The sequence below is a fragment of the Corynebacterium sp. CTNIH16 genome (assembly GCF_032821655.1).
In the GTDB taxonomy this organism is placed as follows: domain Bacteria; phylum Actinomycetota; class Actinomycetes; order Mycobacteriales; family Mycobacteriaceae; genus Corynebacterium; species Corynebacterium marquesiae.
In genome coordinates this window covers 56,950-108,124 of the sequence record NZ_JAVBIG010000007.1, presented here as the reverse complement: position 1 = coordinate 108,124, position 51,175 = coordinate 56,950, and the positions used below count along the sequence as shown (strand labels likewise).

Here is a 51,175-nt window from a genome sequence, read left to right as displayed (position 1 = left end):
GCGAATGACTTTGCCAAGGAAATCTATGACGTGGTGCTTCGTGCTCAAAAGGCGGGCGTGGCAGCGTCGGTGCCGGGCGCTAAGCTTGCCGACGTCGACGCCGCCTGCCGCGACGTCATCTCCGCCGCCGGCTACGGCGAGTACTTTGTGCACTCGACGGGCCACGGCGTGGGCCTTGACGTCCACGAGGCCCCGTTCGCGGCTCAGACCGGCAAGGGTGAACTCGCTGCCGGTATGACCTTGACCATTGAGCCCGGCATCTACGTGCCGGGCAAGGGAGGCGTGCGCATCGAAGATACCCTCATCATCACAGATGGTGCGCCGAAGATCATCACTGCCGCGACGAAGGAGTTCACCGAAGTGCCGGCCTAGTGGGCCAGCACCTTGGAATTGAGCAGCTGGGCGACATTCTGGTTGCCCAGGTGCGTGAGGTGGTTAAAGAGGTTGTGCGGTACGGAGTACTCCCACTTGCCGGAAATCCAGCGGGTGCTATCCGGCGCGCACATGCCGTGATCAATGGAATCGGCGCGTAGGTCGTAGTACTGCACGCCGTTTGCGCGTGCTGCCTTATACATGGCGCTATTGACCTGGTCCTCACCGGTGCGAACCAGGCCCGCGTAGTCCATGTTGAACCCGGCTTCAGAGGAACCCGGTGCGGAGGTGCGCAGCGGGCATACCGCGCCATTGCGGGCGGAGATAGCGGGATAGCCTACAACGGTGATGCGGGCATTCGGGGCGGCGTGGCGAATCCGCTGGATCGAATGCTTCATTCCGTCGTAGTAGGGGTTGGAAGAAGAAAGAGATGGGCGCACGATTTCCTGGAAATCATTGGCGCCGAACTGAATCAAAACGTTTTTCGTTTCGCCATTGAGATCATCATTGGCAATGGCTCCGTTGATCTGTTCCTGGAAGTCCTTGCGGTGTGAGCGGCCGGCGGCCTTCGCCGCAGAGCATGCGTAGTTGGCTACGTGCTGACCTGAAACGCGCCCTAATTCGCGGCCGACATTACTCTGACCCTGCGGGCAACCCTGTGGGGACGGCGCGCCAGGAGCGTCTTCGATGCCGTGGGTGGCAGAAGAGAGCGTAGTGCTTGCCGAAGGGGACAGGCTCGAGGTGGTGCCAATTTGGCCATAGGTTGGGTTGGCAAAGACAGAATCGCCGAACATCACAGTCTGCGCGTCTGCCGCCATGGCCTGCGGGGCGGAGAGTGCTGCTACGGCTGCGCCAGTAGCGGTAGCCGCGGCGTAAAGCTTCTTGAGAGGCATCGCAAAAATCCTTGGTAGATATGTGAAAAATCAATAAAGCAAAATCTTATCGTACAGCGAGTTATTGCTGGATAAAAACCTTTGATTGCCCGCGCGTCAATCCACCTTGGGCAGGCGAAAGGCCCCAAAAGCCACTCCGCAGAATACTGTGGGGCAGAAATGGGGGACCGGTAATACCCCATGGGGCAGTTGTCCGGTAGGCTTAAACATTGTTTTCAACCTTTAGTCCACAATTTTCGGGAGTTTAACCGCAATGGCTGATACTACTGATTTCAAGAACGGCCTCGTTCTGAAGATCGACAACAAATTGATGCAGATCGTTGAGTTCCAGCACGTGAAGCCGGGTAAGGGCCCAGCCTTCGTGCGTACCAAGCTCAAGGATGTTGTCTCCGGTAAGACCGTGGACAAGACTTGGAATTCTGGCGTGAAGGTAGAGACCGCTACCGTGGACCGCCGCGATATGACCTACCTGTACAACGATGGCAGCAGCTACGTTGTTATGGATGAAAAGACCTTCGAGCAGTTCGAGCTCCCGCCGGAGAAGTTCGGCGATGCCGCTCGCTTCCTGCTGGAGAACATGCGCGTTCAGGTTTCCTTCTACGAGGATGAGGCACTCTTTGCAGAACTGCCTATCTCCGTAGACCTCAAGGTAGAGCACACCGAACCTGGCCTGCAGGGTGACCGTTCTTCCGGCGGCACCAAGCCCGCCACCCTGGAAACCGGTGCTGAAATCCAGGTTCCGCTGTTCATCGAGATCGGCAACGTTCTCAAGATTGATACCCGTACCGGCGAGTACCTCTCCCGCGTTAACAACTAGGGCATCTGACTGTGTCTGATAACACCCCTAAGCGCGATATCAACTACAAGCGGCATACCGCGCGGTACCGTGCACGTCGTCGTGCTGCCGATATCCTCTACGAAGCAGAAAACAGGGACGTTGATCCCGTCGCCATCGTGGAGGATCGCATCGCCTTGGCACGTGAGGATCGCAATGCGGTAGCGCCCGTGGCCGAATACACGCAGGTGATTATCAAGGGCGTCGCTGAAGAGCTGGATGCCATCGATGACACCATCTCTCGCTTCCTTGCGGAGGACTGGGAACTGCACCGCATTCCGGCCGTTGACCGCGCGATCCTGCGCGTTTCGGTATGGGAGCTACTTTTCAATCCCGATATTCCTACCGCCACCGCTGTAGTAGAAGGCGTAGAAATCGCCTCTCAGTACTCCAATGAGCAGGCAGCACCGTATATCCACGCGGTATTGGACGATGTGGCGCAGTCCCGCTCCGCCGAAAGCCCGATGTCTGCAGAGCACCAGGGCCTGGAGGAAAAGGAACACGATGCTGCTGCGGCTAAGGACACGACGGATGCCGTTCCACCAGCCGAATCGGCAGAGACTGCGAGCAACGCAACCGCGACTGATGTGGATTCTGAATCTGCGGAAGACTCGGCCGAGTAGCACCGTCGAGTAGTACTCGCGCCCTTTTATCGTGAGCCAATTTTCCGCCTGCGGTCGGCTTGGTAGAAACACCAGGCTGGCGGCGGGCGGTATTTTTGTACCATGGCAGGCATGGGCAAATTCAAGATTCATGATGCGCTGGGCCTGAGAGCAGGGAAGAACTTCCGCCTCGCTGATGTAGACCATGCCGCTACGCCAGGTTTTAGTGGCTCTAAGGCCGATCTTGCTGCTCGCTTTGCACGATACGACGAAGAGCTTTATGAGCTCCAAGAGCGTCTTTTTGCTAATGGTCGCGCGCATGAAGATGGCGCGCCGTCTTTATTGGTGGTTTTGCAAGGGATGGATACCTCCGGCAAGGGCGGCGCCATCCGTAATGTCTTTTCGGTCTTTGACCCGCAAGGCACCAAAACTGTGGGCTTTGGCAAACCGACGGACGAGGAATTGGCGCACGACTTTTTGTGGCGCATTCGCAAACATGATCCCCTGCCGGGCCAGATTGTGGCGTTCGACCGCTCCCATTATGAAGATGTGCTCATCCAGCGGGTACATAAATGGGTAGACGAAGACGAAGTGGACCGCCGTATTGCAGCCATACGGGACTATGAGCAGGAACTTGCCGGCCGCAACGTTAAGATTTTAAAGATATTTCTGCATATCTCTCCGCAGTTCCAAAAAGAAAACCTCCTGGAGCGCACCGAACGCGAGGACAAATATTGGAAATACGATCCATCCGATATTGAGGAGCGCGGATATTGGGACGAGTACATGGCTGCTTATGAAGATGCCATTCGCCGAACAGATGAAATCTGGGCACCGTGGTATGTCCTCCCCACGGACAATAAGAAATACGCCCGCATGGCGTTGAAATTCCTCATCGTGGACGCGTTGCGCCACCTAGAGCTTTCTTGGCCTGCACCGGATTTTGATCCTGAGCAGGAACGCCAGCGCATTCTCGACGCCGAGTGAATGTCCACAAGAAAAGCTCCCTTTCTGCCGCCCAATCCCGCATGAGGAATGGAAGGCTAAGGGAGCTTGCTTCTTAGGCGGCGTTAGTTAACTCGTGACATCTCCAGCACCGGAGTTATTGCCTTCCGCGCCGGCCTTGCCAGCAGTTTCGGAGCCAAGCTTGGCCATTTCTTCCGCAGCAGAGACCATGGCGTCCTGTCCACGGATTACGCCGTCTACTGCAGATTTCAAGGCTGCCTGCAGCTGCTCATCGGTCATGCCGGCAGCGGCAGGGATATCGCGCTCGGTGCGCACCACGAGCATGTCATCGTGCTCCGAGATAACTGCGCGGGCGCCGAAGGCGACGGAGTTGATCTGGTTAGCCGCGAGAAAGAGGCCGGCGTCAGCCTTGGAATAGGCGGCGTCGGTAGGCACATCGCAACGGACGATAACTACGGAATCAAGGACCGCGAACATAGTGGGCAGGCCATTGAGGTTGGCGGTAGCTGCCTCAATATCGCTGTCCATCTTGGTCAATTCGATATCGAAGCTGCGCATGGCCTCGACAACGCGGTCAAGGGTGATCTCCGGCAGATTGTTTTCGGTAGAGGCGTTAGTCATGGTTGTGCTCCTCCCAAGTCACGAGCTGTGGGTAGTGTTCTTCCACGAAGGCGAAGGACTGCAGCATAGAATCCAGCGTGGACATCACGAAGGCGCCGATCTGGTTGCGGGACAAACCGTGGGCAATGTTGATCTCGCGCACGCCGGAGACGGCGAGGTTATTCTCGGCAGACTCAAAGAAGCGCAGGGTCGGCGCGAAGTGCTGCTGGTTCCACTGGTTGAGCACCATCAGCAGGCTTGGGCCCTCAGAAGAAGGCACGTTGCCGCGCCAGACAGAATCCGCCACGAGCACATCATCGCGCACCTGCATGGCGATGGCGACGTTGGAGAAACCAGTGCGCAGGATCTGCACGGTTTCTTCATCGCTCACTGCCTGCTCTTCGAGGCGATATTCCAGGTTCTCAGACGCAAAGATCTCGCCGATGCGCTCGAGAGTTACGGGCTCTACCGGCGTATCGGGATACAGGGTTGGTTCTTCAGACACTTAAGTAGTCTCAATCCATGTACTAATCGGGGATAAAGGTCAACCTTTGCTAGTTTACCTAACTGAACTGATGCTTTCCGCCCGTCCAGGAATGTCGCGGGTCTTGGCCATAACTCGGCTCACAGCTCGACGTGGCCACCGGCCGATTAGGACGGGTTGTAGTTTCCCATTCTGCAAGTCCAGTGGTGCACATGCGTGTTAGTAGACTGTCGAGCTAAGGACGGGCCTGACCCCTGTTTGGTGGACACCTGATATACAGCCCAGTCCGGCCGGGAAGAAAGGTAATCGATCATCATGTCAGGTACTCCGAACAGTTCAAACGCGATGCCGTGGCTCTCTATGAAAACAATGAGGACCTCTCGCTGAACTCAGCATCAGCAGAGCTCGGTATCAACCGTGCCTCGCTGCATTCTTGGGTCAAGAAGTACGGCACCGGAAAGCGTGCCCGCATTAAAACCGCGCAGGATAAAGTCTAAATGGCGAATGATTCCGAACGGATCCGCCAGTGAGACAAAAGAAAACGCAAAACTGCGCGAAGAACGCGACATCCTGCGCAAGGCCGCGAAATACTTCGGTTAAAGAGACTCACTGGTGGTCCGCTTCCAGTTTGTCTATGACCCAGAACCGAATACTCGGCTCACACGGATGTGCCACGCTTTAAAGCTGAATCGTTCCTCGTTTTATAAATAGGCCCAGACCCGTGAAAAGCTCAGCTTAAAAATGTATTCTGATTCCGTTATTGGTGCAAGGATTACAACCATCTTTGATGATGAGCATGGTCTTTACGGGGCTAAGCGCATCGCTGCAAGCCTTAAAGCCGATACGAGCTTTGGCCCGATCAATCACAAGAAGGTCGCACGCATCATGAAATCCAGAGGGCTTCAAAGGTTTTACGAAACGGCGTCGACGCATCGCCACCAAGCGTAAGCCTGGTCACCGAGTCATGCCAGATTTAGTAGGCCGCAAATTCACCGCTGACAGGCCGAACCACATCTATGTAGGCGACATCACCTACTTGCCCTGCAAGGGCGGCAAGAACATGTACCTTGCCACGGTCATCGACGCCTACTCGCGCAAACTTGTCGGTCATGCACTCGCGGATCACATGCGGGTATCGCTGGTTATCGGAGCTTTGTCTCATGCCAGAAAGGTCCGCGGAAGCCTTAAAAGGGCAATTTTCCATCCCGATCACGGCAGCGTGTACACCTCACAGGCATTTAGGGACCACTGAGCCCAGCTTGGTGTGCGCCAATCCATGGGAGCAGTGGGAACGAGTGCCGATAACGCCCTAGCAAAATCCTTTAACGCCACTCTCACGCGTGAAGTCCTGCGTGATCGGAAAGTCTTCGAAAGTCCAATCAGCTGCCGCCAGGAAATCTTCCGGTGGTGCATGCGCTACAACAAGCGCAGGCGGCACTCCTGGTGCAACCTTCTAGCCCCCGATGACTTCGAAGCACTCACATCAGCTACACTGACTCAAGCAGCATAGCTAACCCCCGACGTGGCTACTTTCCGGGGGCCAGGCCCTAATGATGGACTGTTGATTGATAACCGTTGGTAACACTTGCGCCAACTAGCAATTGCAGCAGTCTCTTTGCGAAACTTGGTCGTGCAATTGACATGCGGAGCGTGGCTCTCGAGCGCTTCTTCACAGTCCTCAATATTGCGCACGGGGGTGAAACAAAATGGTTTTGGTGTCTCCCGTCGATACCACACACTAACCCAGATCATTCTTGCCAAATTTTTTACCTCGCCTGTGCAAGTTCCGCGGTTTTCTTCCGTACTTTTTACGGCAAATTTCAGGGTGATACTCGTAGGTGCGGGCCTCCAGTTGGCTGGCGAAAATCGTGCCAACCTCGGCATTCATTGGTACTGAAACGTAAAGTTGGGGCCAGATCCCTGTGGTGAATCCTGGATTTCAATAAATGAACGAATTGCGCAAACGGTTGGCGAACACCGAAGTGTTGACCAACCGTTAGTTACTACGCCTTAGTCAAAGTAATGTTCGACATCGATGGAACCACCTTCGGCCTCGAATTCATCCTTTACTGCCTTTCGCAGCGCTTCGTCGGTTAGGAAGTCCAAAGCGACTTGGGCTAAACCGTATGCGCCATCTACAGCGCCTCGGTCGCCCTTCTTGGTTCCTGCCGATTCAGCAAATTCGCGTGTATGAAGGGCCTGATCTTCGTTGGCGACCTTGATGAGCGGGTGGATTCCAGGGACGCGGTACGATACATTTCCAAAGTCAGTCGATGCCGCAAGAATTTCGGAGACTACTCCGCGCGGTAGCGGTTCGCGTCCGCGGCGACGCTGAGCTTCTACCCACCGAGACGTTAGTTGATCATTGGTTCGAACTCCCAGTGTTGCAGGGCTATAGTCCCATTCTATTTCGACGCCGCAGTCGGTCATGGTAGCCGCACCCCGGACGACATTTTCGACCCTTCTAGACAAGTCCTTCAAAGTATCTGGATACTTTGAGCGGACATAAAATGTCATTTCGGCCTCTTCGGTGATAATGGACTGGCGAGTACCACCTTTAGTGATGATCGCGTGAATACGATCTGAAGGCGGGATCTGCTGTCGGAGCACGGCGAGCCCTTGATAAGTCAGGGCCGCTGCATCAAGAGCATTGCGCCCCATAAACGGCTGTGACGATGCATGCGCAGCAACTCCTTGGAATGTAACTCGAAGAACGCGCCTGCCTAGCCAAACTTGGTCGGCTAAATCGTAGCCGTAGGAATGGACCATAATGCATGCATCCATATCTTCCGGTTTGAAAGCTCCTCCCCGAGCCATAACTTCTTTACCAGATGAGCCTTCTTCTGCCGGTGTACCGATGTATTTCACAGTGCCTTCGAAAGCGGAGGGGTTTTCCCGGAGCAGATCGGCTAGGGCTAGATACGCTCCGAGCCCAGTAGCCGCCATTACATTGTGGCCACATGCATGACCAATTTCCGGTAGAGCGTCATACTCCGACAAAATAGCAATAGTCGGTCCCTCGCCATTGGTGAGGTGGGATTCAAACGCGGTATCTACTCCGTATACTCCAACTTTGGCGTCGAGGTCATGGTCCTTTAAAATTTCGGTAATTCGCTTTACCGAGCCGTGCTCTTCAAACGCTGTCTCTGGGTTTGCATGGAGGTACTGGGACAATCCTACGATTGTCTTAGAGTGGGCATCGACGAGTTCTTCCAATCGTTGGGAAAGATCGTCCGGAGCGCCTGTTGCTGTCGGGGCATGATAGCGCATGGTTTCTTTTGCTGTCTGCGTCTCGTTAGCTAGATGCTGAGTAAACGCAGGGTTTGGCGCCGTTGGTTCGTGTGTCTTACACATGATGAATTCCTTTCTATTAACCAATGATGGTGGCGAGAGTCATGCCCGTTGCCACAGCCGCGGCTATAGCCACAAGACCGGGGAGCATGAAAGAGTGGTTGAAGACAAATTTTCCGATGCGGGTGGTGCCAGTACGGTCGAAGTTCATCGCTGCAACAATGGTTCCGTACGTGGGGAGGAAGAAGGCGCCGTTCACAGCGGGCCACATTCCAGTTAGCATTGCAGGTCCCAAGCCAAGGGAAAGCCCCAGTGGCATCAGAGTTCGAGTGGTTGAAGCCTGAGAGAACAGGACGATTGAGCAAGCAAACAGGGCTACCGCAAACATCCACGGATATTTAGTTACCATTCCCTCAAGTCCGCCCACGATAAGTTCTTCGTTGGCTTGGATCACAGTTAGGCCCAGCCAGGCTAGACCGAAGATGCCCACGATGGCGATTAGCCCCGTTTTTGCTATCGACGACGTTGCGATCGCCCCGACCTTGACGTTCGTAACCGCCACCATTATTGCAGCGGCCGAAAGCATAAGAATCTGTAGAAGAATAGCGATGCTCAGGGGTTCGCCGTCCTCTCCGGGAGGACGTAAGCTTGGGACTGCTCCAAATATAACCACAAGTACGACTGTTGCTAAGAAAATCGCTGCCGTGATTCTTGGGGCACCTGGCTTTGCACCGTTGCTTTCCGCTGTAATGTCTTCTTCCAGTCGTCCATCGGCACCTACACTGGCCGACGCTCCCTCGCTGATGTCGGTTGCGCTCTCAGTTCTAGCTCCTGTTGGGGCGAGCCGATTCTTTGCGTCTTCGACTGAAATATTGTCCCGTTTTGCTTTCCGCTGGGCCTTAACTAAGAGGGGGATATCTTCGACTTCACCAGCGGCGACACGACGTTGAAACTCGGGATCGTCTTCGAGCTCTTTGCCGTAACGCAACATCACGAGCGAGGCGACCAAGACACCTACGAGAGTCGAGGGTACTGCGATAAGCATAATCTTGGGAAGGGAATACCCTGACGCTTCCACTACCACGATAAATGCGGCCATTGCTGCCGAGACGGGTGAAGCGGTTATGCCTTGCAAACTAGCCACAACGCTGACGGAAATCGGGCGTTCGGGTCGTATTCCATTGCGGAGAGCTGTGTCGTGGATTACCGGCAACAGGGGGTAAAGGATGTGACCTGTGCCTGCAGCGAATGTGAAAATATAAGCTACCAGAGGAGCGATGAATGTAATTCGCTCTGGGTAGCGTTTGATGATTTTTTCGGCCATTCGCACAAAAAAGGCGATTCCGCCAGCGGCCTGCATAGTTGCAGTTGCGCATGTGACGGCCAGAATGATTAGCATTACGTCGACAGGCGGTTTCGCGGGGGTTTCCCGAAATATGAATGAAAGAATAAGGAGCCCGATTCCTCCCCAAAAGCCTAGGGCAATGCCGCCGTGCCGCGAGCCTAGCCAAATGCACGCCAGCATTACCGCGAGCTCAGCAACTAGAATCCAAGCCATTAGATCCTCCTCTGCGGTAGTTATAGCTCGATCTTAGCGGCTTGATAATGGGTTGGAGGAGGTGATATGGAATAAAGCAGTATGATTTTGCGCACTCGTTGGAGGCAAACTATTCGTGGCTGCTCATTATTCGCCTCCGTTGCGAGCTTGGAGTCGGGGAGTGAGAGACTCGGCAACAGTTGCGTCTTGGAAATTTATAATGAGCTGAAATGCCTAGCTAGATTCTGACTTTTTTCGCCTTTTCGACATTCCTCGATTGATCAAAGCTAGCTGTATTTAATTCCCCAGCGATAACCAACCAGAATACGGAGGGGTCGAGTCCGTGGAACTAGCCAACATTTTCCTCAACGCGCATCTAACGAAGAGGTATAAAGCTTCTCCCGTGTGGAAAGTTCATTGTTTTAGCGCCCGCTCCTACCTAGGCGGTATCTCTCTTGGATCCAAAAATAACAGAGTCAGGGCTCTCGGTGCCGCTTTCTGACGTTGTGGCTGGAGGTCTGAGGCTAACTCTTGAATAAGCAGATAGTTCGTCCTGCCTCGTTCGAACTCCTGAGTCTCGCAAATCCCCGTTCACGTCCGACCCCGCTGCTACCTTAGAATTCATGAGTCCCTCCGATTTTTCTCAGCTCGCCCCCGGCGTGACCATCGAGTGCCGTGATGAGCACTGACTGGTCAGTAATGTCACCCGTACCACTGATGGTTTACGCATTCGTGCCCGTGGTGTGAGTGATTACGTGCGAGATACCACCGCTACCTTCTTCACGGCGCTCGATGACATTACGGTCTTCGACCCGGCCAATGTCACGGTGACCCTGGATGAGTCTTCGCACTTTCGGCATACTCGCTTGTGGTTGGAGTCGACGCTGCGCCGCACGCCGGTGCCGCTATACCAAAAGCAGCTGGAGGTGGCCACGCAGATGCTGGCGGACCCGCTGGATTATCAGCTGTCTGCGGTGAAGTTGGCGCTTTCAGATGAGCGCCTGTAGAGGCAGGGACAGGATGCCGGCACCCATGGCTGTCGCAAACAGCGCGAGGACCTAACTCTAGGCGGTGCCGTCGGACTTGGTGGCTGCACTGCTTATCCGCGCCGACCCTGCCCACTATCGCCGGTGCCATTTGCGTGGTGCTTGGAAGTAGTCATCAACTCTACTTTCTAACACTCCACCCCGTTGTGGAAATCGAGGAGGTCATTTAGCTGCCGTCGACCATGATCCCCAGTGTCTGTGAATCGCATGTTAGGCCGTGAAAGGAAGAAGACGAACGGCGTTGGCCCTGGTCTGACTACCGTTCGTCCTCTCTTAATCCCGTCGAGTCAGCAGATGGACTCTGGTGTTAGCAGCCTTAATCTCTTTCGGGCGTGAGCGCCGCGATATGGACCGTGACATCTGCGGGACCGTTAACCGTTTCGACGCTAAGTGTTCGGTTTCCTTCGCCTTCAAAGTCGAGAGAGGACAGGGTTTCTCTTCCCTCCCCAATGAAGGCCTCAATTGACCCCTTATCGAGGTAAATGGTGAGGTCTTCACCGGGCGTCCACGGAGCGGAGCGGTAACCGCGCCCGGCGTCGTTGTGGTCGCCGTGGACAAGATGAACGCGTCGCGCCAAGGTGTCGAACATAAGCTTCGTCGCCGATGAAGAACCGCGTGTAAAGCTTAAGACCACCTGTTCGCATGTCGGCACCTGCAGCGGCACGTCTTTATCCAGGTCAACCTTCACAGATAGCTTGGCAGCAGGAATGTCAGAAACCTCGAATCCCTTGTTCGCGCCGAGCGAGCGATTGTGAGTAGTTGGAGATGCGAAGAGAGCCGAGAGTTCTCTTGCCGGCGTACTTACCAGGGTGAGATCATCATCAAGAGTGAGTTCACGGGGAATCGCCAGTTGTCCCGACCAGCCGTCGGCCTGACTGCCAAGGGGATTGGCGAATTCTCCCATCCAGCCGAAGGCAATGCGCCGGCCGTCGGGTGCCTCCATGGATTGGGTGGCGTAGAAGTGGTGTCCCCAATCGAGCGGGCGGTAGGAGGTTTCCGGTACGAACTTCTCGCCAGGGGTCCAGGAGCCCACAACGTAGCCGGCGTTGTGTCCATTGCGAAGCGCGTAGCCGGATCGGACCGGTTTATTCACCATCGGCCCGTAGAGCAGAACCCATTTATCGCCGAGAGGGAAGAAATCAGGGCACTCAATCATGAAGACCGTGGAATCTGGATCCTCAAAGAGAGAGCCTTCCTCGGTCCAATTAAGGAGATCTGGAGAGGAATAGAAGCGTACGTGTCCGCGGTCATCGATGCTTGCGCCGATAGTCATGTACCAGCGGTCTTTAACCCAAAAGACCTTAGGATCACGCGCGTCGGCAGCAACCGGTGGAACAACGGCACCATGTTTGGTGAAGTGGATGCCATCTGTCGAGGTAGCCAGCATCTGGGTTTGGTACTTGCCTTCAGAGTCGTCAACACTGTTGACCCAGCGATTGCCGGTGTAAAACGCATACAGGGTGTCATCGTGGACCACGGCTGACCCGGACCAGACACCGTCGGTGTCATCCTCGCCTGGTTCGCCGGGTGCTAGTGCGATGGGCTCATGTTGCCAAGAAATCAGATCAGTGGAGGAGACATGACCCCAGTGCATCGGGCCCCACGTGGCGGAGTAGGGATGATGCTGGAAGAACGCATGGTATCGGCCTTTAAAGAAGCTCAGGCCGTTCGGATCGTTGATCCAACCGCTTGGTGCTGTGATGTGGAACTGTGGGTACCACCGGTCATTGCTGAGCTGGATAGGTTCTGACATGAGATTTTCCTTCTCTGTGTAGTAGATAGGGCGGGTAGAGCAATAGCTGTGGAAATGCTATTGGCGTGCGGGTTCTAGTTCTTCAGGGTTAATGACTTCCTCGGTGTCCTTCTTGAGGAGGAAGAATGCGAGGGTACCGGCCACGAGGACCAAGCCGGCAATGACCAGGAAGGTCGGCCGGTAACCAATGTTGTCGCGGAGGGAACCCAGCGGGTTGGACATGATGACGTTGCCGAGCTGCGAGGAGAGCTGGAAGGCAACCAGGTACAACGTGGCGGACAGTGCCTTGTTGAAGTGGATGGCGAAGTACTTGAAGATAGCCAGAATGCACAGCGGAACTTCCAGTGCATGCAGCATTTTGGCCGCGGAAATCAGGACCGGACCGGTGAAGACCGCGCACAGGAGGATACGGATGAACATCACGCCGATACCGAGCAGCAGGGTGTTTCGGGCACCCAGCTTGCGTAGCAGGATAGGGATGAGGCCCATCATTGCGGCCTCAACAAACACCTGAATGGAGTTGAGGGTGCCGTAAGCGCGCTGGCCTACTTCGGGGCTGCTGAAGAGCGAAGTGTAGAAGTCCGGGAACATCTGCTGGTCGAAGATGGTGTAGAAAGTCCACGACATGAAGACAACGACGATGACTTTCCATACGTGCGAATTCTTCAGCAAGCCGACCATTTCGGCGACAGGAGGTGTGGTTGCAGCGACTTCTTCGATGGAACGTTCCTGGGTGGCTTCCTCTGGGCGCCAGAACAGCTGCGTTAGAAGGAAGAGCAAACCGAATGCGGAGCCGACCCAGAAGTTGAGCATCGGGTTGATGGGGAACAAGAGCCCAGCGACGAGGGCGACGATGGCGTATGCAAAGGACCCCCACATGCGGGACTGGCCGTACTCAAAGTTTGTACGGTTGGCTAAGCGCTCAACATAGGCTTCGAGGAGACCGGCGGCCGCTACGAAGCCAGCGGCGATGATGAGTGAGCCGACGATTGCGCCAAGGAGGAAGCTGCTCTGGAGCAGCGGCTTGTAGATGAACTCAACGAATGGGCCGACGAGTGTGGCCGCGATACCGATGAAGATGGTGATAGGGCGCTTCAAGTCGAGCTTGTCCTGAAGCATGCCGTAGACCACCATCAAAACCATGGTGATAGCGCCTTGGATGGCGTAGACGGTTCCTACTTGGGAACCATTGAGTCCAATCCCGGCAGATTCTGAGGTGAGCCAGATTTGGTAGAAGGACCACCAAATTCCCCACGCAGCGAAAAATAGAAAGATTGATGCCGACCCGAATCGGTAGGACGGGTTGGCAAATTGTTGCCCGAACCTGTTCATGGTTCGCTCCCTTCAAGCGGTGCTTAATCCTTTAAGCATGAGCATAAGCGTCACAAGGAGGGGAGGGAAGTGATTTAGATTAAACGTTTTAGCGACCTGTGGTTACGCTCTCTCGTTCAACCACTTTCAGGGGGAGGCGAAGGGGTGAAACGTGCTCTAGATCGCTCTGGGAAGTGGTATTGGAAATGAGCTCCGCAGCCTTTCTACCCATGTGCCAATAGGGGAGTCGCAGTGTAGTGAGACCCGGTCGCACCAGGCTGGCAAGGTCCTCATCATCGAATGAGAGGACGGAGACATCCTGGGGAATTGAGATCTGTTGTTCCTGAAATGCTTGATACGTGCCGAAAGCAATACGGTCGTTAGCCGTCAGAATGGCCGTGGGGGAATAGTGCTCCATAATGTCGAGTGCACCTTGGTAACCAAGCTCGGGTTCCCATTCGGTGCCGGGGAACTCGGCGACGACATCGAGCCCGAATTCAGCACACGCATCGTCGATGCCTCGGAAACGGTCCTGAACACTGCACGACGGCTGCACTTCACTATCTGAAGGGTATCGGCCAATGATCCCGATTCGATGATGACCCTTCGCCGCTAGAAAAGAGATCGCATCATAACCAGCGGTGTAGTCATCCGGAAGAACGGACGGGTACCTGGTGGAGAGACCATTACACACAACGAGCGGCTTATCGACGTCTGGAAGGCGGATTTCGCGTGAGGCCATCAACCCGACGATGATTCCATCAACGTTTCTGTTTACTAAGCTCTCAATCGCGCTATCAAGCTGGACATCTTTGTGCGCGGTTTCTGCCATCATCACTGACAAGCCCGCCTGTTCGGCGAACTCCAGCATCCCGGAAATCATAGGCGACGCAAAGCGTGTAATAGTGACTTCGTCCGAGACGAACCCAAGCATTCCAGTCTTACCCGTCTTCAGCGCACGCGCCGCAGCATTAGGGCGGTAGCCCAACTCGCGGGCAGCTCTCCTCACCTTCTCAACTGTCGCCGCAGGAATGCGCGAGCCGGGTTTGCCGTTCAGTGCCATGCTGACCGTAGCTGTCGAGACACCGGCTGCCCGTGCGACGTCACCCAAAGTTATGCGTTTAACCACGCTAGATATTATAAGTGCGGGCAGTGAGATTCGGATTAAAACTCATTCACCGGCATCGTGCAATAACAGGTGAACCTGTTCGAAGCGACAGTCCGGCTTCAGATGTGAGACTTATCGTTCGCGCGGTATAGTTTCCGCGAAAGCGAACGAGCTTGCACCAGAGAACCGCTGTCCGGAAGGGGTGCGCTTCAGGGCAGCGGCAACGGGTGGGCCAAAGAGGTTGTGCTTTAGCTAGGAAATTTTGAAAGCGGTACCGGTAATCAACTCGACGAATTTCGGAATGGCTTGAGGGATCATATATTCGTATCGGGCGTGAGCGCCGGCGCCTTCAGCTCCGATTCCGCACAAAACGGGGACTCCGAGTGCGGAGATGAAGTTCGCATCGCTAGCTCCGCCAACCGAAGTGGACTTGAGCTCGAAGCCGATCTCTTTTGCTGTTGCTTGCGCCTTTTCGTAGAGTGACCTGTTGGCGTCAGTGAACTCCATTGGTGGACGATTCCAATCCTTTTTAACGCTCACCGTGACTTTTGAGTCTGACCAGGAAATTTTATCGAGTTCGTTGTCGAGTCGTTCGAGTTCGGCTTGAGTGCTGATACGAATGTCGATTTCAGCGCTTGCTTTTCCGGCAACGACGTTAGAACCAGAGCCACCTTTAAAGAGACCTACGTTTACCGTGGTTCCTTTTTCTGGTCGTGCAAGCTGGGTAGCTGCTAGGCAGTATTCCATCAAGGCCGTTATGGCACTTGCACCGTCCTCTGGGTTTAGTCCTGCGTGTGACTCAATTCCCTCAGCCTCGAGACTAATTAGGCCGACACCTTTACGCTGAGTTTTGATGAGTCCCTCGTGAGAGGCTTCAAACACAAAGGCTGCGTCTACTTCTTGGGCTGTTTTTTCGATATATGGCCGGGAGAACGGGGACCCCAGTTCTTCGTCGCCATTGAAAAATAGGTGGATCGTGGGGAAAGGCCTTCCGGACTCTTTGAGGTACTTAGTAATCCAAATGGCCTGGACGAGACCAGTTTTCATGTCAAAGATGCCCGGGCCGGACAAAAATTCGCGGCCATCTTGAGCAGTACCTGTGGCTTTGTCCCATTTCGCGAGGGTTCCCTGTGGCCAGACGGTGTCGTAGTGCCCTACGAAAAGGATGGATTGCTCAGAGGTGCCCTCAAAGCGAAGGTGCAGGCAATCGCCATACTGGCCGCCATCGAAACTTTCCTCAAAGTCGGGTGTACCTACACGTTCGGTAACGGTTGACCGGAGGAGAGCCAGCCCCTCAGCTAATGAAGCCTTCTCGTAGCTATAAGTTTCAAGACCAACAAGGGCCTGGATATCGGAGACAATTTGATTGAGGTCCTTGGAGGCTGTGGTGAATTTGGATGGGTTAGAGGTTTCCATGGAGTGTGTTTATCCTTTCGATGGTCTGCGATAAGTAGAAATAGCTTAGAAGCCAAACGGTAGGCCGAGCAGATACCAGAGCAAGAAGAACGAGATCCATACGATCCACACGATGCCGGCGAGGGGAAGAGTGAACGATGCTAGCGTGCCGATCCCGGCGCTCTTGCGGTACTGCTGAATGAAACCGAGTGCCATCACGAAGTAAGGGCTCATAGGAGTGACACAGTTCGTCACGGAGTCGGCGACTCGGTACATTGCCTGGGTTGTTTCCGGTTCAATGCCGAGCAGCATCAGCATCGGAATGAATACCGGTGCCGCCAAGGCCCACATGGCAGATCCACTGGTGAGAACCAAATTCATGACAGAAATCAGAATGGCGATACCTAGGAGAATTGCCCAGCCCGGAGCATTGATTTCCTTGAACCACGTCGCGCCGGAAATCGCCATCACTTGGCCGATACCAGTCCACTTGAAGTATGCAAGGAACTGCGAAATAGCAAAGAAAAGTACCAAGATCGGTGCCATTGACCGGAACCCTTCGACCATTGCGGGGAGTACGTCGCCTACTTTCTTATAGCTTCCGGAGACAAGACCATAGGTTACACCGACAAGTGAGAAGAACAGTCCGATGATTCCGGCCATACCTGTCATCACAGGCGAATTGAGGATGCCGTTGCCTTCACCTCTTAGTGGGGAGGATTCGAAGGAAAGTGCCGCGATCAAAGCAATTGTGAAAAGCAGCGCTACAAGTCCGGCTGCCTTCAGAGCACGTACATCTTTAGCAGAAGCGTCTGTGACAGCGAGTGTTTTACTGTCCTCTTCGTAGTCTTCGTCTACTTGCAGGTCAGGGCGCTTGGATAAGAATAGCTCCACCACAAGAGTGATAACTAGAGAGATGAGGACGGAGGAAGCAAGACCGAAAAAGTAGTTCGAGGTCGGCGTTACGAATGCATCGGGATCGATTGTGTGGGCAGCTGCGGTCGAAATAGTAGACAGCAAGATGTCCGTAGTTGTTAGCGATGGAGAAGCGTCGTATCCTGCAGAAATAGAGACGAACGCGATAATCGCGCCAAGGATAGGGCTGCGACCAATTGCACGAAAGACGATAGCGCCTAGGGGGATCAAGGTTACATAAGCTGCGTCGCCCGCTACGTGGCCGATCATTCCTGCATAGCAGAGCGCAAAGGTGGTAAAGCGAGCCGGAACTTTCGTAACAGTGATCTTAAGAAGAGTGTCAAACAACCCGCTCTTTTCAGCGATGACGATGCCCAGCATTGTTGTCAGAATTGTCGCGAGAGGTGGAAAGGATGCAAAGTTCTCAACGACATCACCGACGATTACTGTCATGCCTTCACGGGAAATCAAACTTTTAACAGCGACAACTGAGCCGTCGTCTGGCTTTGTCGCTGCCACCCCTATTGCGTCAAGTATTGCGCTTAGTCCGACTAGCACTCCTGAAAGCACAACGAATAGCCAGAAAGGGTGCGGGAGTTTGTTGCCCCAGACCTCAATCTTATTAATGCACCTGAAAGCAAAGTTGATGGCTCTGCTGCCTTGAATTGTGTCGCCGCCTGATGGGGCGGGGGCTTGCGTAGTCACGTCGACCTCCTCATCTCGAGAGCTAAGTTTCGACTAAAGCTATATGAGGCCTAAGTCACGGTCAAGCAGTTATGCACGACAATTCACCTAAACAGTGCAATAATGCACGAAATTAAAGTCAGTTTTCCAGGGGAGGAGTTTACATTGTCGGAAATGCTGTCTGAACTGGATAAAGAATTTCTAAAAATTCTGTTCCAGAGTCCGCGAGCATCCTGGGAGGAGGTTGCATCTCAAACTGATGTTTCTGCGAGTACTGTCTCTCGCAAGATTAGAAAACTTGTGGACAGCAATGTTGTGCGCTTTGTCGGTGAGATTCCTTGGCGATTGTTTTCATCCACTTACCCAGTGCATGCTTGGATACGTGTACGAGGGCAGAGTCCGAACGCCGTCATTAGCAAACTCGTCGACCTGCCAGAAACTCAGCACGTAGCATCCACTTTTGGCAGCGCGCCAATCTTTACCACCCTGCATAGCCCGAATGAAGGAGCGCTCTATGACGCTGTCAACGCAATACAGGATTGGCCCGGGGTCGACAGTATGCAGGTAGCGCCTGTCTTACAGTGCGCGACTAAAGCATCGGCTTGGCGTCCAGTTATCGGATTGAACGATGGAGTTGACATTCAGGAACTTGTTGGGGAAGAGGTAGTTGAGCGACCGGCTCGAGAGGTAAGGCAATTTGAGTACGACGGTTTCGACGTTTCCAATGAGACACCGCCAACCCCGCGGGAAGTGGTAGCCCTTAAAATTCTGCAAAAGAATGGCCGAGCGACAGCTAGTGCTGTCGCTAAACAGACTTCTTTGTCTGTTCCTGCTGCTCAGGCGACAATAGAGCGTTTGACTGCGCGTGGTTGGTTCCGCCCCCGAATTGAGGTGTCGTTGAGGGCGCTAGGTTTCGAGACATCTTATGTAATGCGACTTACCGCCCGTCCCTCAAAAATCGAGCACCTGATGTACCAGTTAGCGAAAAATCAATCGTGCCGATTTGTCACGCAGAATGCTGGAGAGGGCGACATCGTGGCGACGGGGGTAGCTAAGTCTCGCAGGCACCTATCCAATATTGTGAATAAAGAGATCGCGGTGTTGGATGGGGTGCTGTCGACGAATACTGACATCATCGCCCGAGATTGGAAACGGTACTGGTCGCTAAGAGATGCAGTCGGACGGATGTCGAACTTTAATCCTTTGCCACCGCTTTAGATGGCGGAGCCAGTGAGTCGCCAGGCTAACGGTTCATTCAGAGTTTCTCTTAATGTCGCCGTCTTTTCAACTCAGTTCGATAAACATTTTCATATGCGACACTATCAGATAGTTATAGCTCTGCTGAAGCAGACTGAAGTGTGAGCTTCTCATTGTTTTCGTAGAGGGCTCCAGCAGTTCGGGGTACCTAAGCATGGTGGGAGATTAGTTTCCTTCCCAATCCAACCGGACTGGATATAAGGCGTCTACCAAACAGAAGTCAGGTCCCCGCTGGGTTACGAGTCCGTTTGAAATTTTAGCCATGTTGACACTACGTCTAAGCATGATGATGTCGGAGTGGACGGGCGTCACACTGAAGCTTGGCCTTCAAAATTGACGAGTCCTAGGGTGCCCGTGTTGTTGGTTTACTTATACTGACTGGTTTATCGGAAACAATGTCCAACCGCTCACCCTCCATTTCAATGATGTTCTTCGCTACCTTAATCTCGGTGACGTCCTTGGCATCGTAAACCTTATTCTGGAGGGCACCGAATGGGTGGACTCCGAAGAAGACGTAGATGAACTCACCGGGTATCACTCGGTACGCTAGGGGCCGGCACCCATTGTGCTGCATTCGACCTCCAAGGAGGAGGCTGCAGTGCTTGCCGCGCATATCAAGGAGTGGACCCAAGGCGAGGAGGACGTCTCAATTGGTGTGCTCACCCGCACCAATCAGCGTGGTGAAGAAATTGCCCGCCAGTTGGGCGAGCACGATGTCGCTGTCAGCGCTGGCCGCCGTACCTCCACGGAGCGCCCGGTGGCGGTCATGACCATGCACAACGCCGAGGGCTCGGAGTTTACCCACGTTATCCTCCTCGATGTTAATGCCGAGGCCTTTCCACAGCGCTACCTGTTTAAAGGGCTGGCCCCCGCCGAGGCTGATGAGGCGCTCCAGCGCGAGCGCGCGCTGCTCTACGTTGCGGCTTCACGTGCCCGCGATATGCTGCTGGTCAGCGTGGTGGGGGAGGCGTCGGAATTGTTGCCTGTGTAGCGCATCTCCTCTGTCCCCCCCTTGGGCTGTGGGCTGCGCGGCGGGTCAGCTGGAGTACTCGAATGGCCCGTACCTACAGCAAGCTTTCACCACCCAATTCATGCGCCAAGGCGGCGTCGATCGTGGGGTAGCGGAACGCATGCCCGATGTTTTGTAGAACCATAGGGCTTACGCGTTGTTGGGCCAAGGCCAACTCTTGAGCACCCTCCTTGCCCAGCAAGATTGCGGGACCGAAGGGGGGAACGGGGAGCAGGGCAGGGCGGTGTAGCTCTGCGCCAAGGGCTTTGACGAAGTCCTTGTTGAGCACTGGGTTGGGAGAGGCCGCATTGACCGGGCCTTCCAGCGAATCGTCCACGATGGCGCGGAAGTAGGCATCCGTCAGGTCATCGAGGGCAACCCAGCTGAACCAGAACTCACCGTCGCTGAAGGGACCGCCCAGGCCGGTAGAGAAGAGGGCGCGTAGCAGTGGCAAGAGGCCGGAACCGCCCGACATGGCGATGCCGGTACGAATATTGACCACGCGGGTGCCCGCGGCGCGGGCGGGCTCGCAGGCGCGCTCCCAGTCGACTACCACGTCTGCCAGGAAGCCCTCGCCCGGTGCGGAGTCTTCGGTGAGAACCTCATCGCCGCGGTCGGATCCGTAGTACCCCACGGCAGAGGCGCAGACCATGGTGTGGACGGAATCCGTAGTGCCCGCTAGTCGCGCTAGGCGCTCGGTGGGGCCGACGCGGGAATCGCGGATCGCGGCTTTGTGGGCGTCGTTGAATCGGCCGAAGATGGGCTCGCCCGCCAGGTGGACGAGGACGTCGACCCCACGCAGGAGGTTGGGATCGGGGTGCTCCGGTCGCCAGGTACGCTGCCCCTTGGTCGCTTTGCCGCGAACGAGCTGGATTACCGTGTGCCCGGCCGTGCGCAGTTGTGCGGTGAGCGCTGTGCCTACGCTGCCCCGCGAGCCGGTCATGGCGATGGTGAGTGGTTGGGTGTTTAAGGAGGCGTCGGCAAGCCGCCGGAGAAAGGAAAAATCCTCAATAAGCTGGTGTTGCCGATAAGCAAAGACCGATTCCAGCGCCGCCGAAGGGATGTGGGTAGAGACTTCATCGCGAATGAGAGTGCCGTCCGGGTGATCCGCAAAGGTGTGATGGTGCTGCCATTTAGCGAATCTGCGAATGGGGGAGTTTACGCAGACATCGGTGAACTCATAGCCCTCGCGGTACTGGGAAAGTTTATGCTGAGCGGTCCAGCGCAGGCCGCCCGGAAGGCCGAGGATGGAGGTGCCATCGCCGAGGCTCTGGGCCTGCTGGATGGGTTTCATGAAGGCAAAGGGCGCGTTCAGACGAGTTAAAGCGCCTTGGCAGGTATGCCACTGCCAGACCTGCTCGCGCGGGGCGGGCACTAGGTGTTCGGCGGAAAAGCTCACTGCTTGATGCGCCTCTTTCTTTTCTACCTCACCCAAATGGTGGGGAAGGTGCTAGAGTAATTTGTGTCTAACAGCATAGACATTTTTGAGACCATCAACCGGCATCCTTTAAAGACCGCACCGTGAGGCGGGGAAGGAGGTCACGATGAGTGGAACTGACGCTACCGCGAACAAGCTAGAGCTTTTAAGCTCCGATGATGTTTCGCGTACCGTTGCACGCATCGCGCACCAGATTATTGAAAAAACGGCGCTCGATTCCGCGGACGCACCGCGGGTCATCCTGCTTGGCATTCCCTCTGGTGGCGTGCCACTTGCACAGCGCCTAGCGCACAAGATTGAAGAATTTTCCGGGGTTACAGTCCCATGGGGCTCCCTCGATATCACTCTCTACCGCGATGACCTTTTGAATAAACCGCATCGCGCACTCCAACCGACGACGATTCCCACCGGCGGCATTGATAACGCCACCGTAATTTTGGTCGACGATGTGCTGTATTCCGGCCGCACTATCCGCGCCGCCTTGGACGCGTTGAGCGACGTGGGCCGCCCGGACATCATTCAGCTGGCCGTCCTCGTAGATCGCGGCCACCGCGAGGTTCCTATCCGCGCCGATTATGTGGGTAAGAATTTGCCCACAGCGCGAGAAGAAGATGTCACCGTATACAACAGCGAGATTGACGGCCGCGACGCGGTCGTATTGACCCGAGCCGCCGCTACTACTAGTGGAGCTGGCTCCGAAGCGGGGGAGGCATAGCCATGAAGCACCTCATCGATATGGCAGAGCTAGACCGAAGCGAAATTATCGGTCTGATGGATGAAGCGGATCGCTTCCGCGAGGCCCTGGAAGGCCGCGAGGTAAAGAAGCTGCCGACCCTGCGGGGCCGGACCATCTATACCCTCTTTTATGAAAACTCCACCCGCACCCGCTCTTCCTTTGAAACGGCCGGCAAGTGGATGTCCGCGGACGTCATTAATCTGTCAGCCTCCAGCTCCTCGGTAAAGAAGGGCGAGTCTCTGAAGGATACGGGTCTTACCTTGGCCGCCATTGGCGCCGATGCGATCATCATGCGCCACCCTTCCTCTGGTGCGCCGCAGCAGCTGGCCCAGTGGGTTGCCCCAAATGGCAAGGGTCCTTCGGTGATCAACGCGGGCGACGGTGCGCACCAGCACCCAACGCAGGCGCTTCTCGACGCCGTCACGATGCGCCAACGCCTAGGACTGCACAGTGAGGAAGGCTTTGCCGGCCTGAAGGTAAAGATTGTGGGCGATTGCCTGCACTCGCGCGTCGTGCGCTCCAACGTAGATCTGCTCACCACCCTCGGCGCTGAGGTAACCCTCGTGGGCCCAGCCACCCTCATGCCGTTTGGGGTAGAGAATTGGCCGGTGCGTGTGTCGTATGACTTCGATGCGGAAGTCGCAGACGCCGACGTCATCATGATGCTGCGCGTGCAGCAAGAGCGCATGAATGGCGGCTTCTTCCCCTCCCACCGCGAATACGCCAACCTCTTTGGCCTATCCAAGGAGCGCGCGGCGGCCATGCACAAGGACGCCATCGTCATGCACCCCGGCCCGATGCTGCGCGGCATGGAGATTAACTATGGCGTCGCAGATTTGGACAAAACTGCGGTCCTACAGCAGGTACACAACGGTGTGCACGCCCGCATGGCGGTGCTGTTTACCCTGCTGACCAATGGCGAAAACGCCGGCATCTAAAACCGCGACCCACACTCAACTTTAGGGAGAGACAATGACTACTTACCCGGAAACCGGTCGCCTTTCCGCGCCGGCGGAATCCCCACTGGTGATTAAGAATGTGCGCCTGTACGGCGAAGGTGAGCCCACCGATGTATTGGTCAAGGACGGCATCATCGCTACCGTCGGCGCTACGGCAGAAGCCGAGGATGCACAGGTCATCGGCGGCCAGGGCAACGTGCTCTTGCCAGGTCTGGTGGATATGCACGTGCACCTGCGCGAGCCCGGTCGAGAGGATACCGAGACTATCGAGACCGGCTCCAAGGCTGCCGCCAAAGGCGGTTTCACTGCAGTGTTCACCATGGCTAATACCAACCCAGTGACCGACCAGCCGATCATCGCTGAGTCCGTATGGGCCAAGTCCCAAGCACTGGCGCTGTGCGACGTCCACCCGGTGGGCTCCATTACCAAGGGCCTGGAAGGCAAGACCCTTACAGAGTTCGGCATGATGGCTCGTTCGGACGCCAAGGTGCGCATGTTCTCCGATGACGGCAAGTGCATCCAGGATCCGCAGCTAATGCGTCGTGCTTTGGAATACGCCAAGGGCATGGACGTGCTGCTGGCTCAGCACGCCGAGGATGACCGCATGACCGGTGGTGCTTCCGCCCATGAAGGCGAGACCGCAGCCAAGTTAGGCCTGCGCGGTTGGCCGCGCGTGGCGGAGGAGTCCATCGTGGCCCGAGACGCCTTACTGGCGCGCGACTACGGCAACCGCGTGCACATCTGCCACGCCTCGACCCAGGGCACCGTGGAGCTACTGAAGTGGGCAAAGGAGCAGGATATTCCGCTCACCGCCGAGGTAACCCCGCACCACCTGTTGATGACCGATGACAAGCTGCGCACCTACGATGGCCTCTTTCGCGTCAACCCGCCGCTGCGCGAACAGCGCGATACTGAGGCCCTGCGCGAGGCGCTGCTCAATGGCACCATCGACTGCGTCGCCACCGACCACGCCCCGCACGGCTCCGAAGACAAGTGTGTGGAGTTTGAAAATGCCCGCCCTGGCATGTTGGGCCTGGAATCTTCTTTGGCCGTCATCGCCAAAATCTTCGTCGAGACTGGCCTGGCCGATTGGCGCTTTGTTGCCCGCGTCATGTCCGAGCGCCCTGCAGAAATCACCCGCCTGCCAGGCCACGGCCGTCCCATCGCAGAAGGCGAGCCAGCTAACTTGACCATTGTGGACCCAGACCACCACTGGGTTTCTGATTCCTCCACGCTGGCCTCCAAGTCCGAAAACAACCCGTACGCTGGCGAAGAATTTGGTGCCCGCGTTACCCACACCATTTTGCGAGGCGCCGTCACTTTTGACTTGGCAGCCTCCGAAGAAGACTAACCTTGCACACTGAAACCACCTATATGGCAGAGAAAGGCCACGACGTGACTGATAGAACCCCAGCAATCCTCGTTCTCGCGGACGGGCGCACCTTCCGCGGTTATGGCTTTGGCGCCACCGGCACCACCTTGGGCGAGGCCGTATTCACCACGGCGATGACCGGTTACCAGGAAACCATGACGGACCCGTCCTACCACCGCCAGATCGTGGTATCCGCCGCGCCGCACATTGGCAATACCGGTTGGAATGATGAGGACAACGAGTCCCACGGAAACCGCATCTGGGTTGCTGGCCTCGTTATCCGCGACCTTGCACAGCGCGTATCCAACTGGCGCGCAGAGCGCAGCTTGAGCGAGGAAATGGAAAAGCAGGGTGTCATTGGCATTCGCGGCATCGATACCCGCACCTTGGTACGCCACCTGCGCAACTACGGCTCCATCGCCGCCGGCCTGTTCTCCGGCGAAGATGCTCAACGCCCAGTAGAAGAGCTACTCAAGGAAGTTAAGTCCCAGGACTCTATGGAAGGCGCCGACCTCGCCGCGGAGGTTTCTACCGATGAGCCGTACACGGTTGAAGCCGTAGGGGAGAAGAAGTACACCGTCGTTGCCTTCGACATGGGTGTTAAGACCGCGACCCCGCGCCACTTTGCTCAGCGCGGAATTGAATCCATCGTCGTGCCAGCTAATACCTCCTTTGACAAGCTGCGGTCTTATAACCCGGATGGCGTCTTCGTTTCCAACGGTCCGGGTGACCCGGCTACCGCCGACGAAATGGTGGGCATCATCAAGCAGGTGCTCAAGGCCAAGATCCCGTTCTTCGGCATCTGCTTTGGCAACCAGCTCCTGGGTCGCGCGCTGGGCCTGGACACCTACAAGATGAAGTTCGGTCATCGTGGCATCAACGTCCCGGTGCGCAATAGCGTGACCGGCAAGATCGACATCACCTCACAGAACCACGGCTTCGCGCTGAAGGCGCCGGAAGGCTATGACCTAAACAGCAACGACGCCGAGTTCGCCACCGACTTCGGCCCCGCGCAGGTCACTCACGTCTGCCTCAACGACGACACCGTAGAGGGCGTGGCACTGCGCAACGGCATGGCCTACTCCGTGCAGTACCACCCCGAATCTGCAGCGGGCCCGCACGATGCCAACCCGCTTTTCGATCAGTTCGAAGAACTGATGACTAACCACACCCCAAATAAGTAGACAACCAGGAAAAGGAAGAATAACTATGCCAAAGCGCAACGACATCAACCACGTCCTGGTCATCGGCTCCGGACCGATCGTCATCGGCCAGGCCTGCGAGTTCGATTACTCCGGCACCCAGGCGTGCCGCGTGCTCAAGGAAGAGGGCCTGCGCGTAACGCTGGTCAACTCCAACCCGGCCACCATCATGACCGACCCCGAGTTTGCGGATCACACCTACGTCGAACCCATTGAGCCGGAATACATCGAAAAGATTCTGGTTAAAGAGCGCGAAGAGGGGCACCCCATCGACGCTGTGTTGGCTACCTTGGGCGGCCAGACTGCGCTGAACGCCGCAGTTCAACTTGACCGCCAAGGAATTTTGGACAAGTACGGCATTGAGCTCATCGGCGCCGATATTGACGCCATCGAGCGCGGCGAGGACCGCCAGAAGTTCAAGGACATCGTCGCCTCCATCGGCGGTGAGTCCGCCCGCTCCGCTGTGTGCCACAACATGGAAGAGGTCCACGAGACCGTCGACAAGCTTGGCCTGCCTGTCGTAGTCCGCCCGTCCTTCACCATGGGTGGTTTGGGCTCCGGTCTGGCCTTCAATAATGAGGACTTGGACCGCATTGCCGGCGGCGGCTTGGCCGCATCCCCTGAGGCCAACGTGCTCATTGAGGAATCCATCCTGGGCTGGAAGGAATACGAGCTCGAGCTCATGCGCGATGGCGACGACAACGTCGTAGTTGTTGCCTCCATCGAAAACGTCGACGCCCTCGGCGTGCACACCGGCGATTCCGTTACCGTTGCCCCGGCGCTGACCCTCACTGACCGTGAGTTCCAAAAGATGCGTGACTTGGGCATTGCCATCATCCGCGAGGTCGGCGTCGATACTGGCGGCTGTAATATCCAGTTCGCGGTCAACCCGGATGACGGCCGCATCATCGTCATCGAGATGAACCCGCGCGTGTCCCGTTCCTCCGCGCTGGCATCCAAGGCCACCGGTTTCCCGATTGCTAAGCTGGCGGCCAAGCTCGCCATCGGCTACACCTTGGACGAGGTGCAAAACGACATCACCGGCGAGACCAAGGCCGCCTTCGAGCCGACCTTGGACTACGTCATTGTCAAGGCCCCGCGCTTTGCTTTTGAGAAGTTCCCGGGTGCCGATGACACCTTGACTACCACCATGAAGTCTGTGGGCGAGGCCATGGGCATCGGCCGTAACTACATCGCGGGCCTCAATAAGGTCATGCGTTCTTTGGAAAACAAGCCGAATGGTTTCTGGACCAAGCCGGATCAGTACTTCGCCGGAGAGCGGGCTACCGACCTGCAGGCGGTGCTCAAGGATCTGGAGCGCCCAACCGAGGGCCGCATGTATGACATCGAGCTGGCCCTTCGCCTCGGCGCTTCTGTAGATGAGGTACATGAGGCCTCCGGTGTTGATCCCTGGTTCATCGCTGAGCTGGCTACGTTGGTGGCCTTCCGCCAGGAGCTTATCGACGCCCCAGTGCTCACCGAGGAGCTTTTGCGCCAGGCCAAGGTCTTTGGGCTTTCCGATGCCCAGATTGCCGCCCTTCGCCCCGAATTCAACGGCGAGGATGGCGTACGTAGCCTGCGCTGGCGCATGGGTATCCGCCCCGTGTACAAGACCGTAGATACCTGTGCCGGCGAATTCGAAGCACAGACCCCGTACCACTACAGCTCCTATGAGCTTGACCCGGATGCTGAGACCGAGGTTCGCCCGGCACCGGAAGGCTCCAAGGGTAAGGTCATCATTTTGGGCTCCGGCCCTAACCGCATTGGTCAAGGTATCGAGTTTGACTACTCCTGCGTTCACGCGGCCCTTGAGCTTTCGGAGCAGGGCTACGAGACCGTCATGGTCAACTGCAACCCGGAGACCGTCTCCACCGACTATGACACCGCAGACCGTCTCTACTTCGAGCCGCTGACCTTCGAGGACGTCATGGAGGTTTACCACGCGGAGGCCGCTTCTGGTGACGTTGCTGGCGTGATTGTCCAGCTGGGTGGCCAGACTCCGCTGGGCCTTGCTGCCCGCTTGGAGGAGGCAGGTGTTCCGGTCGTGGGCACCAGCCCTGCCGCTATCGATTCCGCCGAGGACCGCGGCGAATTCGGCAAGGTCCTCGATGAGGCAGAATTGGCAGCACCGGAATACGGCACCGCCACTTCCTTCGCGGAGGCCCGCGAGGTTGCTTCCTCCATCGGCTACCCAGTACTGGTTCGTCCGTCCTACGTGCTGGGCGGCCGCGGTATGGAAATCGTTTACGACGAAAAGGCGCTGGAAGACTACATCGAGCGTGCCACCGAGCTGTCTCCGGACCACCCGGTTCTGGTGGACCGCTTCCTGGATTCTGCCATCGAGATTGATGTTGATGCTCTGTGCGACGGCAACGAAGTCTACCTAGGTGGCGTCATGGAGCACATTGAGGAGGCTGGCATTCACTCCGGTGACTCTTCCTGCGCGCTGCCGCCGATGACCCTTGGACCAGAGGACATTGAAAAGGTTCGCACCTCCACCCGTTTGCTCGCTGAGGGCATTGGCGTCAAGGGCCTGATGAATGTCCAGTTCGCCCTGAAGGATGACATCCTCTACGTCATTGAGGCCAACCCACGTGCTTCCCGTACCGTGCCGTTTGTCTCCAAGGCCACCGGCGTACCACTGGCTAAGGCAGCCTCTCGCGTCATGATGGGCTCGAGCATTGCGGACTTGCGCGCCGAAGGCATGATTCCTTCCGAATATGACGGTGGTTCTTTGCCACTCGAGCACCCGATTGCCGTCAAGGAAGCAGTCTTGCCATTCAACCGCTTCCGCCGCCCCGATGGCAGCCTGCTCGATACGCTGCTGTCGCCAGAGATGAAGTCCACCGGTGAGGTTATGGGCTTGGCTACCAACTTCGGTGCGGCCTACGCCAAGGGCGAAATTGCTGCCTTCGCCGTTCCGCCCACGGAGGGCACTATCTTCGTATCCGTGGCCAACCGCGACAAGCGCACCCTGATTTTCCCGATCCAGCGCTTGGCCAACATGGGCTACAACATCGTCGCTACCGCCGGTACGGCGCAGATGCTGCGCCGCAACGGTATCGAGTGCGAGGTTGCTGCCAAGGTCTCTGAGGCCAAGGACGGCGAAGAGTCCATCGTGGATAAGATCTTCAATGGCGAGATCGACTGGATTCTCAACACGCCCGCTGGTTCTGCCGGTGCTCGCCACGATGGCTACGATATCCGCGCCGCTGCCGTACACATGGAAATCCCACTGGTGACCACCGTGCAAGGCGTAACCGCAGCTGTCCAGGGCATCGAAGCGATGCGCATTGGAAACCTGCAGGTACGCGCACTCCAGGAGCTTGAGCATGGCCCACAGCACTAAAGGATTTGGCGAGCGGCTAGAAGAAGCCGGTCAGGAACGCGGGCGCCTGTGCGTTGGCATCGACCCACACCCATATCTCTTAGAAAAGTGGGGGTTGGGGCCCACCGCTGATGGTCTGCGGACCTTTAGCATGCGCTGCGTTGAAGCCTTTAGCGATACCGCCGCCTTGGTAAAGCCACAGGTTGCCTTCTTTGAGCGCTTTGGCTCCCAGGGCTTTGCGGTCCTCGAAGAAGTCCTGGCTTCCCTGCGGGACGCGGGGTGCCTTACTGTTGCCGATGCCAAGCGCGGTGATATTGGCTCCACCATGGCCGGCTATGCAGATGCGTGGCTCGACGATAGTTCGCCGCTGCGCGCAGACTCCGTGACCGTCTCGCCCTATCTAGGCGTTGGCGCACTGGGGCCGGTTTTCACCAAGGCCGAAGAAACCGGCCGCGGGGTATTCGTCCTGGCGGCTACTTCCAACCCGGAGGCACGTGCCATCCAGTCGGTCCCGGTGGGCGAAGAGAGCACCATCGCTCAAGGCGTCGTCGATGAATGCGCCGCGTTCAATGTCGAAGCGCACAAGGCTGGCAAGCCTGGCGATGTCGGCGTAGTCGTCGGCGCTACGTTGGACAACCCGCCGCGCCTCGATGCGCTCAATGGTCCGGTTCTTCTGCCCGGCGTTGGCGCCCAGGGCGCTGGTCCAGAGCAGGTGCACGGCATTGTTTCTGCTCATCCGTCGCTGGGATTCGCCAATGTGTCCCGAGCAGTGCTGGAGCAGGGGCCTGACGCCGCTGACCTGCGCAAAGTGGTTGATCAGGTGGCGGCAGAGTTTCGGGACTAATAGGGGCGGCGTGGCTGATTATCGGCCGCGCCGTTTACCTGGTACTTTGTTTAAGGTATGTGCGGTGACGTGCTAAAATAGGCGTGCTTTTGGACCCGCTAATCGTCGCCGTTCAATGAGTAGTGCTAGGATTGCCAGAAGTCGGTTTGCTCGAAGGTTATTAATAACTTTCCGCGGTGTATTAACTGCGTTAGGCAACCGTAATCTGGTACCAAGTACTAGACGTAACAGAATCAATCTAATGAATCGGAGGAAACCCGTGGCCCTTCCAAAGTTGACTGATGAGCAGCGCAAAGAAGCTCTCGCAAAGGCCGCTGAGGCCCGCAAGGCTCGCGCCGAGCTCAAGGCTGCGCTCAAGCGCGGCGAGACCGACCTGAAGGACGTGCTCGAAAAGGCCGAGACCGATGAGATCATCGGCAAGACCAAGGTTTCTGCACTCCTCGAGGCTCTGCCGAAGGTTGGCAAGGTCAAGGCTAAGGAAATCATGGAGGACCTGGAGATTGCTCAGACCCGTCGTCTGCGCGGCCTGGGTGAGCGTCAGCGTCGTGCTCTCCTCGAGCGTTTCGGTTACGGCGAATAGTCACAACCATGGCTGACGCAACTGCACGCGGGCGCCTCGTCGTTCTGGCGGGGCCTTCCGCAGTGGGAAAATCCACCGTAGTTTCGCGTCTGCGCAGTGACGTCGAGGGGCTGTACTTCAGCGTGTCTATGACCACGCGCCAGCCCCGCCCCGGGGAGCAGGACGGTGTCGACTACTTCTTCGTCACCCCAGAAACCTTCCAGCAGCGAATCGATGCCGGGGAGATGCTCGAATGGGCTGATATCCACGGCGGATTGCAGCGCTCTGGAACGCCCGCTCAGCCGGTAGAGGAAGCTTTGGCCGCTGGCCGGCCGGTACTCGTTGAGGTTGACCTCGCGGGTGCTCGGAGTGTTAAGAAAGCGCTGCCGGAGGCAGACCTGGTCTTTTTGGCACCCCCATCATGGGAGGTACTTGTGGAGCGGCTCACCGGCCGCGGTACCGAGCCGCAAGACGTCATTGACCGTAGGTTGCAAACTGCGCATGAGGAACTAGCCGCACAGGACGAGTTCGACCACGTCGTTGTGAACGAGGATCTGGACGAGGCAGTATCTGCCATTAGTGATATCCTGCGGGCATAGACCTCCTTTTTGACCATCTTCAATCAATGTAAAGGTGCATGTGACTAACGTGACCACCCCTTCTAACACTGAAGCCGCAAAGGCGGAACCAGTATTTGATGATCCGATCGGTATTACTGATCCCCCGATCGATGAGCTTTTGGACAAGGTTTCCTCTAAGTACGCTTTGGTCATTTTTGCCGCTAAGCGCGCACGCCAGATCAATAGCTACTACCAAGAGCAGGATGAAGGTGTCTTCGAGTTCGTAGGCCCGCTGGTTACCCCAGAGCCAGGCGAAAAGCCTTTGTCCATCGCATTGCGCGAGATTGATGCTGGCCTGCTTGACCACGAGGAAGGCAAGTAGCTAGCACTAAGCGTGTAATAGCTTGAAGGCTCCACGCGCCGCCACGCAAGTGCATTCCCGAATTGGGGTGTACCTCTTGGTTGCGGCGGGTGGAGCCTTTGTCTATGTCGGCAGGTACCATCGTGCGGTGTGACTGATAAAGATTCCTCTCGCAATATTGTTCTTGGCGTCGCTGGCGGCATTGCCGCCTACAAGGCGTGCCACCTCGTGCGCAATCTCAAGGAAGCGGGCGATGACGTCCGCGTGGTCCCCACGGAAAGTGCACTGAACTTCGTGGGCGCGGCTACGTTTGAGGCTCTATCCGGCCACCCCGTCTCCACGAGCGTGTTTGAGGCCGTGGATGAGGTGCAGCACGTCAACGTAGGACAGCATGCGGATGCAGTGGTCATTGCGCCCGCCACCGCAGACCTTGTCGCGCGCTTGGCTGCAGGCCGGGCAGACGATTTGCTCACCGCCACCGTGTTGGTCGCGACGTGCCCGGTTATTGTGGCCCCGGCCATGCACACTGAGATGTGGCATAATCCCGCTACGCAGGACAACGTGGCTACTTTGCGACGCCGCGGTATCACCGTCATCGAGCCCGCCCACGGCCGCCTTACCGGCAAGGATTCTGGTCCAGGTCGTTTGCCGGAGCCGGAACAGATTGCGGAGATTATCCGTACTGAACTGGCAGGCTACCGAGTGCAGCACACCTGGCAAGGCAAGAAGGTCGTCATATCAGCCGGCGGTACCCAGGAAGAGCTGGATCCGGTCCGATACCTGGGCAATCGCTCTTCCGGCAGGCAGGGATTCGCGCTCGCGGAATGGGCCGCCCAGATGGGGGCCAAGGTCACCCTCGTTGCGGGTAATACCGCCCAGCTTCCTGTGCCGAGCGGTGCGAAACTGCGGCACATTGTCTCCACCCGCGAGTTGGAGGACGCCATGCGCGAGGAGGCCCGCGATGCGGACGTGGTTATCATGGCCGCTGCAGTCTCTGACTTCCGTCCGGCGGAGGTCGCCGAAACAAAGATGAAGAAGGGGCAGGCAGACGATGCACTCTCGACGCTCCATCTGGTGGAAAACCCGGATGTGCTCAAAGGGCTCGTTGCTGCGCGCGAGCGCTCGGAAATCCCTGCCGAGTGCGTAATTGTGGGCTTCGCCGCCGAAACTGGTGATGCTCAGAAGTCCGCCTTGGACTATGCCCAGGAAAAGTTTGCGCGTAAGGGCTGCGACGTGCTCATGGCCAATGAGGTCGGGCGCGGAAAGACTTTTGGCCAAAGGTCCAATGAGGGGTGGATCTTGCGTCCGGATTCCGCGCCACAACGCGTGGAGCATGGTTCGAAGCAGGTTGTCGCCGCTCAGATCCTTTCGGCCGTGAATGAAATGTTTCAGGGGTAGACAACTAAAATTGCATCTATAGACCGCTTGGTCTAGGCTTGCGAGGTATTAGGCTTGGGCGTAGAAAACCCACAGCATCGAATCAATAGTGAGAACAAAGGAAGTTTTTGTGACTGATAACGCTGCAGTGGCAACTCGTCTTTTTACCAGCGAGTCCGTTACGGAAGGCCATCCCGATAAGATTTGTGACGCCATTTCTGACGCCATCCTTGATGCCCTGCTGGAAAAGGATCCGGAATCCCGCGTGGCCGTTGAGACGTTGGTAACCACCGGCCAGGTCCACGTGGTGGGCGAGGTTCGCACCGAGGCATACGTAGAAATCCCGGCGCTTGTGCGTGACACCCTTAAGTCCATCGGCTTTACTTCTTCCGAAGTCGGCTTTGATGGCAACACCTGCGGTGTGAATATCGCCATCGGCGAGCAGTCCCAGGAAATTGGCGCCGGAGTAGACAACTCCACTGAAGCCCGCGCCCATGACGAGGACTACGACGCCGAAAACGATACCGCTGGCGCAGGCGACCAGGGCTTGATGTTCGGCTATGCCTCCAATGAGACCGCAGAGTACATGCCGCTGCCCATCGCCTTGGCGCACCGCCTGTCCCGCCGCCTGACGCAGGTACGTAAGGAAGGAATCGTCGATCACCTCCGCCCGGATGGCAAGACTCAGGTGACCTTTGCCTACACCGACGACAATGAGCCGTCCCACCTGGAAACCGTGGTGATTTCCACGCAGCACGATGCCGAGGTTGATAGTGCTTGGTTGGAAGGTCCCTTGCGCAGTGAGGTCCTTGAATGGGTTATCAAGGACGCCGGCTTGGAGAAGTACTACACCGAAGACACGACCTTGTTGGTCAACCCTTCCGGTTCCTTCATCCTCGGCGGACCAATGGGCGACGCGGGCCTTACCGGCCGCAAGATCATCGTCGATACTTACGGCGGCATGGCTCGCCACGGCGGCGGCGCTTTCTCTGGCAAGGACCCGAGCAAGGTGGACCGTTCCGCTGCTTATGCCATGCGCTGGGTGGCTAAGAATATCGTCGCCGCGGGCTTGGCAGATCGCGCTGAAGTCCAGGTGGCTTACGCAATCGGCCGTGCCAAGCCGGTCGGCTTGTACGTGGAGACCTTTGGTACCGCAAAGGAGGGCCTGAGCGATGCGAATATCCAGGCTGCGGTGAATCAGGTATTTGACCTACGCCCGGCCGCTATCATTCGCGAGCTCGATCTGTTGCGCCCCATTTATGCGCAAACTGCGGCCTACGGACACTTTGGCCGCACCGACATTGAGCTGCCGTGGGAGCAGTTGAACCGAGTGGAAGCATTGCGTGCTGCCGCTGGTCTGTAGAATCGAGGCCTATGCCTAAGAAAACACCCGCCACCCGGAAGCCGGTTGCGCGGGTGTTGCCTCTTTTAGGGGTTGCGCACTTAGACCGAGGATTTGATTACCTCGTAGAAGAGGCAGACACGGAAGAAGTCCAACCGGGGATTAAGGTGCGCATCCGCTTCAACGGGCGTTTGGTGGACGCGATTGTTTTAGAACGCCGGCATGATTCTGAATTTGGCGGCAACCTGCGCTTTATTGAGCGCATCATCTCACCCTTCCAGGTTTATCCGCCGCAGCTGGCCCGGCTGGTCGACGCCCTGGCAGACCGCTACGGCGGCGTGCGCTCAGACATTATCCGCTCCGCCATCCCGCCGCGGCACGCCAAGGCGGAAGAATCCGATTTAGAGACCCCGTGGGAGAAGCTCGGCACCACGACCGAGCCCGACCTATCAGGATGGTCGGCCTATCAACATGGCGAGGCTTTCGTTGATTCGATTCTGGCCGGCAAGCTTGCCCGTGCCGCCTGGCAAATCGCCCCGGGCGATGATTGGGCACATGCGCTGGCTGCACTCGCTGCCAAAGTGGCGCTTGGCGGAGGAGGGGTTCTCCTCGTCGCCCCAGACCAGAGGAGCGTTGATGCTTTAGACGCCGCGCTTCGCCAGGTACTTGGGGCAAAGCAGATAACAGTGCTGACTAATAGCATGGGCCCGCAGGCGCGCTATCGCCGCTATCTTTCCGCACTAGTAGGCCAAGCGCGGGTGGTCGTTGGCACCAGGTCCGCCGCCTTTGCCCCGGTCAAAGACCTGCAACTGGCGGTGATCCTCGATGACGGCAATGATAATTTGGTCGACAACCTCAAGCCCTATGTTCATGCGAGGGAAGTACTTACCACCCGCTCCGCTTTCGAAGGCTGCAGCATGGTTTTGGCCAACCATTCGCGGACGGCGGAGACACAGCTCCTCGTGGAATCAGCATGGGCGCACGACATGGTGGCTAAAGAGCAAACCATAACGGCGCGGTGCCCGGCTATCGAGGCGGTCGGGTCGTTCGGTCTGTCTATCGCCCGCGACCTCCATGGCGGTACGACAAAAGTACAGGCGCAGGCCTTCCAAGCCGCCCACCAGGCGCTGGATAGGGGAGAGCCGGTGCTGGTGCAGGTACCGCGCAAGGGTTATGCGCCCATTTTGGCCTGTGGCCAGTGCCGAGCGCCGGCTCGCTGCCGGCATTGCAATGGGCCATTGGGGCTGCCGCCCAAGGGGGCGTCGGCAAGCGCAGGCTCGGACGAAGCGGGAATGCCTACCTGCCGCTGGTGCGGTCGCATTGAGGCACGGCATCGGTGCACCGAATGCGGGTCTCCGCGCCTGCGGGCCATCGTGTTGGGCTCGGAGCGCACTGCGGAAGAAATGGGCCGGGCCTTTCCTAATACGCGGGTGGTGGTCTCGGGTGGAAACAAGGTGCTCGATGCGGTGGACAATGCGCCGGCGTTGGTCATTGCCACCCCTGGTGCGGAACCGAGAGTAAACGATGGTGCCTATGGCGCGGCGTTGCTCTTGGATGCCGGTGCATTGCTCAACCGGCAAGACCTACGCGCCACGGAGGACACCCTAGCGAAATGGGCACAGGCGGCCACCTTGGTGCAGCCACATTTCAAGGGGGGTCGAGTAATCCTAGCCGCCGATGAGTCGCTTACCGTCGTCCAGCATTTCCTGCGTTGGGATATGGTGGGCGCGGCCGCGGCAGAGCTTGCTGCCCGGCGCGAGGTGCGCTTCCCACCCGCGGTGCATTTTGCTGCCATCGACGGTGCGGATGCATCCCTGGATGGCTTTGCCGAGCTTGTGGATCTTCCAGACCACGCGGAGGTATTGGGACCAGTTCCCCTTCCGCCGGGGCAAAGCCTGCCTGGTGACTACGATAGCCAGCGCTTTGGCCCACCGCAGCGGTTAGTCGTGCGCACCCCGCTGGGGCCGCGATCCCAATTGGGGCGGGCTTTGCGCAGCGCCAACGCCGCACGCAGCGCCCGCAAGGATGACCTTCCTTTGCGCATTGTGGTTGACCCTATCCACGTCGGTTAGCCATATCGGGGCCATAGGCGCTCATGCGCTAATCTCGACGAAGGAAGCCGCCACCGCCGGCCGGCTTGGGCTCGGTGCCATGAGAAAGGTGTGATTGCCATGTCCCTTCGAGAGCTGCGTATCTACGGCGACCCAGTCTTGGGCAGCCGCGCGGAGGAAATTAGTAGATTTGATGCTGGCCTGCGCGCTCTGGCGAGCGATATGCTCGAGACCATGGATAAAGCCGGGGGAGTAGGGCTAGCGGCTAATCAGGTGGGGATTTTGAAGCGAATCTTCGTCTACGACTGCTCGCATACTCAATCTGGGCTGCGCGGCGCACTTGTCAATCCGGTCTGGACTCCGGTGGGAGAGCAGCAGCAAACAGGCCCGGAAGGATGCTTATCCATTCCGGGAATTAGCGCGGAAACCACGAGGTTCAACCAGGTTTTTGTGTCTGGCCAGGATATAGAGGGGCGCCCTGTGTCCATGGTGGCCTCAGGACTGATGGCTCGGTGCATTCAGCATGAGACGGACCACCTCGATGGGGTGCTCTTCCTACAACGCCTGGAGGCACCAGTGCGCAAGAAGGCCATGCGCGCCATCCATGAATCCGAGTGGTTTAACGCCTCGTAGCCCACTCGCTGTGGCGGCAGCGTTGCGGCGTTGTAGCCTAGTATTTTGAACGATATTAAGAGGAGAGTTTCCCGCATGCGGATTATTTTTGCCGGTACCCCTGAGCCAGCCGTTGTAGCTTTGGAAAAGCTGCTAGCCTCGTCGCACGAGGTGGTGGCGGTAATCACTCGCCCAGACGCGAAGAAGGGCCGCGGCCGCACTCTTCATCCGAGCCCAGTGAAGGCGCTCGCCCAAGCACATGGCATTGAAGTATTGACCCCTACCACCCTGCGCCCTGATTCGGAGGACGGTCAGGCGCTGCGTGCACGCTTAAAGGAATTGCAGCCTGAGGCGATTCCGGTGGTGGCCTACGGCAATCTGGTGACTAAGGACCTGCTGGAATTACCACAGCATGGTTGGGTAAACCTGCACTTTTCTTTGCTTCCGGCATGGCGCGGTGCGGCGCCAGTGCAGGCTGCCATTGCGGCAGGCGATGATGTTACCGGCGCATCAACCTTCCGCATTGAGGAGGGCCTTGATACCGGCCCGGTGCTCGGCACCGTGACGGAGGAGATTAAAGGCACCGATACTGCTGATGACCTGTTGACGCGCCTTGCCTATTCCGGTGGCGACCTGCTCGTGGCCACCATGGATGGCTTAGCGGCGGGGCAGCTGGAGGCGCAACCGCAGCAGGGGGAGGCTACCTATGCGCCGAAAATCTCTACCGCGCAGGCCCGCGTGGAGTGGTCCCAACCGGGCTTTGCCATTGATCGGCATATTCGCGCATATACGCCTGGACCGGGTGCATGGACCATGTGGGACGAGGCCCGCGTGAAGATTGGACCAGTCAGCCTCATAGAAGAGGTGGCGGTTCCACAGGAACTAGAACCAGGGCAGCTGCATATTGCCAAGAACGCCGTATTCATCGGTACCGGTACGCAGCCAGTCCAACTGGGTAAAATCCAGCCTCCGGGAAAGAAGATGATGAATGCGGCCGATTGGGCCCGCGGACTAGGCAAGGATGCCGAGGTGAAGTTTCAATGAGTGGTGGTTTCCGTTCCCGCAGCAAGTCCGGGGTTAAGTCGCCGGCGGGTAAGCCGCAGGACTCCCACAAATCCACTGCTGCGAAGAGCCGAGGTGGCCGCCCGCAACGGCAGCAGCGTGGTAGCCGCGGTGGGCAGCACAGGGGCAGGCAGGCTGCTGCTAAGGGCCAACGTCCCGGCAAGCGCCAGGAAGGCGGACTGATTCAGGCCGCGCTGGCCGCGGGCGTGGATGCGCCGCGTGGGGTTGCCTTCGACGTGGTGCGCAGGGTAAGCGAGGATGATGCTTTTGCCAACCTCATTTTGCCCAAGGCGCTGCGCAAGCAAAAGCTCAAGGGGCGCGATGCGGCCTTCGCCACCGAAATCACCTACGGCACCCTGCGCACCCTTGGCGTAGTTGATGCTGTCATCGCAGAGTGCTCTTCGCGCGGCCTCGAGGACATTTCCCCAGCCGTAGTTGATGCCTTGCGCCTGGGCACCTATCAAGTTCTTTATACCCGCGTGGAGCCACACGCGGCGGTTGATACCACCGTTCGTTTGGTAGAAGCCGCTGGTGAAGTCAAGGCCAAGGGCTTTGCTAATGGCATCATGCGCACCATTACGCGGACGCCGGCTAAGGTCTGGCTGGACAAGCTCGCTCCACAGGGGGAAATCGCCGGCATCGCCTTTAAGCATGCCCATCCCACCTGGATTGCAGAATCGTTTAGCCGCGTGTTGGGCCTAGGGGAGTTGGAGGCTGCCCTGGCGGCGGATTCGGATCGACCTTCAGTGCATCTAGTGGCACGCCCCGGGGAAATCTCGGCCGAGGAATTGGCCCTGATGACCGGCAATGAGGAGGGGCGTTATTCCCCTTATGCGGTGTACATGGAATCCGGTGACCCCGGACAATTGGAACCCGTGCGCCAAGGATTGGCGGCCGTGCAGGACGAGGGCTCGCAGCTGATTGCTCGCGCGGTATGCGAGGCGACCCTCGAGGGCGAGGACACCGGCCGGTGGCTGGATCTCTGTGCCGGTCCCGGCGGTAAGGCGGCCTTGATGGGGGCGCTTGCCCGCATCGACTCCGCGCACGTCGATGCAGTGGAGGTATCCCCACACCGAGCGGCGCTGATTGAAAAGACGGTGAGCGATTTGCCCGTGGACGTTCATGTGGCAGATGGCCGCAATCCCGGCGTGGGAGAGGGCTTTGATCGCGTGCTTGTCGATGCCCCCTGTTCCGGTCTCGGCGCCCTCCGTCGCCGCCCCGAGGCGCGGTGGCGCAAGGCCGAGTCTGACATCACCGAGCTCAACCAGCTGCAATTCGAGCTCTTATCTTCCGCATTAAACCTGGTGCGTCCAGGTGGCGTGGTCATCTACTCCACGTGTTCGCCAGATCTGCGCGAAACCCGGGGCATTGTCGACCGCGCCGTGCGCGAACTCGGCGCTGAAGAACTCGACGCACATGCTCTCATTCCTGATATGGGCGATGTAGGCCACGAGAAATCCGTGCAGATGTGGCCGCATCGCCACGGTACCGACGCCATGTTCTTTGCGGCCCTTCGCCGCGCAGCCGATTAATCGCGATAGACTGGTGGGCATGTCCGCACCGATTATTTCCCCTTCCATCTTGGCCGCTGATTTTTCTCGCTTGGGCGAGGAGCTAGCGGCGATTGATACCGCAGACTGGGTCCATGTGGACATTATGGATGGGCACTTTGTGCCCAACCTGTCTTTCGGCCCAGATATCACGGCCACGGTCCATAGCAACACCGATAAGCCACTAGATGTCCACCTCATGATTGAGGAACCCGAAAAGTGGGTTGAGACCTATGCCAAGGCGGGCGCGCATACGATTATCTTCCACGTGGAGGCCGTCGCCGATGACCAGGCGGCAGTGGACGTGGCCCGGCGCATCCACGATTTGGGCGTGCGTGCGGCCTTTTCCATCAAGCCAGGCACCGCCATCGAGCCGTGGTTGGATAAGCTGCACCATTTCGATGAGGTGCTCGTGATGTCTGTGGAGCCTGGCTTCGGCGGGCAAAAGTTCATGCCAGAAATGCTAGAGAAGGTCCATAAGCTGCGCCGCAGCATTGATGAGCAGGGCCTTGACACCATCATCGAGATTGATGGCGGCATTTCACCAGAGACCATCGAGGCAGCCGCCGAGGCGGGCTGCGACGCTTTCGTGGCAGGCTCAGCCGTATTCAAATCGGACGAACCCGCCGGCATCGTGCAGCAGCTGCGTGATCTGGCGGCTGGTGCCTAATGGGTGCGGAGCTACAGGACAGCAACATCTCCGCAGCGCTGTTGCGAGCGATAGCCGCGGGTGCTGAAGTCCGTGGAACCACGAGCCCTAACCCACCGGTAGGCGCGGTCATTGTGTCCCCAGCTGGGGAAATCGTGGGCGTCGGCGCCACCCAGCCCGTGGGAGGCGCGCATGCCGAGGTCATGGCGTTGCGCGAGGCCGGAGATAAAGCGCGCGGCGCTACGGCCGTGGTCACCTTGGAACCCTGCGCGCATACCGGCCGTACGGGTCCCTGCGCGCAGGCGCTTATCGATGCCGGCGTGGCTCGCGTGTACTACCTCCACGCCGATCCCACCCCGCAGGCTGCGGGTGGCGCAGAAGTGTTGGTGGAGGCTGGAGTGGACGTCGCCAAGCTAGAAAAGCCCCCGCACGTCGAGGATGCTTTGGTGCCATGGCTATTCGCCGTGCGCACCCAACGGCCCCATGTCACCTTGAAGTTCGCGCAAACGCTGGACGGTTTCACGGCCGCGGCCGATGGAACCAGCCAATGGATTACGGGCGAGGCAGCGCGCGACTGGGTGCATGCGGATAGGGCGCACCGCGATGCCATCGTGGTAGGTACCGGCACGGCGCTGGCTGATAATCCCTCGCTCACCGCGCGCTTTAGCGACGGCAGCTTGCGCGCGCAGCAGCCACGCCGGGTGGTCATTGGCAAGCGTGATTTGGAATCGGCGGGCGATGCAGCAAGCCACCTGCGCGAGTTGGGGTACGAGCAGTACGACAGCATCGAAGAAGCTCTCTACGAGCTCTACGCCACCGGTGCCCGCGACATCCTCGTGGAAGGAGGCGCAGGCCTGGCTAGCAGCTTCCTCAAGGCCGACTTGGTGGATGCCATCTCCGCCTATATCGCGCCACTTTTGCTGGGCGAGGGCCGTGGCGTGCTCGCGCACCCCGTGACCCAGACACTGGCAGAGGCCACCCGTTTCCACAGGGTGGGAATGAAGGCGCTGGGTGACGACGTTCTTATTGAGTACGTGCGCTAGACGCTGGACATAGTAGTGAGCGAGAAAGGTCGGAAGTGTTTACTGGGCTAGTACAAGAGTTGGGCACCGTGGATGCAATGGAGCCGCACGCAGACGCGCTGCGCCTGAGCATTCGCGCCCCGCGTACCGTTGCGGGGGCCGTGCTGGGTGATTCCATTGCCATTAACGGCGTATGCCTTACCGTGGCGGACCTGTCGGCGGATACTTTTTGTGCGGATGTGATGCAGGAGTCCCTTGACCGCACCGCACTGGGGCGCCTTGCCGAGGGCGATCCGGTCAACGTCGAACCGGCACTGCTTCCCACCACCCGGCTGGGCGGGCACATTATGCAAGGCCACGTGGACGGCACCGCTACGCTGCAGAGCCGAACTAACTCCGAGAACTGGGATGTGCTGCGGTTTAGCTTGCCGTCGGAGCTTTCCCGATACGTCGTGGAAAAGGGCTCCATTGCCGTGAGCGGCACCTCGCTGACTGTGAGCGCCGTGGGCCCAGACTGGTTCGAGGTATCCCTTATCCCCACCACTTTGCGCGATACTATTCATGGCGCCTTGCCGGTGGGAGGAGAGGTAAACCTCGAGGTGGACGTGCTGGCCAAGTATGTAGAAAAGATGCTTCACCCCGAAGCTCAACCCTCTGAGGCTAAGGACTAGACTGCTACCTTATGAGCGCGAGTGATAATTCCATCCGTCTAGATTCCATCGACCAGGCCATCGCGGATATCGCCGCTGGTAAGCCGGTTGTTGTCATCGATGATGAGGATCGCGAAAACGAAGGCGATCTGATTTTCGCCGCGGAGCTAGCCACCCCGGAACTCGTGGCCTTCATGGTGCGCTATTCCTCTGGATATATCTGTGCACCCTTATTGCCAGACGATTGCAATCGGTTGAACCTACCGCCGATGCTGGCGGTCAACCAAGATGTGCGCGGCACCGCCTACACGGTGACCGTGGATGCAGCAACAGGTAGTACCGGTATTTCTGCCACCTCGCGCGCAGAAACCATCCGCCGCCTGGCAGACCCCAGCACCACTCCAGGAGAGTTCACCCGTCCAGGCCACGTGGTGCCGCTGTGTGCTCGCCCGGGCGGCGTACTGGAGCGTGACGGCCATACGGAGGCATCCATTGATCTCGCCCGATTGGCGGGCCTGCGCCCGGCCGGTGTACTGTGCGAGATCGTCTCCGAGGATGACCCCACGGATATGGCGCGCTCGCCAGAGTTGCGTCGCTTTGCCGATACGCATGGGCTCTCCATGATCTCTATCGCGCAGCTCATCGAGTGGCGCCGCCATAATGAAACGCAGGTCACCCGCCAGGTCGCCACTGAGCTACCCACCGAATATGGTCACTTCACCGCCATCGGTTACCGCCATGAGGTAGACGGGCAGGAACACGTTGCATTGGTCGCAGGGGAACTTTCCGAACTGCGCGGCGCACGCGACGTCATGGTGCGTGTCCATTCCGAATGCCTAACCGGTGATGCCTTTGGCTCACGGCGCTGCGATTGCGGGCCCCAACTGCATGAGTCCATGCGCCTTATCAGCCAGGAGGGCCGCGGTGTGGTCATTTACCTGCGCGGTCAGGAAGGCCGTGGCATCGGCCTTTTGCATAAGTTGGAGGCGTACCGCCTGCAGGATTCGGGCATGGACACCGTCGATGCCAACCTAGAGCAGGGACTGCCCGAGGACGCCCGCGAGTATTCCGTGGCCGGGCAGATCCTTCGCGATCTCGGCATAGAATCAGCAAACCTCTTAACCAATAATCCGCATAAGGGCGAGGGGCTAAGTGGCTTTGGGGTGGACGCCAGCCACCACACGCCGCTGGCAACCCCTGCCCACGCGGATAATATTGAATACCTTCGTACTAAGCGCGACCGCATGGGCCACAACCTCCCGCAGGTTGCCCAGTGGGACGCCGAACATAAGTAAAGCTTTGACGTGCAATCGAAAGGATAGCGATGAGTAAAGAAGGCCTGCCTGATATTGCCCAGGTTGATGGCAGTGGACTGCGCGTTGCTGTGGTTACTGCTACGTGGAACGCAGAAATCTGCGACCAGCTCCATGCCCAGGCGGTGCAGACTGCTACCGATAATGGTGCCGAGGTTGCTGAATACCGAGTGGTAGGTGCCCTGGAACTTGGCGTTGTGGTCCAAGCAGCAGCCCGCTCCTACGATGCCGTGGTGGCACTAGGCTGCGTTATCCGTGGCGGCACCCCCCACTTTGACTACGTATGCGACTCCGTCACCCAGGCGCTGACTCGTATCTCACTCGATGAATCCACCCCGGTAGCTAATGGTGTTTTGACCGTCAACGACCAGCAGCAGGCTATCGACCGCGCCGGTTTTGCAGATTCGGTAGAAAACAAGGGCGCCGAAGCTATGATCGCGGCTTTAGACACCGCACTGCAGTTGCGTACACTAAACGCAGCACAAAAATAACCTCTAGCAATGCGTCAGCGCCCAACGCTTGACCACCAAGGTGGCCAGCGGGGCGCGCCCCAAAGGAGTATGCACATGAACGAGGCGCAGGCCCCAAAGAATCCGCAGCACAGCCGCCAGCTTAGCGACGCCGAAGTATTGGCCTATACCAGCGCCGATCCCTTCGCACAGACCACGTCTAAACCGTGGGAGTTCACGGCGACCTCGCCCTTCCTGCGCAAGGTGGCTATCGCCTGGGTGATTCTCGTTCTGGCCATCCATATCTTCATGGGAGTCACCTTGGATGTGTCTTTTACCGGTGCGCACGTGACCACCATCGACAAATTCGCCTTCCCTGGCGTTGGTGTTCTCATTTCCGTTCTCTCCTGGATCGCTCTTAACCGTCCCCGCTTGCGCGCCAATGAGGATGGGGTAGAGGTCCGCAATATCGTGGGCACCCGCTTTTATCCGTGGCAGGTGGTCTACGGACTTTCCTTCCCCGTAGGCCAACGTATGGCACGCCTTGAGCTGCCCGAGTTCGAGTTCGTTCCCGTCTGGGCGTTGCAGTCCGGCGATAAGGACACCGTCATTGACAACGTCCGCCGCTTCCGCGACGTGGAAGCCAAGTACATGCCCCAGGATTAACAATTGGCTGACCCCACCACCTACCGCCCGGCTCCGGGAACCATTCCCACCGACCCAGGCGTCTATAAGTTCCGCGATGAAAACCGCCGCGTTATCTACGTGGGCAAGGCCAAGAACTTGCGCGCTCGGCTGTCTAACTATTTCCAGGACATCACGCAACTGCACCCGCGTACTCGCCAAATGGTCCTCACCGCCAACTCGGTGGAGTGGACGGTAGTTGCCAGCGAGGTGGAAGCCTTGCAGTTGGAGTACACGTGGATCAAGCGCTTTGATCCACACTTCAACGTCATGTACCGCGACGATAAGACTTATCCTATGCTCGCGGTTTCGGTCGGAGAGACGGTTCCTCGCGCCTTCTTCTACCGTGGACCGCGGCGCAAGGGCGTACGCTATTTCGGCCCCTATTCCCATGCTTGGGCCGTGCGCGAAAGCTTGGACTTGCTTACCCGTGTCTTTCCCATGCGTACCTGCTCCAAGGGAGTATATAACCGGCATGAGCGGCTAGGGCGTCCGTGCCTTTTGGGATACATCGGCAAATGCGATGCACCCTGCATTGGCCGAGTAAGCAAGGAAGACCACCGTGAGACGGTCAACGATCTCGTGTCCTTCATGAATGGCAACACCGGTTCAGTACGCCGCAAACTCACCCAGGACATGGAGCAGGCCGCCGAGAACCTAGAGTTCGAGCGCGCGGCGCGCCTGCGCGATGATTTGGGCGCTATTGACAAGATTATGGAACAGCAGGCCGTGGTCTTCACAGACGGCACGGATGCTGATCTCATTGCTTTTAACTCCGATGAACTTGAGGCAGCGGTACAGATTTTCCACGTTCGCGATGGGCGCATTCGCGGTCAGCGCGGTTGGGTAGTCGAACGCGCCGGCGATCAGGCGAGTTCAGAGCCCTTGGAAGAAGGAAAACCTGATCCCGCGCTGCCCGCGTTGGTACAAAACTTCCTCATCCAGTTCTATTCCGATGCAGTAGAGCGCGAGAAACAAGAGGCGCGCGAAGATGCTGCGCTCGCCGCGGACGTGAAGCGGCGCGGGGTGGACCAAGAATCGCACATGAAATCCCGCCGCGTGCAGGTTATTCCACGCCAGATTTTGGTTCAGGCCCTGCCGGATGAACCGGAGCAGGTCATCGCGTTGTTGGAGGAGCTGCGCGGTGCCCAGGTAGACCTGCGTGTTCCCCAGCGCGGCGATAAAAAGCAGCTTATGGCCACGGTGGAGAAAAACGCCAAGGAGCAGTTGCGTCAGCATAAGCTCAAGCGGGTAGGAGACCTCACCGCACGTTCGGCGGCATTGCAGGATATTCAAGAAGCCCTAGGTATGGAGCAAGCTCCATTGCGCATCGAATGTACCGATATCTCGCATATTCAAGGCACAGATGTGGTTGCTTCCCTGGTGGTCTTTGAAGATGGTTTGCCCAAGAAGTCGGACTATAGGCGCTACCGCATCAAGGAGGCGGCAGGTGATGGCCGCTCGGATGACGTCGGTTCTATCGCAGAGATCACGCTGCGTCGCTTTAAGCGCCATAAGCAAGATAAGCTGGCCCATCCGGATGAGGAAGTAGAAGAGTCTTCCTTTGCAGAGGAGAAGGTGGCGGAAGAATCTGCCGAAGCGGGGCGCCGCTTTGCGTATCCACCGCAGCTTTTTATCGTGGATGGCGGTGCGCCCCAGGTAGCCGCGGCTCAAGAGGTATTTGATGAGTTAGGCATCGTGGATGTAACTCTAGTGGGCTTGGCCAAGCGCCTCGAGGAAATCTGGGTTCCCGGCGATGATGAGCCGGTGATTTTGCCGCGAAACTCGCAAGCACTCTTCCTCCTACAGCAAGTTCGTGATGAAGCCCACCGCTTCGCCATTACTTACCACCGGCAGCAGCGTTCAAAGCGGATGCGTTCCTCGGTACTCGATTCCGTTCCGGGATTGGGTCCACAACGGCGCACCGATCTGGTCAAGCATTTCGGTTCGGTGAAAAAGCTCAAGGCCGCCACTGTGGAAGAGATCTGTCAGGTAAACGGTTTTGGTCCCAAACTGGCCCAGACCGTGTACGAGAGTTTGCATGATTCTGCGGGCAATTAAGTGGCATTCTCCTAGAAGCAGCGAATCTTGAAGCGCTAGACTGAAGAGCATGACGCATTTCGAAACTCCACCCATCTTGATAACCGGTATGTCCGGCGGCGGGTTGAGTTCCGCTGCCAAAGTGTTTGAGGACAAGGGCTACTACGTGGCCCACAATATTCCGCCTCGCGCCATTGTTGACCTGCTCAAGCTGTGCAACCAAGAGGAAACTCCAGTGGGCAAGGTAGCAGCCGTAACGGATGTGCGCTCGCGCATGTTCCCAGGGTCTCTGTTGGAGATTATGAATGAGCTTACGGAACTAAATATGAAGCCCACCGTGCTCTTTTTGGATGCTCGCGATGATGTGCTTATCCGCCGGTTCGATTCGGTGCGGCGCACCCACCCGCTGCAGGAGGGGGACACGCTCAAAGTAGGAATCCAACGCGAGCGCCGGGCAGTGGCAGATGTGCGTTCCCATGCGGATATCATTATCGATACGACGAACCTATCCATTCATGATCTCCGCCGTGCCATTGAGGCCGCCTTTGGTGAGATGCAAAATGAAAAGCAGCATGTCACCGTTGAATCCTTTGGATTTAAAAATGGCTCGCCCCGCGATGCCGACTTAGTGGTAGACGTGCGGTTCCTGCCCAACCCCTATTGGGTTCCAGAACTGCGAGGATATCGCGGCACGGATGAACCGGTTGCCCACTATGTGCTCTCGCAGCCAGCGGCGCAGGAATTCGTGGACAATTTCTTGCAGATGTTTTCTACCATGCTGGATGGCTACCGCCATGAGGGCAAGAACTTCATCACGGTTGGCGTCGGTTGCACGGGCGGTCACCACCGGTCCGTTGCCGTCGCAGAGGCTATTGCGGCGCGCCTGCGGGACAATGACACATTAGACGTCAGCACCTTGCATAGGGATATCGCTCGAGGCTAGAGCACAGGAGTTTTAACGCTTTTATGACCAATCCTTCACACATGGTTTGCCTTGGCGGCGGCCATGGACTTTATCAAACCCTTCTGTCCGCACGCTTTAGCGAGGCAGCCGATATTTCTGCGATTGTTACGGTCGCGGATGATGGCGGCTCCTCTGGTCGTTTGCGCCGCGAGCTGGAAATCATTCCACCGGGTGACTTGCGCATGGCGCTGGCCGCCTTGGCTAATAGTGACCCAGTGGGGGACTTGTGGGCACGAACCTTGCAACACCGTTTCGGTGGCAATGGTGCGATGGCAGGGCATGCGGTGGGCAATCTGATGATTGCGGGATTGACGGATGTGCTCGGCGATTATCAAGCTGCCCTGGATACCATCGCAGAACTTACTAATTCGCAGGGGCGAGTCTTCCCAGTAGTCAACCAGGCCTTAGAGATTGAAGCGGACGTAGCCGGGCTTGACGACGACCCCCGTGTCATGCGCCAGGTCCGCGGCCAGGTTGCCGTCGCTTCCACGCCGGGCCAGGTGCGTCGCGTGCGCATCGTGCCCGAACGGCCCAAAGCGAATCCGGATGCCCTCGATGCCATCCAGCGCGCGGATCTCATTACTATCGGACCAGGCTCATGGTTTAGTTCGGTTTTGCCGCATACTCTCGTGCCGCAGGTAGTGGATGCGATTTCTGCTTCCGATGCGCTGCGCGTCGTTGTGTTGAACCTTTCGGCCGAGCCAGGTGAAACTCACGGCTTCTCCGCAGAGCGTCACTTGCATGTGCTCGCTCAACACGCCCCTGATCTGCGAATTGACCGCATTTTGGTGGACGAGACGGCTTTGCCTACCGATAGTGAGCGCGTCTATATTCAGCGTGCCGCGCAGTCCCTAGGCGCTCGCGCTACCTTCGCGGACGTAAGCCAAGTTGATGCCAATGGTCGCAGTATCAATAAGCACGACCCTGAAAAGCTGTCTACAGCACTTCTGGGCCTATATTCGGACTATCGCAGCACTAGCGATTAGAACTGGCACCTACTCTTCAGGCTAGCGTGCGGCCGCTCGCGCTCGACCGACTGCGCGGCGACCAAGCGTGCGCGGTATGATGTCAGAAATCCTTTCACCGCACTGGGCTGGGAGCAATGGCTCTAGCCGGTATACGTACTTTGTGACTGTGAGAATAGAAATGGGGCGAACTAGGTGACCACACCATTGACCGACCAGGTCAAAGAAGAATTGACGGCTGTCGTTGTGCCACGCCAGTCCGCTCGCGCTGCCGAACTCGCGGCGATGTTGCGATTCGCCGGCGAGCTAGATATTTCCGGTGACAGCATGTCCTATGAGTTAGAGCTAGAAAGCCACGCCATTGCACGACGCTTCATCAACGCTCTTGATGACCTCTATGGGATCACTGCCGATAGCCATGTAGTCGGCCCGGCAGGAACCACCAAGAAGACTCGCGTAACGGTTCGCATCTCAACCGGCGCGAAAGAGCTGACCCGTCGGCTGGGCCTTATCACCCGCTCCGGCCATGCGGTAGTGGGGCTGCCGCCGCAGGTCATCTCCGGCACCGTGGCCGATAGCGAAGCAGCATGGCGCGGAGCCTTCCTTGCCCATGGCAGCCTCACGGAGCCAGGCCGCTCTTCCGCGCTGGAAGTTACCTGCCCGTGCCAAGAGGCTGCGTTGGCACTGGTGGGCTGCGCCCGCCGCCTTGGTATCTCTGCGAAGACCAAGGAAACTCGCGGTGAAGATCGCGTCGTTGTACGCGATGGTGATGCTATCGGGGCGCTTCTTACGCGTATGGGCGCTCAGGAGACTCGATTGAGCTGGGAAAAGAAGCGAGTTAAGCGGGAGGCGCACGATACGTCTCGGCGCTTGGACAATTTTGATGACGCCAATCTTCGGCGTTCTGCACGCGCCGCGGTTACCGCGGCAGCGCGCGTTGACCGCGCCATGGAAATCTTAGGTGACGATGTTCCTGAGCACTTGGCAGACGCGGGCCGCTTGCGAGTTCAGCACCGCGAGGCTTCGCTCGAAGAGTTGGGCCGCTTGGCCGAGCCTCCTATGACCAAGGATGCAGTAGCTGGGCGTATTCGCCGCTTGCTGTCGATGGCCGATAAACGAGCCGAGGAGCTCGATATCCCCGATACCAACCAAGCGATTACAGATGATCTCTTCAACGAATCCTGACGCTCGGAATCACCTACATTAAAAGAACTCCCCGCAGTGCGGATACCAAAGCGGTAGGCGCAGCTGCGGGGAGATTTTTAGTGCCTTCCTGGCGGCTAGCAGGTACGCAACCGGCTAGCTAAAAGAGTTAAAGAACTAGGGAACTAGGAACCCTAGGACGTTGGTCATCAAGAACACGATGACACAGACAAAAGCCAGGAAAGCCACGGAGTAGCCCACTACGTTTTTCAGGATGACAGATTCCTTGCCCTCCATATTGACGGCGGTAGCCGCAATTGCAAGGGACTGCGGGGAGATCATCTTGCCCACAACGCCGCCTGCGGTATTGGCCGCGAGCATGAGGTCAGGGTTTACGCTGATTCGTTCTGCCGCTGCTACCTGCAGGTTGGCAAAGAGGGCATTAGCAGATGTATCGGAGCCAGTAACCGCGGTACCAATCCAGCCCAGGACTGGGGCGAAGAGTGCAAAGATGCCGCCGGCAGAAGAGACGAACTCACCAATAGCAATAGTCTGGCCGGAGTAGTTCATCGTATAGGCCAAGGCCAGCACCAGGATGATGGTAAGAGCCGAGAACTTCATGCGGCTGACGACGTCCCCAAAAGCGCTCACTGGTTGTCCAAAGCTTAGGCTGTAGCGGCCATTTTCATTGAAGAAGTGGTAGACAACCGCAACGATAATGCCCGAGAGCAGCAGGAGCGTACCTGGGTTGCCAAAGACATTGAAGCTGAAGCTGGTATCCATGAGGTTGCCGTCGGCGTCGACAATCGCATCATCAAGCAAAGGCCAGGCAAAGTGGAGCTTAAGGAATCCGAAGATAGCGGGGGCAGCGGTTGCCACGGCAAAGACAACGGTCACTACGGCGTAGGGAAGCAGCGCCATCCAGATACGGCGTCCGTTGAGGTCGGTGGTGGACTCGGCGGCAGGCAGCTCGAGACGCTCGCGCAACTCCTTGACGCCCTTCGGCTTCCATACCCGGAGGAAGGCGAAAGCACAGCCCAAAGAGACGATGCAGGCGATGACGTTGGTGAGCTGGTACGCAAAGAAAGTCGCGGCCAACCACTGAGCCAACGCGAAGGAAATACCAATCACAGCAGCGGCCGGGGCAGTTTCCTTGACACCGCGGAAGCCGTCCAAGATGAAGGCGATGAGGAATGGCACGATGGCGGCGATGAGCAGCACCTGCAAGGAGATAAGTGCGGCAATGTCGTGGGTTTGCTCGGCGCTGCGACCGGCTACCTCGCCAGCAGTGGTTACCGGGATGCCAACCGCGCCAAAAGCAACCGGAGCGGTATTAGCAATCAGAACTACTGTTGCCGCGCGCAGTGGCTTCACGCCAAGGGCCATGATCATGGTCGCGGTAATGGCTACGGGGGCGCCGAAGCCAGCGAGGGCCTCCAACAAACCGCCAAAACAGAAGGCAATGAGGATAGCCTGAATGCGAATATCGCCATCACCCAAAAGGTCAAAGGTCTTGCGCAGATCCTCGAAGCGCCCGGAAGCTACGGTGATTTCATAGAACCAAATTGCAGTAATGATGACCCAGACGATGGGCAGGAGTCCGAATAGACCGCCACGTACGGCGGAGGACAAGGCCATATCTACCGGCATGGAGAAGCCGACGATGGCAATAATGAGGGATACTGCCAGGGCAACGGCGCCAGAAGTATGCGCGCGTGCCTTAACGCCTAGCAGCATGATAAAGAATGCAATGAGCGGGAGAATCGCCACCAGGGCGGTAAGCCCGAGGCTGTCACCCACAGCAGAGGTATTTATTTCGAACAAGAGAAGTCCTTGATTTCTACGGTGGTCTTGCCCGTAGGAAATTACGGGCACATGAAGCATT

44 protein-coding genes and 1 pseudogene are annotated in these 51,175 nt (G+C 57.7%); 33 read left to right on the top strand and 12 right to left on the bottom strand.

Annotated elements, in window-relative coordinates:
• Nucleotides 1-372: M24 family metallopeptidase (locus RAE04_RS08010; protein WP_317027000.1), on the top strand; the 372-nt coding region annotated here is incomplete at its 5' end.
• Here the strand turns inward: RAE04_RS08010 and RAE04_RS08005 are convergent.
• A complete protein-coding gene (locus RAE04_RS08005; RefSeq protein ID WP_317026999.1) occupies nucleotides 369-1,265 on the bottom strand; it encodes a GDSL-type esterase/lipase family protein in 897 nt (298 codons plus the stop codon). The genes RAE04_RS08010 and RAE04_RS08005 overlap by 4 nt on opposite strands.
• Before the next feature lie 253 nt (nucleotides 1,266-1,518).
• On the opposite strand from RAE04_RS08005, the gene efp reads away from it, so the two are divergent.
• From efp to RAE04_RS07990, 3 genes are all read left to right on the top strand, one after another.
• Nucleotides 1,519-2,082, top strand: coding sequence for an elongation factor P (gene efp, locus RAE04_RS08000; RefSeq protein ID WP_284836199.1), 564 nt, complete (start codon nucleotides 1,519-1,521; stop codon nucleotides 2,080-2,082).
• Nucleotides 2,083-2,093: 11 nt separating this feature from the next.
• On the top strand, nucleotides 2,094-2,723 hold the full coding sequence (gene nusB, locus RAE04_RS07995) for a transcription antitermination factor NusB (protein WP_317026998.1): 630 nt from the start codon (nucleotides 2,094-2,096) through the stop codon (nucleotides 2,721-2,723).
• Nucleotides 2,724-2,834: 111 nt separating this feature from the next.
• A complete protein-coding gene (locus tag RAE04_RS07990) occupies nucleotides 2,835-3,689 on the top strand; it encodes a PPK2 family polyphosphate kinase (RefSeq protein ID WP_317026997.1) in 855 nt (284 codons plus the stop codon).
• A gap of 87 nt (nucleotides 3,690-3,776) precedes the next feature.
• Here RAE04_RS07990 and RAE04_RS07985 read toward each other — a convergent pair whose 3' ends face one another.
• Both RAE04_RS07985 and RAE04_RS07980 read right to left on the bottom strand, forming a co-directional pair.
• Nucleotides 3,777-4,289 (bottom strand): YbjN domain-containing protein, encoded by a 513-nt coding sequence (locus RAE04_RS07985; RefSeq protein ID WP_317026996.1) that lies wholly within the window; start codon nucleotides 4,287-4,289, stop codon nucleotides 3,777-3,779.
• On the bottom strand, nucleotides 4,282-4,773 hold the full coding sequence (locus tag RAE04_RS07980; RefSeq protein WP_317026995.1) for a YbjN domain-containing protein: 492 nt from the start codon (nucleotides 4,771-4,773) through the stop codon (nucleotides 4,282-4,284). The genes RAE04_RS07985 and RAE04_RS07980 overlap by 8 nt, the downstream gene beginning before the upstream one ends.
• 284 nt (nucleotides 4,774-5,057) lie before the next feature.
• Here RAE04_RS07980 and RAE04_RS07975 point away from each other — a divergent pair.
• Nucleotides 5,058-6,262 (top strand): annotated as a pseudogene (locus tag RAE04_RS07975) (IS3 family transposase).
• Between the two features lie 500 nt (nucleotides 6,263-6,762).
• Here the strand turns inward: RAE04_RS07975 and RAE04_RS07970 are convergent.
• Nucleotides 6,763-8,106, bottom strand: a complete 1,344-nt coding sequence (locus tag RAE04_RS07970) for a M20 family metallopeptidase (protein WP_317026994.1) — start codon at nucleotides 8,104-8,106, stop codon at nucleotides 6,763-6,765.
• Between the two features lie 16 nt (nucleotides 8,107-8,122).
• A complete protein-coding gene (locus RAE04_RS07965) occupies nucleotides 8,123-9,601 on the bottom strand; it encodes an anaerobic C4-dicarboxylate transporter (RefSeq protein WP_317026993.1) in 1,479 nt (492 codons plus the stop codon).
• A 734-nt stretch (nucleotides 9,602-10,335) separates the two neighbouring features.
• On the opposite strand from RAE04_RS07965, the gene RAE04_RS11735 reads away from it, so the two are divergent.
• Nucleotides 10,336-10,587, top strand: coding sequence for a hypothetical protein (locus tag RAE04_RS11735; RefSeq protein ID WP_410493258.1), 252 nt, complete (start codon nucleotides 10,336-10,338; stop codon nucleotides 10,585-10,587).
• 355 nt (nucleotides 10,588-10,942) lie between these two features.
• On the opposite strand, the gene RAE04_RS07955 is transcribed toward RAE04_RS11735, so the two are convergent.
• From RAE04_RS07955 to RAE04_RS07935, 5 genes are all read right to left on the bottom strand, one after another.
• The gene (locus RAE04_RS07955) at nucleotides 10,943-12,379 is read right to left on the bottom strand and encodes a glycoside hydrolase family 32 protein (RefSeq protein WP_317026992.1); all 1,437 of its coding nucleotides are present in this window, start codon (nucleotides 12,377-12,379) and stop codon (nucleotides 10,943-10,945) included.
• Between the two features lie 57 nt (nucleotides 12,380-12,436).
• The gene (locus tag RAE04_RS07950) at nucleotides 12,437-13,711 is read right to left on the bottom strand and encodes an oligosaccharide MFS transporter (RefSeq protein ID WP_317026991.1); all 1,275 of its coding nucleotides are present in this window, start codon (nucleotides 13,709-13,711) and stop codon (nucleotides 12,437-12,439) included.
• 88 nt (nucleotides 13,712-13,799) lie between these two features.
• On the bottom strand, nucleotides 13,800-14,819 hold the full coding sequence (locus RAE04_RS07945; RefSeq protein WP_317026990.1) for a LacI family DNA-binding transcriptional regulator: 1,020 nt from the start codon (nucleotides 14,817-14,819) through the stop codon (nucleotides 13,800-13,802).
• A gap of 231 nt (nucleotides 14,820-15,050) precedes the next feature.
• Nucleotides 15,051-16,214 carry a M20 family metallopeptidase gene (locus RAE04_RS07940; protein ID WP_317026989.1) on the bottom strand — a complete coding sequence of 388 codons (1,164 nt, stop codon included), beginning with the start codon at nucleotides 16,212-16,214 and terminating at the stop codon, nucleotides 15,051-15,053.
• 45 nt (nucleotides 16,215-16,259) lie between these two features.
• Nucleotides 16,260-17,813 carry an AbgT family transporter gene (locus RAE04_RS07935; protein WP_317026988.1) on the bottom strand — a complete coding sequence of 518 codons (1,554 nt, stop codon included), beginning with the start codon at nucleotides 17,811-17,813 and terminating at the stop codon, nucleotides 16,260-16,262.
• A gap of 102 nt (nucleotides 17,814-17,915) precedes the next feature.
• On the opposite strand from RAE04_RS07935, the gene RAE04_RS07930 reads away from it, so the two are divergent.
• Nucleotides 17,916-19,010 (top strand): Lrp/AsnC family transcriptional regulator, encoded by a 1,095-nt coding sequence (locus RAE04_RS07930; RefSeq protein ID WP_317026987.1) that lies wholly within the window; start codon nucleotides 17,916-17,918, stop codon nucleotides 19,008-19,010.
• Nucleotides 19,011-19,614: 604 nt separating this feature from the next.
• Entirely contained in the window at nucleotides 19,615-20,040 is a 426-nt protein-coding gene (locus RAE04_RS07925) for a 3'-5' exonuclease (protein ID WP_317026986.1), read from the top strand.
• Between the two features lie 73 nt (nucleotides 20,041-20,113).
• Here RAE04_RS07925 and RAE04_RS07920 read toward each other — a convergent pair whose 3' ends face one another.
• A complete protein-coding gene (locus RAE04_RS07920) occupies nucleotides 20,114-21,457 on the bottom strand; it encodes a TIGR01777 family oxidoreductase (protein ID WP_317026985.1) in 1,344 nt (447 codons plus the stop codon).
• 145 nt (nucleotides 21,458-21,602) lie between these two features.
• Between RAE04_RS07920 and pyrR the strand changes: the two genes are divergently transcribed.
• The 25 genes from pyrR to whiA all read left to right on the top strand — a co-directional run bounded on the left by pyrR (nucleotide 21,603) and on the right by whiA (nucleotide 49,332).
• Nucleotides 21,603-22,211: a bifunctional pyr operon transcriptional regulator/uracil phosphoribosyltransferase PyrR gene (pyrR, locus tag RAE04_RS07915; protein WP_317026984.1), complete on the top strand. Its 609-nt coding sequence runs from the start codon at nucleotides 21,603-21,605 to the stop codon at nucleotides 22,209-22,211.
• Nucleotides 22,212-22,213: 2 nt separating this feature from the next.
• On the top strand, nucleotides 22,214-23,170 hold the full coding sequence (locus RAE04_RS07910; protein ID WP_049378228.1) for an aspartate carbamoyltransferase catalytic subunit: 957 nt from the start codon (nucleotides 22,214-22,216) through the stop codon (nucleotides 23,168-23,170).
• Between the two features lie 34 nt (nucleotides 23,171-23,204).
• Nucleotides 23,205-24,542 (top strand): dihydroorotase, encoded by a 1,338-nt coding sequence (locus tag RAE04_RS07905; protein WP_317026983.1) that lies wholly within the window; start codon nucleotides 23,205-23,207, stop codon nucleotides 24,540-24,542.
• Between the two features lie 23 nt (nucleotides 24,543-24,565).
• Entirely contained in the window at nucleotides 24,566-25,747 is a 1,182-nt protein-coding gene (gene carA / locus RAE04_RS07900; protein WP_317027004.1) for a glutamine-hydrolyzing carbamoyl-phosphate synthase small subunit, read from the top strand.
• Nucleotides 25,748-25,772: 25 nt separating this feature from the next.
• Nucleotides 25,773-29,114 (top strand): carbamoyl-phosphate synthase large subunit, encoded by a 3,342-nt coding sequence (carB, locus tag RAE04_RS07895; protein ID WP_317026982.1) that lies wholly within the window; start codon nucleotides 25,773-25,775, stop codon nucleotides 29,112-29,114.
• Nucleotides 29,098-29,937, top strand: a complete 840-nt coding sequence (gene pyrF / locus RAE04_RS07890; RefSeq protein WP_317026981.1) for an orotidine-5'-phosphate decarboxylase — start codon at nucleotides 29,098-29,100, stop codon at nucleotides 29,935-29,937. The genes carB and pyrF overlap by 17 nt, the downstream gene beginning before the upstream one ends.
• A gap of 259 nt (nucleotides 29,938-30,196) precedes the next feature.
• Nucleotides 30,197-30,517, top strand: coding sequence for an integration host factor, actinobacterial type (mihF, locus tag RAE04_RS07885; RefSeq protein WP_005328460.1), 321 nt, complete (start codon nucleotides 30,197-30,199; stop codon nucleotides 30,515-30,517).
• A gap of 8 nt (nucleotides 30,518-30,525) precedes the next feature.
• Nucleotides 30,526-31,095 carry a guanylate kinase gene (gene gmk / locus RAE04_RS07880; RefSeq protein WP_049378220.1) on the top strand — a complete coding sequence of 190 codons (570 nt, stop codon included), beginning with the start codon at nucleotides 30,526-30,528 and terminating at the stop codon, nucleotides 31,093-31,095.
• A gap of 40 nt (nucleotides 31,096-31,135) precedes the next feature.
• Nucleotides 31,136-31,438 carry a DNA-directed RNA polymerase subunit omega gene (gene rpoZ, locus RAE04_RS07875; protein ID WP_005324891.1) on the top strand — a complete coding sequence of 101 codons (303 nt, stop codon included), beginning with the start codon at nucleotides 31,136-31,138 and terminating at the stop codon, nucleotides 31,436-31,438.
• Nucleotides 31,439-31,567: 129 nt separating this feature from the next.
• Nucleotides 31,568-32,815: a bifunctional phosphopantothenoylcysteine decarboxylase/phosphopantothenate--cysteine ligase CoaBC gene (coaBC, locus tag RAE04_RS07870; RefSeq protein WP_317026980.1), complete on the top strand. Its 1,248-nt coding sequence runs from the start codon at nucleotides 31,568-31,570 to the stop codon at nucleotides 32,813-32,815.
• Nucleotides 32,816-32,924: 109 nt separating this feature from the next.
• Complete coding sequence (gene metK / locus RAE04_RS07865; RefSeq protein WP_317026979.1) at nucleotides 32,925-34,157, top strand: methionine adenosyltransferase; 1,233 nt, start codon at nucleotides 32,925-32,927, stop codon at nucleotides 34,155-34,157.
• Nucleotides 34,158-34,168: 11 nt separating this feature from the next.
• On the top strand, nucleotides 34,169-36,208 hold the full coding sequence (locus RAE04_RS07860) for a primosomal protein N' (RefSeq protein ID WP_317026978.1): 2,040 nt from the start codon (nucleotides 34,169-34,171) through the stop codon (nucleotides 36,206-36,208).
• A 99-nt stretch (nucleotides 36,209-36,307) separates the two neighbouring features.
• On the top strand, nucleotides 36,308-36,820 hold the full coding sequence (gene def / locus RAE04_RS07855; protein ID WP_284836193.1) for a peptide deformylase: 513 nt from the start codon (nucleotides 36,308-36,310) through the stop codon (nucleotides 36,818-36,820).
• Nucleotides 36,821-36,895: 75 nt separating this feature from the next.
• The gene (gene fmt, locus RAE04_RS07850) at nucleotides 36,896-37,843 is read left to right on the top strand and encodes a methionyl-tRNA formyltransferase (protein WP_198493110.1); all 948 of its coding nucleotides are present in this window, start codon (nucleotides 36,896-36,898) and stop codon (nucleotides 37,841-37,843) included.
• Nucleotides 37,840-39,393 (top strand): RsmB/NOP family class I SAM-dependent RNA methyltransferase, encoded by a 1,554-nt coding sequence (locus tag RAE04_RS07845; RefSeq protein ID WP_317026977.1) that lies wholly within the window; start codon nucleotides 37,840-37,842, stop codon nucleotides 39,391-39,393. The genes fmt and RAE04_RS07845 overlap by 4 nt, the downstream gene beginning before the upstream one ends.
• Nucleotides 39,394-39,412: 19 nt before the next feature.
• The gene (gene rpe / locus RAE04_RS07840) at nucleotides 39,413-40,081 is read left to right on the top strand and encodes a ribulose-phosphate 3-epimerase (RefSeq protein WP_317026976.1); all 669 of its coding nucleotides are present in this window, start codon (nucleotides 39,413-39,415) and stop codon (nucleotides 40,079-40,081) included.
• Nucleotides 40,081-41,103, top strand: coding sequence for a bifunctional diaminohydroxyphosphoribosylaminopyrimidine deaminase/5-amino-6-(5-phosphoribosylamino)uracil reductase RibD (ribD, locus tag RAE04_RS07835; protein WP_317026975.1), 1,023 nt, complete (start codon nucleotides 40,081-40,083; stop codon nucleotides 41,101-41,103). The genes rpe and ribD overlap by 1 nt, the downstream gene beginning before the upstream one ends.
• Nucleotides 41,104-41,138: 35 nt before the next feature.
• A complete protein-coding gene (locus RAE04_RS07830) occupies nucleotides 41,139-41,753 on the top strand; it encodes a riboflavin synthase (protein WP_317026974.1) in 615 nt (204 codons plus the stop codon).
• Between the two features lie 11 nt (nucleotides 41,754-41,764).
• On the top strand, nucleotides 41,765-43,027 hold the full coding sequence (locus tag RAE04_RS07825; RefSeq protein WP_317026973.1) for a bifunctional 3,4-dihydroxy-2-butanone-4-phosphate synthase/GTP cyclohydrolase II: 1,263 nt from the start codon (nucleotides 41,765-41,767) through the stop codon (nucleotides 43,025-43,027).
• A 29-nt stretch (nucleotides 43,028-43,056) separates the two neighbouring features.
• Nucleotides 43,057-43,536, top strand: coding sequence for a 6,7-dimethyl-8-ribityllumazine synthase (gene ribH, locus RAE04_RS07820; protein ID WP_049378203.1), 480 nt, complete (start codon nucleotides 43,057-43,059; stop codon nucleotides 43,534-43,536).
• 75 nt (nucleotides 43,537-43,611) lie between these two features.
• The gene (locus tag RAE04_RS07815) at nucleotides 43,612-44,160 is read left to right on the top strand and encodes a PH domain-containing protein (protein ID WP_049378201.1); all 549 of its coding nucleotides are present in this window, start codon (nucleotides 43,612-43,614) and stop codon (nucleotides 44,158-44,160) included.
• A 3-nt stretch (nucleotides 44,161-44,163) separates the two neighbouring features.
• Nucleotides 44,164-46,239: an excinuclease ABC subunit UvrC gene (gene uvrC / locus RAE04_RS07810; protein WP_317026972.1), complete on the top strand. Its 2,076-nt coding sequence runs from the start codon at nucleotides 44,164-44,166 to the stop codon at nucleotides 46,237-46,239.
• A gap of 40 nt (nucleotides 46,240-46,279) precedes the next feature.
• Entirely contained in the window at nucleotides 46,280-47,161 is an 882-nt protein-coding gene (gene rapZ, locus RAE04_RS07805) for an RNase adapter RapZ (protein WP_193393084.1), read from the top strand.
• A gap of 23 nt (nucleotides 47,162-47,184) precedes the next feature.
• Complete coding sequence (locus tag RAE04_RS07800; RefSeq protein WP_317026971.1) at nucleotides 47,185-48,168, top strand: uridine diphosphate-N-acetylglucosamine-binding protein YvcK; 984 nt, start codon at nucleotides 47,185-47,187, stop codon at nucleotides 48,166-48,168.
• A gap of 174 nt (nucleotides 48,169-48,342) precedes the next feature.
• Nucleotides 48,343-49,332, top strand: a complete 990-nt coding sequence (gene whiA / locus RAE04_RS07795) for a DNA-binding protein WhiA (RefSeq protein ID WP_284787062.1) — start codon at nucleotides 48,343-48,345, stop codon at nucleotides 49,330-49,332.
• 135 nt (nucleotides 49,333-49,467) lie between these two features.
• On the opposite strand, the gene RAE04_RS07790 is transcribed toward whiA, so the two are convergent.
• Complete coding sequence (locus tag RAE04_RS07790; protein WP_408933104.1) at nucleotides 49,468-51,114, bottom strand: L-lactate permease; 1,647 nt, start codon at nucleotides 51,112-51,114, stop codon at nucleotides 49,468-49,470.
• Nucleotides 51,115-51,175 lie beyond the last annotated feature (61 nt).

Excerpts from the sequence above, each read along its gene's own strand:
- RAE04_RS07910 (WP_049378228.1), top strand. The coding sequence starts at position 22,214 with ATGAAGCACCTCATCGATATGGCAGAGCTAGACCGAAGCGAAATTATC.
- efp (WP_284836199.1), top strand. The coding sequence starts at position 1,519 with ATGGCTGATACTACTGATTTCAAGAACGGCCTCGTTCTGAAGATCGAC.
- pyrR (WP_317026984.1), top strand. The coding sequence starts at position 21,603 with ATGAGTGGAACTGACGCTACCGCGAACAAGCTAGAGCTTTTAAGCTCC.
- RAE04_RS07845 (WP_317026977.1), top strand. The coding sequence starts at position 37,840 with ATGAGTGGTGGTTTCCGTTCCCGCAGCAAGTCCGGGGTTAAGTCGCCG.
- ribH (WP_049378203.1), top strand. The coding sequence starts at position 43,057 with ATGAGTAAAGAAGGCCTGCCTGATATTGCCCAGGTTGATGGCAGTGGA.
- RAE04_RS08005 (WP_317026999.1), bottom strand. The coding sequence starts at position 1,265 with ATGCCTCTCAAGAAGCTTTACGCCGCGGCTACCGCTACTGGCGCAGCC.
- carA (WP_317027004.1), top strand. The coding sequence starts at position 24,566 with ATGGCAGAGAAAGGCCACGACGTGACTGATAGAACCCCAGCAATCCTC.
- gmk (WP_049378220.1), top strand. The coding sequence starts at position 30,526 with ATGGCTGACGCAACTGCACGCGGGCGCCTCGTCGTTCTGGCGGGGCCT.
- RAE04_RS07800 (WP_317026971.1), top strand. The coding sequence starts at position 47,185 with ATGACCAATCCTTCACACATGGTTTGCCTTGGCGGCGGCCATGGACTT.
- RAE04_RS07965 (WP_317026993.1), bottom strand. The coding sequence starts at position 9,601 with ATGGCTTGGATTCTAGTTGCTGAGCTCGCGGTAATGCTGGCGTGCATT.
- rpe (WP_317026976.1), top strand. The coding sequence starts at position 39,413 with ATGTCCGCACCGATTATTTCCCCTTCCATCTTGGCCGCTGATTTTTCT.
- RAE04_RS07905 (WP_317026983.1), top strand. The coding sequence starts at position 23,205 with ATGACTACTTACCCGGAAACCGGTCGCCTTTCCGCGCCGGCGGAATCC.
- carB (WP_317026982.1), top strand. The coding sequence starts at position 25,773 with ATGCCAAAGCGCAACGACATCAACCACGTCCTGGTCATCGGCTCCGGA.
- fmt (WP_198493110.1), top strand. The coding sequence starts at position 36,896 with ATGCGGATTATTTTTGCCGGTACCCCTGAGCCAGCCGTTGTAGCTTTG.
- ribD (WP_317026975.1), top strand. The coding sequence starts at position 40,081 with ATGGGTGCGGAGCTACAGGACAGCAACATCTCCGCAGCGCTGTTGCGA.
- RAE04_RS07985 (WP_317026996.1), bottom strand. The coding sequence starts at position 4,289 with ATGACTAACGCCTCTACCGAAAACAATCTGCCGGAGATCACCCTTGAC.
- def (WP_284836193.1), top strand. The coding sequence starts at position 36,308 with ATGTCCCTTCGAGAGCTGCGTATCTACGGCGACCCAGTCTTGGGCAGC.
- RAE04_RS07860 (WP_317026978.1), top strand. The coding sequence starts at position 34,169 with ATGCCTAAGAAAACACCCGCCACCCGGAAGCCGGTTGCGCGGGTGTTG.
- pyrF (WP_317026981.1), top strand. The coding sequence starts at position 29,098 with ATGGCCCACAGCACTAAAGGATTTGGCGAGCGGCTAGAAGAAGCCGGT.
- RAE04_RS07930 (WP_317026987.1), top strand. The coding sequence starts at position 17,916 with ATGCACGAAATTAAAGTCAGTTTTCCAGGGGAGGAGTTTACATTGTCG.
- RAE04_RS07970 (WP_317026994.1), bottom strand. The coding sequence starts at position 8,106 with ATGTGTAAGACACACGAACCAACGGCGCCAAACCCTGCGTTTACTCAG.
- RAE04_RS07825 (WP_317026973.1), top strand. The coding sequence starts at position 41,765 with ATGAGCGCGAGTGATAATTCCATCCGTCTAGATTCCATCGACCAGGCC.
- RAE04_RS07955 (WP_317026992.1), bottom strand. The coding sequence starts at position 12,379 with ATGTCAGAACCTATCCAGCTCAGCAATGACCGGTGGTACCCACAGTTC.
- RAE04_RS07950 (WP_317026991.1), bottom strand. The coding sequence starts at position 13,711 with ATGAACAGGTTCGGGCAACAATTTGCCAACCCGTCCTACCGATTCGGG.
- RAE04_RS07940 (WP_317026989.1), bottom strand. The coding sequence starts at position 16,214 with ATGGAAACCTCTAACCCATCCAAATTCACCACAGCCTCCAAGGACCTC.
- RAE04_RS07815 (WP_049378201.1), top strand. The coding sequence starts at position 43,612 with ATGAACGAGGCGCAGGCCCCAAAGAATCCGCAGCACAGCCGCCAGCTT.
- RAE04_RS07990 (WP_317026997.1), top strand. The coding sequence starts at position 2,835 with ATGGGCAAATTCAAGATTCATGATGCGCTGGGCCTGAGAGCAGGGAAG.